Annotated in this window: 53 protein-coding genes, 6 tRNA genes and 1 pseudogene (2 of these 60 running past the window's edge); 43 read left to right on the top strand and 17 right to left on the bottom strand. The window is 60.0% G+C overall.

Translation table 11 applies throughout. From position 1 onward, the window contains the following. The 17 genes from fliQ to Q0V31_RS19245 all read left to right on the top strand — a co-directional run. Positions 1-183: the 3' portion of a flagellar biosynthesis protein FliQ gene (fliQ, locus tag Q0V31_RS19325; protein ID WP_090244862.1), read on the top strand. Its footprint begins 87 nt before the window's first position; only the last 183 of its 270 coding nucleotides appear in the window; its start codon lies off the left edge, out of view; its stop codon occupies positions 181-183. Between the two features lies 1 nt (position 184). Next, on the top strand, positions 185-961 hold the full coding sequence (fliR, locus tag Q0V31_RS19320) for a flagellar biosynthetic protein FliR (protein ID WP_298190660.1): 777 nt from the start codon (positions 185-187) through the stop codon (positions 959-961). A gap of 3 nt (positions 962-964) precedes the next feature. Next, entirely contained in the window at positions 965-2,101 is a 1,137-nt protein-coding gene (gene flhB, locus Q0V31_RS19315; protein WP_298190658.1) for a flagellar biosynthesis protein FlhB, read from the top strand. A gap of 132 nt (positions 2,102-2,233) precedes the next feature. Beyond that, the gene (gene flhA / locus Q0V31_RS19310) at positions 2,234-4,357 is read left to right on the top strand and encodes a flagellar biosynthesis protein FlhA (RefSeq protein WP_298191162.1); all 2,124 of its coding nucleotides are present in this window, start codon (positions 2,234-2,236) and stop codon (positions 4,355-4,357) included. Between the two features lie 15 nt (positions 4,358-4,372). Continuing rightward, positions 4,373-5,671: a flagellar biosynthesis protein FlhF gene (gene flhF, locus Q0V31_RS19305; RefSeq protein WP_298190656.1), complete on the top strand. Its 1,299-nt coding sequence runs from the start codon at positions 4,373-4,375 to the stop codon at positions 5,669-5,671. A gap of 77 nt (positions 5,672-5,748) precedes the next feature. After that, entirely contained in the window at positions 5,749-6,579 is an 831-nt protein-coding gene (gene fleN / locus Q0V31_RS19300) for a flagellar synthesis regulator FleN (RefSeq protein WP_298190654.1), read from the top strand. Continuing rightward, entirely contained in the window at positions 6,576-7,322 is a 747-nt protein-coding gene (fliA, locus tag Q0V31_RS19295) for an RNA polymerase sigma factor FliA (protein WP_298190652.1), read from the top strand. Before fleN ends, fliA begins: the two co-directional genes overlap by 4 nt. A gap of 93 nt (positions 7,323-7,415) precedes the next feature. After that, positions 7,416-7,790, top strand: a complete 375-nt coding sequence (locus tag Q0V31_RS19290; RefSeq protein WP_298190650.1) for a chemotaxis response regulator CheY — start codon at positions 7,416-7,418, stop codon at positions 7,788-7,790. A gap of 18 nt (positions 7,791-7,808) precedes the next feature. After that, complete coding sequence (locus Q0V31_RS19285) at positions 7,809-8,597, top strand: protein phosphatase CheZ (RefSeq protein ID WP_298190648.1); 789 nt, start codon at positions 7,809-7,811, stop codon at positions 8,595-8,597. A gap of 11 nt (positions 8,598-8,608) precedes the next feature. After that, positions 8,609-10,765 (top strand): chemotaxis protein CheA, encoded by a 2,157-nt coding sequence (locus Q0V31_RS19280; protein WP_298190646.1) that lies wholly within the window; start codon positions 8,609-8,611, stop codon positions 10,763-10,765. Positions 10,766-10,809: 44 nt separating this feature from the next. Further along, a complete protein-coding gene (locus tag Q0V31_RS19275) occupies positions 10,810-11,925 on the top strand; it encodes a chemotaxis response regulator protein-glutamate methylesterase (protein WP_298190644.1) in 1,116 nt (371 codons plus the stop codon). Next, a complete protein-coding gene (locus Q0V31_RS19270) occupies positions 11,925-12,665 on the top strand; it encodes a flagellar motor protein (protein ID WP_298190642.1) in 741 nt (246 codons plus the stop codon). The genes Q0V31_RS19275 and Q0V31_RS19270 overlap by 1 nt, the downstream gene beginning before the upstream one ends. 12 nt (positions 12,666-12,677) lie before the next feature. Then, positions 12,678-13,547 carry a flagellar motor protein MotD gene (motD, locus tag Q0V31_RS19265; protein WP_298190640.1) on the top strand — a complete coding sequence of 290 codons (870 nt, stop codon included), beginning with the start codon at positions 12,678-12,680 and terminating at the stop codon, positions 13,545-13,547. A gap of 51 nt (positions 13,548-13,598) precedes the next feature. Next, the gene (locus Q0V31_RS19260) at positions 13,599-14,387 is read left to right on the top strand and encodes a ParA family protein (RefSeq protein WP_298190638.1); all 789 of its coding nucleotides are present in this window, start codon (positions 13,599-13,601) and stop codon (positions 14,385-14,387) included. Positions 14,388-14,474: 87 nt separating this feature from the next. Next, positions 14,475-15,314 carry a CheW domain-containing protein gene (locus tag Q0V31_RS19255; protein ID WP_298190636.1) on the top strand — a complete coding sequence of 280 codons (840 nt, stop codon included), beginning with the start codon at positions 14,475-14,477 and terminating at the stop codon, positions 15,312-15,314. A gap of 106 nt (positions 15,315-15,420) precedes the next feature. Then, positions 15,421-15,900 (top strand): chemotaxis protein CheW, encoded by a 480-nt coding sequence (locus Q0V31_RS19250; RefSeq protein ID WP_298190628.1) that lies wholly within the window; start codon positions 15,421-15,423, stop codon positions 15,898-15,900. A 3-nt stretch (positions 15,901-15,903) separates the two neighbouring features. Further along, the gene (locus tag Q0V31_RS19245) at positions 15,904-16,308 is read left to right on the top strand and encodes a DUF2802 domain-containing protein (protein ID WP_298190620.1); all 405 of its coding nucleotides are present in this window, start codon (positions 15,904-15,906) and stop codon (positions 16,306-16,308) included. A gap of 23 nt (positions 16,309-16,331) precedes the next feature. Here the strand turns inward: Q0V31_RS19245 and Q0V31_RS19240 are convergent, their stop codons facing one another. Beyond that, positions 16,332-16,658: an EscU/YscU/HrcU family type III secretion system export apparatus switch protein gene (locus tag Q0V31_RS19240; RefSeq protein WP_298190616.1), complete on the bottom strand. Its 327-nt coding sequence runs from the start codon at positions 16,656-16,658 to the stop codon at positions 16,332-16,334. After that, positions 16,655-18,199, bottom strand: coding sequence for a flagellar hook-length control protein FliK (locus Q0V31_RS19235; RefSeq protein ID WP_298190596.1), 1,545 nt, complete (start codon positions 18,197-18,199; stop codon positions 16,655-16,657). Before Q0V31_RS19235 ends, Q0V31_RS19240 begins: the two co-directional genes overlap by 4 nt. Positions 18,200-18,361: 162 nt before the next feature. On the opposite strand from Q0V31_RS19235, the gene ccmA reads away from it, so the two are divergent. From ccmA to Q0V31_RS19185, 10 genes are all read left to right on the top strand, one after another. Then, complete coding sequence (gene ccmA / locus Q0V31_RS19230) at positions 18,362-18,997, top strand: cytochrome c biogenesis heme-transporting ATPase CcmA (RefSeq protein ID WP_298190589.1); 636 nt, start codon at positions 18,362-18,364, stop codon at positions 18,995-18,997. Continuing rightward, complete coding sequence (gene ccmB / locus Q0V31_RS19225; RefSeq protein ID WP_298190582.1) at positions 18,994-19,665, top strand: heme exporter protein CcmB; 672 nt, start codon at positions 18,994-18,996, stop codon at positions 19,663-19,665. Before ccmA ends, ccmB begins: the two co-directional genes overlap by 4 nt. Before the next feature lie 72 nt (positions 19,666-19,737). After that, entirely contained in the window at positions 19,738-20,496 is a 759-nt protein-coding gene (locus Q0V31_RS19220) for a heme ABC transporter permease (RefSeq protein ID WP_298191160.1), read from the top strand. Continuing rightward, positions 20,493-20,669 carry a heme exporter protein CcmD gene (gene ccmD, locus Q0V31_RS19215; protein ID WP_298190575.1) on the top strand — a complete coding sequence of 59 codons (177 nt, stop codon included), beginning with the start codon at positions 20,493-20,495 and terminating at the stop codon, positions 20,667-20,669. The genes Q0V31_RS19220 and ccmD overlap by 4 nt, the downstream gene beginning before the upstream one ends. Then, positions 20,666-21,151, top strand: a complete 486-nt coding sequence (gene ccmE / locus Q0V31_RS19210) for a cytochrome c maturation protein CcmE (protein WP_298190568.1) — start codon at positions 20,666-20,668, stop codon at positions 21,149-21,151. Before ccmD ends, ccmE begins: the two co-directional genes overlap by 4 nt. Then, positions 21,148-23,121 (top strand): heme lyase CcmF/NrfE family subunit, encoded by a 1,974-nt coding sequence (locus tag Q0V31_RS19205; RefSeq protein WP_298190560.1) that lies wholly within the window; start codon positions 21,148-21,150, stop codon positions 23,119-23,121. The genes ccmE and Q0V31_RS19205 overlap by 4 nt, the downstream gene beginning before the upstream one ends. Next, positions 23,118-23,654, top strand: coding sequence for a DsbE family thiol:disulfide interchange protein (locus Q0V31_RS19200; protein WP_298190551.1), 537 nt, complete (start codon positions 23,118-23,120; stop codon positions 23,652-23,654). Before Q0V31_RS19205 ends, Q0V31_RS19200 begins: the two co-directional genes overlap by 4 nt. Next, entirely contained in the window at positions 23,651-24,163 is a 513-nt protein-coding gene (locus tag Q0V31_RS19195) for a cytochrome c-type biogenesis protein (protein WP_298190544.1), read from the top strand. The genes Q0V31_RS19200 and Q0V31_RS19195 overlap by 4 nt, the downstream gene beginning before the upstream one ends. Further along, positions 24,163-25,365 (top strand): c-type cytochrome biogenesis protein CcmI, encoded by a 1,203-nt coding sequence (ccmI, locus tag Q0V31_RS19190; RefSeq protein ID WP_298190537.1) that lies wholly within the window; start codon positions 24,163-24,165, stop codon positions 25,363-25,365. The genes Q0V31_RS19195 and ccmI overlap by 1 nt, the downstream gene beginning before the upstream one ends. Further along, positions 25,362-25,688 carry a hypothetical protein gene (locus Q0V31_RS19185; protein WP_298190528.1) on the top strand — a complete coding sequence of 109 codons (327 nt, stop codon included), beginning with the start codon at positions 25,362-25,364 and terminating at the stop codon, positions 25,686-25,688. Before ccmI ends, Q0V31_RS19185 begins: the two co-directional genes overlap by 4 nt. Before the next feature lie 7 nt (positions 25,689-25,695). Here the strand turns inward: Q0V31_RS19185 and Q0V31_RS19180 are convergent, their stop codons facing one another. The 4 genes and pseudogenes from Q0V31_RS19180 to Q0V31_RS19165 form a co-directional block, all read right to left on the bottom strand. Continuing rightward, entirely contained in the window at positions 25,696-26,139 is a 444-nt protein-coding gene (locus tag Q0V31_RS19180; RefSeq protein ID WP_298190526.1) for a MerR family transcriptional regulator, read from the bottom strand. Between the two features lie 74 nt (positions 26,140-26,213). Continuing rightward, positions 26,214-26,906: pseudogene (locus tag Q0V31_RS19175) on the bottom strand (VacJ family lipoprotein); the annotation flags it as partial. A 76-nt stretch (positions 26,907-26,982) separates the two neighbouring features. Further along, positions 26,983-28,281, bottom strand: a complete 1,299-nt coding sequence (locus Q0V31_RS19170; RefSeq protein ID WP_298190521.1) for a serine/threonine protein kinase — start codon at positions 28,279-28,281, stop codon at positions 26,983-26,985. A gap of 136 nt (positions 28,282-28,417) precedes the next feature. Further along, positions 28,418-28,990, bottom strand: a complete 573-nt coding sequence (locus Q0V31_RS19165; protein ID WP_298190519.1) for a hypothetical protein — start codon at positions 28,988-28,990, stop codon at positions 28,418-28,420. Positions 28,991-29,091: 101 nt separating this feature from the next. On the opposite strand from Q0V31_RS19165, the gene Q0V31_RS19160 reads away from it, so the two are divergent. Further along, on the top strand, positions 29,092-29,514 hold the full coding sequence (locus Q0V31_RS19160) for a hypothetical protein (protein WP_298190518.1): 423 nt from the start codon (positions 29,092-29,094) through the stop codon (positions 29,512-29,514). Here the strand turns inward: Q0V31_RS19160 and Q0V31_RS19155 are convergent. The 5 genes from Q0V31_RS19155 to Q0V31_RS19135 all read right to left on the bottom strand — a co-directional run bounded on the left by Q0V31_RS19155 (position 29,461) and on the right by Q0V31_RS19135 (position 33,042). Continuing rightward, entirely contained in the window at positions 29,461-31,020 is a 1,560-nt protein-coding gene (locus tag Q0V31_RS19155; RefSeq protein WP_298190516.1) for a beta (1-6) glucans synthase, read from the bottom strand. The genes Q0V31_RS19160 and Q0V31_RS19155 overlap by 54 nt on opposite strands. Before the next feature lie 107 nt (positions 31,021-31,127). Further along, a complete protein-coding gene (locus Q0V31_RS19150) occupies positions 31,128-31,352 on the bottom strand; it encodes a DUF2061 domain-containing protein (protein ID WP_298190515.1) in 225 nt (74 codons plus the stop codon). Between the two features lie 267 nt (positions 31,353-31,619). Further along, a tRNA-Pro gene (locus Q0V31_RS19145) sits at positions 31,620-31,696 on the bottom strand. Positions 31,697-31,705: 9 nt separating this feature from the next. Further along, a tRNA-Asn gene (locus Q0V31_RS19140) sits at positions 31,706-31,781 on the bottom strand. 64 nt (positions 31,782-31,845) lie between these two features. Continuing rightward, complete coding sequence (locus tag Q0V31_RS19135) at positions 31,846-33,042, bottom strand: amino acid aminotransferase (protein WP_298191156.1); 1,197 nt, start codon at positions 33,040-33,042, stop codon at positions 31,846-31,848. Positions 33,043-33,230: 188 nt separating this feature from the next. Between Q0V31_RS19135 and uvrB the strand changes: the two genes are divergently transcribed. Further along, positions 33,231-35,246 (top strand): excinuclease ABC subunit UvrB, encoded by a 2,016-nt coding sequence (gene uvrB / locus Q0V31_RS19130; RefSeq protein ID WP_298190513.1) that lies wholly within the window; start codon positions 33,231-33,233, stop codon positions 35,244-35,246. Positions 35,247-35,349: 103 nt separating this feature from the next. On the opposite strand, the gene Q0V31_RS19125 is transcribed toward uvrB, so the two are convergent. From Q0V31_RS19125 to Q0V31_RS19115, 3 genes are read right to left on the bottom strand one after another with little or no spacing between them, the layout of a single operon-like run. After that, positions 35,350-36,249 (bottom strand): EamA family transporter, encoded by a 900-nt coding sequence (locus Q0V31_RS19125; protein WP_298190511.1) that lies wholly within the window; start codon positions 36,247-36,249, stop codon positions 35,350-35,352. Between the two features lie 48 nt (positions 36,250-36,297). Continuing rightward, positions 36,298-37,788: an MDR family MFS transporter gene (locus tag Q0V31_RS19120; RefSeq protein WP_298191154.1), complete on the bottom strand. Its 1,491-nt coding sequence runs from the start codon at positions 37,786-37,788 to the stop codon at positions 36,298-36,300. 49 nt (positions 37,789-37,837) lie between these two features. After that, complete coding sequence (locus tag Q0V31_RS19115; RefSeq protein WP_298190509.1) at positions 37,838-38,887, bottom strand: HlyD family secretion protein; 1,050 nt, start codon at positions 38,885-38,887, stop codon at positions 37,838-37,840. 106 nt (positions 38,888-38,993) lie between these two features. Between Q0V31_RS19115 and Q0V31_RS19110 the strand changes: the two genes are divergently transcribed. The 6 genes from Q0V31_RS19110 (at position 38,994) to Q0V31_RS19085 (ending at position 42,060) form a co-directional block, all read left to right on the top strand. Continuing rightward, positions 38,994-39,914 (top strand): LysR family transcriptional regulator, encoded by a 921-nt coding sequence (locus tag Q0V31_RS19110; RefSeq protein ID WP_298190507.1) that lies wholly within the window; start codon positions 38,994-38,996, stop codon positions 39,912-39,914. Positions 39,915-39,950: 36 nt separating this feature from the next. Beyond that, positions 39,951-41,432, top strand: coding sequence for a glutamate--tRNA ligase (gltX, locus tag Q0V31_RS19105; RefSeq protein WP_298190505.1), 1,482 nt, complete (start codon positions 39,951-39,953; stop codon positions 41,430-41,432). A 146-nt stretch (positions 41,433-41,578) separates the two neighbouring features. Then, positions 41,579-41,654 (top strand) — tRNA-Ala (locus Q0V31_RS19100). Positions 41,655-41,718: 64 nt separating this feature from the next. After that, a tRNA-Glu gene (locus Q0V31_RS19095) sits at positions 41,719-41,794 on the top strand. 51 nt (positions 41,795-41,845) lie between these two features. Beyond that, positions 41,846-41,921 (top strand) — tRNA-Ala (locus tag Q0V31_RS19090). A 63-nt stretch (positions 41,922-41,984) separates the two neighbouring features. After that, positions 41,985-42,060, top strand: a tRNA-Glu gene (locus Q0V31_RS19085). 179 nt (positions 42,061-42,239) lie between these two features. Here Q0V31_RS19085 and Q0V31_RS19080 read toward each other — a convergent pair. Then, positions 42,240-44,096: a diguanylate cyclase gene (locus Q0V31_RS19080; RefSeq protein ID WP_298191152.1), complete on the bottom strand. Its 1,857-nt coding sequence runs from the start codon at positions 44,094-44,096 to the stop codon at positions 42,240-42,242. A gap of 101 nt (positions 44,097-44,197) precedes the next feature. On the opposite strand from Q0V31_RS19080, the gene Q0V31_RS19075 reads away from it, so the two are divergent. The 6 genes from Q0V31_RS19075 to Q0V31_RS19050 all read left to right on the top strand — a co-directional run bounded on the left by Q0V31_RS19075 (position 44,198) and on the right by Q0V31_RS19050 (position 49,624). Next, positions 44,198-44,878 carry a 6-phosphogluconolactonase gene (locus Q0V31_RS19075; RefSeq protein ID WP_298190503.1) on the top strand — a complete coding sequence of 227 codons (681 nt, stop codon included), beginning with the start codon at positions 44,198-44,200 and terminating at the stop codon, positions 44,876-44,878. A 48-nt stretch (positions 44,879-44,926) separates the two neighbouring features. Continuing rightward, a complete protein-coding gene (edd, locus tag Q0V31_RS19070) occupies positions 44,927-46,735 on the top strand; it encodes a phosphogluconate dehydratase (protein WP_298191150.1) in 1,809 nt (602 codons plus the stop codon). Between the two features lie 21 nt (positions 46,736-46,756). After that, positions 46,757-47,407 carry a bifunctional 4-hydroxy-2-oxoglutarate aldolase/2-dehydro-3-deoxy-phosphogluconate aldolase gene (locus tag Q0V31_RS19065; RefSeq protein ID WP_298190500.1) on the top strand — a complete coding sequence of 217 codons (651 nt, stop codon included), beginning with the start codon at positions 46,757-46,759 and terminating at the stop codon, positions 47,405-47,407. Beyond that, positions 47,404-47,853, top strand: a complete 450-nt coding sequence (locus tag Q0V31_RS19060; protein ID WP_298190498.1) for a thioesterase family protein — start codon at positions 47,404-47,406, stop codon at positions 47,851-47,853. Before Q0V31_RS19065 ends, Q0V31_RS19060 begins: the two co-directional genes overlap by 4 nt. A 141-nt stretch (positions 47,854-47,994) precedes the next feature. Continuing rightward, positions 47,995-48,981 carry a tRNA-dihydrouridine synthase gene (locus Q0V31_RS19055; RefSeq protein WP_298190496.1) on the top strand — a complete coding sequence of 329 codons (987 nt, stop codon included), beginning with the start codon at positions 47,995-47,997 and terminating at the stop codon, positions 48,979-48,981. A gap of 196 nt (positions 48,982-49,177) precedes the next feature. Continuing rightward, complete coding sequence (locus Q0V31_RS19050; protein ID WP_298190494.1) at positions 49,178-49,624, top strand: Hsp20 family protein; 447 nt, start codon at positions 49,178-49,180, stop codon at positions 49,622-49,624. Positions 49,625-49,672: 48 nt separating this feature from the next. On the opposite strand, the gene Q0V31_RS19045 is transcribed toward Q0V31_RS19050, so the two are convergent. Both Q0V31_RS19045 and Q0V31_RS19040 read right to left on the bottom strand, forming a co-directional pair. After that, positions 49,673-52,972 (bottom strand): PAS domain S-box protein, encoded by a 3,300-nt coding sequence (locus tag Q0V31_RS19045; RefSeq protein ID WP_298190493.1) that lies wholly within the window; start codon positions 52,970-52,972, stop codon positions 49,673-49,675. A gap of 102 nt (positions 52,973-53,074) precedes the next feature. Further along, positions 53,075-53,968, bottom strand: a complete 894-nt coding sequence (locus Q0V31_RS19040; RefSeq protein ID WP_298190491.1) for a LysR family transcriptional regulator — start codon at positions 53,966-53,968, stop codon at positions 53,075-53,077. A 185-nt stretch (positions 53,969-54,153) separates the two neighbouring features. On the opposite strand from Q0V31_RS19040, the gene leuC reads away from it, so the two are divergent. Together leuC and leuD are read left to right on the top strand one after the other, a co-directional pair. Then, on the top strand, positions 54,154-55,581 hold the full coding sequence (gene leuC, locus Q0V31_RS19035; protein WP_298190489.1) for a 3-isopropylmalate dehydratase large subunit: 1,428 nt from the start codon (positions 54,154-54,156) through the stop codon (positions 55,579-55,581). Between the two features lie 10 nt (positions 55,582-55,591). Next, on the top strand, positions 55,592-55,926 hold the 5' portion of the coding sequence (leuD, locus tag Q0V31_RS19030) for a 3-isopropylmalate dehydratase small subunit (protein WP_298190487.1). 313 nt of this gene lie beyond the right edge of the window; only the first 335 of its 648 coding nucleotides appear in the window; its start codon is at positions 55,592-55,594; the stop codon falls past the right edge of the window.

Raw genomic sequence — 55,926 nt, 5'->3', positions numbered from 1 at the left:
ATTGTGGGGCTGCTGGTGGCAATGTTTCAGGCGGCCACGCAGATCAACGAACAGACCCTGAGCTTTTTGCCGAGGCTGCTGGTTATTTTATTGGTGCTGATCTTCGCCGGCCCTTGGCTGGTGCGTGAGCTGATGGAATACACCGAGAACCTGATCATGAACATTCCGCAGCTGATCGGCTGACATGCTTGAGCTAAGCAACGAGCAGGTCGGTGCCTGGGTGGGCAGCTTTCTGCTGCCGCTGTTTCGCATTGCTGGGCTGTTGATGTTTATGCCAATCATCGGCACCCAGCTGGTGTCGACGCGGGTGCGTCTGTATTTAGCTGTGGCTATTTGCCTGGCCATCATGCCGACGCTGCCGCCGATGCCGGTGGTCGATGCCATCAGCGTGCAGGCGGTTATCTGGATCGCTCAAGAGATCCTGATTGGCGTGATGCTGGGCTTTGTCTTGCAGTTGTTTTTCCAGATTTTTGCCATCGCCGGGCAAATTGTGGCCATGCAAATGGGCCTGGGCTTCGCCTCTATGGTTGACCCAGCCAACGGCATTTCAGTGCCGGTCATCGGTCAGGTATTTATGATCCTGGTGACGCTGCTGTTCCTCGCCATGAACGCTCACCTGGTGGTGTTCGAAGTGCTCACCGAAAGCTTTTTTACCTTGCCGGTCGGCGGCGGGTTTTTGGTGGACAGCTACTGGGAAATTGCCAATAAATTGAGCTGGGTCATCGGGGCTGCCTTGTTGTTGGTACTGCCGGCGATTACGGCGCTGCTGGTGGTCAACTTAGCATTTGGGGTCATGACCCGCGCCGCGCCGCAACTCAACATCTTCTCCATCGGTTTTCCGCTGACCCTGGTGCTGGGGTTGGTGATCGTGTGGATTGGCATGAGCGATATTCTTGCCCAGTACCAAGTGTTCGCCAGCGAGGCTTTGCGGTTTCTCCGTGAAATGGCGAGGTCGGGTTAATCCATGGCCGAATCCGAGAGCGGTGCCGATAAAAGCGAGGAACCCACGGAGAAACGCTTACGCGAATCCCGTGAGAAGGGCCAAATCGCCCGCTCCAAAGAGCTTAATACTCTCGCCGTAACCCTTGGCGGCTTTGGCGGCCTGCTGGCGTTTGGCGGCAGCATGGGTAACTCCATGCTGGAAATTATGCATGGCAATTTCTCCCTGCCCCGCGAGGTCATCATGGATGAGCGCAGCATGGGGTTGTGGCTTGCCGCTTCCGGGCAAATTGCCCTTGAGGCACTGTTCCCGTTGTTTATCCTGCTGCTGATTGCCTCGATTGTCGGGCCGATCTCCCTGGGTGGCTGGCTGTTTTCTGCCAGTGCCATGGCCCCTAAAGCCAGCCGGATGAATCCGTTGGCGGGGCTTAAGCGCATGTTTTCCACCCAGGCGCTGGTTGAGTTGCTCAAGGCCCTGGCCAAGTTCGTGCTGATTCTGCTGGTAGGAGTTACGGTGTTGTCGGCTTGGCAGGATGACCTGCTGGCGATTGTCCATGAACCGATCGAGTCGGCGATTATGCACTCGATGACAGTGGTGGGCTGGAGCGCGCTGTGGATGTCCTGCGGGTTGATTCTGATTGCGGCTGTAGACGTGCCGTTCCAGCTCTGGAGCAGCAAGCAGAAGCTGATGATGACCAAGCAGGAAGTGCGCGACGAGTACAAGGACAGCGAGGGTAAGCCGGAGGTCAAGCAGCGTATTCGTCAGTTGCAACGGGAAATGGCCGAGCGGCGCATGATGCAGTCGGTGCCAGACGCCGACGTGGTGATCACCAACCCAACGCACTTTGCCGTGGCCTTGAAGTACGATCCGGCCAAGGGCAATGCGCCGATGTTGCTGGCCAAGGGTGGCGACTTCACCGCATTGAAGATTCGCGAAATCGCCAATGAGCACAAGGTCATGGTGCTGGAGTCTCCGGCGCTGGCGCGGGCGGTGTTTTACTCCACCGAGCTGGATCAGGAGATCCCCGCCGGGCTGTATCTGGCGATTGCCCAAGTGCTGGCCTATGTCTACCAACTGCGCCAGTACCAGGCGGGTAAAGGCAAGCGTCCGGGCCCTCTGCCAGATATGCCTATCCCGCCGGATCTACGCCGCGACGAGTGATCGTTCAGCGCAATCACCGCATTTACCTATTGTTTGCCTGCGTCAGGCAAAGTTGGACAGCTTCTTGCAATTCCCTCCCCAGAGGCGCGCACAGCGTCAAAAGATTGAACTGGCTGGGGTAGTGGTGTGGCAATAGATCGCTCACAAATGATCGGTGATGTGCGCAGCAACCTGTCGGGGTTAAAGCAGGGCAACCTGGGTATACCGCTGATGCTGCTGGTCATGCTCGGCATGGTCATGCTGCCGATCCCGCCCTTCCTGCTCGACGTGCTGTTTACCTTCAGTATTGCCCTGTCGATCGTGGTGTTGCTGGTGGCGATCTATGCCTTGCGCCCGCTGGATTTCGCCGTTTTCCCAACCATTTTGCTGGCGGCAACTCTGCTGCGACTGGCGCTCAACGTCGCTTCCACGCGGGTGGTGCTGCTTAACGGTCAGGATGGTCATGATGCCGCCGGTAAGGTGATTCAAGCCTTCGGTGAGGTGGTGATTGGCGGCAACTACGTGGTTGGTATCGTGGTGTTCGCCATCCTCATGATCATCAACTTCGTGGTGGTCACCAAGGGTGCGGGGCGCATCTCCGAAGTCAGCGCGCGCTTCACCCTGGACGCCATGCCCGGTAAGCAGATGGCCATCGACGCCGACCTCAATGCCGGCCTGATCGATCAGGAAACGGCCAAGCTGCGGCGCAGTGAGGTTTCCCAGGAGGCCGACTTCTACGGCTCCATGGACGGTGCCAGCAAGTTCGTGCGCGGCGATGCGATTGCCGGCCTGCTGATTCTGTTTATCAACCTGATCGGCGGTATCGCCATCGGGATCTTCCAGCATGACCTGAGTTTTGTTGACGCCGGGCGTATCTACACCTTGCTGACCATTGGTGATGGCCTGGTCGCACAGATCCCCTCGCTGCTGCTGTCCACGGCTGCGGCGATCATGGTGACCCGCGTTTCCAGCTCGGAAGACATGGGCGCGCAGGTCAACCGGCAGATGTTTGCCTCGCCGCGCGCGCTGGCGGTGACCGGTGCGGTGATGATCGCCATGGGCCTGGTGCCGGGCATGCCGCACTTCTCCTTTATCAGCTTGGGCCTGGTGGCCGCTGGCGCTGCGTACTGGATCGCCAACAAGCAGCGCACGACTAAAGAAAATGAAGTCAAGGAAGTGCAGCGCCAACAGGAGCTGCTGCCAGCGCAGAAGGCTCAAGAGGTCAAGGAACTGGGTTGGGACGATGTCACCCCGGTGGACATGGTTGGCCTGGAGGTGGGCTATCGCCTGATTCCCCTGGTTGACCGTAACCAGGGCGGGCAGTTGCTGGCGCGGATCAAGGGCGTACGCAAAAAGCTTTCCCAGGAAATGGGCTTTCTCATGCCCTCGGTGCATATCCGCGACAACCTCGATCTGCAGCCCTCGGCCTACCGCTTGACCCTGATGGGCGTCAGCGTGGCCGAGGCCGAGGTCTATCCGGATCGCGAGCTGGCGATTAACCCAGGCCAGGTATTTGGTCCACTCAACGGGATTGCGGGTAAGGACCCGGCATTTGGCCTGGAGGCCGTGTGGATCGACCCGAATCAGCGTGACCAGGCGCAATCGCTTGGTTACACCGTGGTTGATGCCAGTACCGTGGTCGCCACCCACCTTAATCAGGTCCTGCATAAGCATGCCCATGAGCTGCTTGGTCATGAAGAGGTGCAGCAATTGATGCAGCTGCTGGCCAAGAGCTCGCCCAAGCTGGCCGAGGAGTTGGTGCCGGGGATGATTTCCCTGTCGACCTTGCTCAAGGTGCTGCAAAGCTTGCTGCAGGAACAGGTGCCGGTGCGCGATATCCGCACCATTGCCGAGGCCATCGCCAATGTCTCGGTGAAGAGTCAAGATCCCGCCGTGATGGTGTCTGCAGTGCGCGTCGCGTTGGCCCGCGCCATTGTGCAAAGCATTGTGGGACTAGAGCCGGAGCTGCCTGTGATCACCCTTGAGCCAAGGTTGGAACAGATATTGCTAAATAGTATTCAGAAGGCTGGTCAAGGCTCCGAGGATGGGATTCTCCTGGAGCCGGGCATGGCCGAGAAGCTGCAGCGATCCCTAGTGGAGGCGGCGCAGCGTCAGGAGATGCTCGGCAAGCCAGTGATCCTGCTGGTGGCCGGTCCGGTCCGGGCGATGCTCTCGCGATTCGCGCGGCTGGCGGTTCCGAGTATCCATGTACTGGCATACCAGGAAATTCCGGATAACAAGCAGGTCACCATCGTTGCGACGGTGGGGCAGAACTAACCGAGGTTACAGGCCATGCAGGTCAAACGCTTTTTCGCCGCCGATATGCGCACTGCCATGAAGTTGGTTCGTGATGAGCTGGGTGCCGATGCCTCGATTATTGGCAATCGCCGGGTTGCCGGCGGTGTCGAGCTGACTGCCGCGCTGGATTATCAAGTGCCTGCTGCCCCCGCTCGCCAGCCGAATCCTGCACTGGAAGCCGAATTGCGCAAGACCCAGGCGAAAATCGCCACCGCCCAGGCCGAGCTGACCACGCGTACTGAGGTTGATGCCAGTAAGGATCGCCAGTTGTTTGGCGCGGCGGCCAGCGCGCCAGGCGATAGCTTGGCTGACGCTCTGCTGCCAGCGCGCTCATCGTCCGCCGCCGCCGATCAGGGGGCTCTGGACGCGATGCGCTTTGAGCTGCATGGCCTGCGTGAACTGATTGAAATGCAGCTGGGCTCGATTGCCTGGGGCCAGCTGCAGAACCGCCAGCCGCAGCAAGCCAATCTGTGGCGTCGTCTGCAACGCATGGGCCTCTCTGCCGATCTGTCGAAAGCGCTGCTTGAGCGCGTCGCGAATATTGCCGAGCCGCGTCAGGCCTGGCGCATGCTATTGGCGCATCTGGCTCATGCGATCAAGACCCCGCAGCAAGAACCCATGGAAGACGGCGGGGTGATTGCCCTAGTGGGCCCCGCCGGCATGGGCAAGACCACCACCCTAGCCAAGTTGGCCGCTCGCTACGTGCTGAAGTACGGCGCACAGCATATCGCCCTGGTCAGCCTCGACAGCTACCGCATCGGCGCGCAGGAGCAGATCAAAACCTTGGGTCGTATTCTTAACGTGCCGGTCACCCTGGTCGACCCTGGCCAGTCGTTGACTCAGGCCCTGGCGCCGCTGGCGCGCAAACGTGTGGTGTTGATCGATACCGCCGGCCTGCCAGCCAATGATCCGGCGCTGCGCATGCAACTGGAAGCTTTGGCCAGCCGTGGCGTCAACGCAAAAAACTATCTGGTGATGGCCGCAACCAGCCAAGGTCAAGTGCTCAAAGCCGCCTACCATAGTTACAAGCGTTGCGGTCTGGCCGGCTGTATTGTCACCAAGGCCGATGAAGCCACCAGCTTGGGTGAGGTTTTAGGACTGGCTATTAGCCAACGTCTACCGGTAGCCTATCTAACTGATGGGCCACGCATTCCCGATGATTTGCAGATTCCGCGCAGTCATCAGTTGGTCAGCCGGGCCGTTGGGCTGCAGGCGACCCAAGAACCGAGTGAGGATACGATGGCGGAGATGTTTTCCGGCCTTTACCAGCAGCCCGCACGGCACGTTAGTTAAGCGAAATGTAGTTGGAATTGAGCGCTGCTTAGCCGACCAAGTGGCTCCAGTCGAAGTTAGACAAGGTGTTAGAAATTATGGGTATGCATCCCGTACAGGTGATTGCGGTGACCGGCGGCAAAGGTGGCGTCGGCAAGACCAACGTCTCGGTAAACCTTGCATTGGCCTTGGCCGAGCTGGGACGCCGGGTCATGTTGATGGACGCCGACCTGGGATTGGCCAACGTCGACGTGTTGTTGGGGCTTAGTGCCAAACGCACTCTGGAAGACGTTATCAGTGGCGAATGCGAGCTGCGCGATGTGCTGCTGCAGGGCCCTGGCGGTATTCGCATCGTACCCGCCGCATCAGGCATTCAGAGCATGGTGCAGCTGTCGCCCATGCAACATGCCGGGTTGATCCAGGCATTCAGTGATATCAGCGATAACCTCGATGTGCTGATTGTCGACACCGCCGCAGGTATTGGTGATGGCGTGGTCAGCTTCGTCCGTGCCGCGCAGGAAGTACTGGTGGTGGTGTGCGACGAGCCGACCTCGATCACCGATGCTTATGCGTTGATCAAATTGCTCAACCGCGATCACGGCATGAATCGTTTTCGGGTCTTGGCCAACATGGCCCATACCCCGCAGGAGGGTCGTAACCTCTTTGCTAAGTTGACCAAAGTCACTGATCGTTTTCTCGACGTTGCCCTGCAGTATGTCGGTGCCGTGCCGTACGACGAATCAGTGCGCAAGGCCGTGCAGAAGCAACGCGCGGTCTACGAAGCCTTCCCTCGTTCGAAGTGCGCACTGGCGTTCAAGGCGATAGCCCAGAAAGTCGACGCCTGGCCGTTACCGGCCAACCCGCGTGGCCATTTGGAGTTTTTCGTTGAGCGTCTGGTGCAGCAACCGATTGCAGACCCGGCCATATGACAGCAGCCTCTGGACTTCGTATGTATAGCAAAGCGCAGGCGCAGGATTCCCAGCACCAGCTGATCGAGCGCTATGCGCCTCTGGTCAAACGCATTGCCTATCACCTGTTGGCGCGCTTACCGGCCAGTGTGCAGGTTGACGATTTGATTCAGGCCGGAATGATCGGCTTGCTCGAAGCGTCAAAAAAATACGATTCCAGTAAAGGTGCCAGCTTCGAGACATTCGTCGGTATCCGCATTCGCGGTTCCATGCTCGATGAGGTGCGCAAAGGCGACTGGGCACCGCGTTCGGTGCATCGCAATAGCCGCATGGTCAGTGATGCAATTCGAAAAGTTGAGGCCAGAACCGGCCGAGACGCTAAAGATCAAGAGGTTGCGGCCGAACTCCAATTGAGTCTCGAAGATTACTACGGCATTCTTGGCGACACTTTAGGCAGCCGCCTGTTTAGCTTCGACGACCTGTTACAGGACGGCGAGCATGGCGAGCTGGGTGAAGACGCTGGCAGCCACCACCTCGAACCTTCTCGTGATCTGGAAGATGAACGCTTTCAGGCGGCCTTGGCGGATGCCATCGGCAACCTGCCGGAGCGCGAGCGCTTGGTGTTAGCACTGTATTACGATGAAGAATTGAACCTTAAAGAGATCGGCGCAGTGTTGGGGGTGAGCGAATCACGCGTAAGCCAACTGCACAGTCAGTGTGCCGCTCGTCTGCGCGCCCGCCTGGGTGAGTGGCGCGCACGCTGAGTTGCTTCGCTAACGCTGCTGGTTTCACGATTAAAGGCGCATGCAGGTTGCTGGGTGCGCTGGGACTGTACGGAGGTCGACTTGGACAAGAACATGAAAATCCTCATCGTTGATGACTTTTCAACGATGCGACGGATCATCAAGAACCTCCTGCGTGACTTGGGGTTCACCAACACCGCAGAGGCCGATGATGGCACTACGGCGTTGCCAATGCTGCAAAGCGGTAGCTTCGACTTTCTGGTGACGGACTGGAACATGCCAGGCATGACCGGTATCGATTTGCTGCGCGCCGTGCGTGCAGATGAGCGCCTGAAAAGCCTACCGGTACTGATGGTTACTGCTGAAGCCAAGCGCGATCAGATCATCGAAGCCGCTCAGGCTGGGGTTAACGGTTATGTGGTCAAACCGTTCACGGCCCAGGTACTGAAAGAAAAGATTGAGAAGATATTCGAGCGGGTCAACGGCTGATGTCTGCCATGAGGTTCTATGGAACGTAAAGATTCCGTTCAGGGTGAGCTTGAGACGTCCCTGAAGCACAACGCTCGCCAACTGGTTGACAGCCTCGAGCAAGGCAACTTTGGTGAAGCGGTGCAGCTCATACATGAGCTGAACAAGGCGCGAGACCGTGGTCTGTATCACGAGGTTGGCAAGCTAACCCGTGAGCTGCATAACGCCATCGTCAACTTTCAGCTTGACCCCCGTGTGCCGCATGCCACTGAAGTGTCGCAAATCACCGATGCCACCGAACGTCTGAATTATGTGGTGACGATGACCGAGAAAGCGGCCAATCGCACCATGGATTTGGTCGAGTTGAGCGCACCGCTGGTGAATGGCCTCAGTGATGAGGCGCACAGCCTGAGTGCCGACTGGGGGCGCTTTATGCGCCGCGAGATGAGCGCCGATGGTTTTCGTGAGTTGGCCAAGCGCGTTGAGTTGTTTCTGGCCAGCAGTGAGCGCGACGGGGCGAAAATCTCCGGGCACCTCAACGACATTCTCTTGGCTCAGGACTATCAGGACCTCACCGGACAGGTGATCAAGCGCGTGACCCAGTTGGTCACCGAGGTCGAGAGCAACCTGCTGAAATTGGTGTTGATGGCCAGCCAGGTGGATCAGTTCGCCGGCATTGAGCACAACCACGAGTTGCTTCGCGCCGAACAAGAAAAACAAAAAGAGCCTTCCCACGGTGAAGGTCCGCAGATTCATGCCGATAAGCGTGAAGACGTCGCATCCAGTCAGGATGATGTAGACGATCTGCTTTCCAGCCTAGGATTTTAGGAGCACGTCTTATGAGCTTCGGCGCCGATGAAGAAATCCTCCAGGACTTCCTGGTAGAGGCCGGCGAGATTCTTGATTTATTGTCCGAACAGCTTGTAGAGCTGGAAAGTCGTCCGGACGATATGAATCTGCTCAACGCTATTTTTCGCGGGTTTCATACCGTCAAAGGTGGTGCCGGTTTTCTCCAGCTCAATGAGCTGGTGGAATGTTGCCATATTGCAGAAAACGTCTTCGACATCCTGCGTAAGGGTGAGCGGCGCGTCGACTCCGCATTGATGGATGTGGTGCTGGAAGCACTGGATGCCGTCAACAGTATGTTTACCGAGGTGCGTGAGCGTACCGATCTAACCCCGGCCACCCCTGCGTTGCTGGCCGCCTTGGCGCGCCTGGCCGAGCCAGCGGGGGCTGAACAGGCTGCGCCAGTTGAGGCTCCGGCGGAGCCCGTGCTGGCCTCTGGGGATATCACCGACAGTGAGTTCGAAGCACTGCTTGGTGCTCTGGATGAGCCTGCAGCGCCAGTCTCCAGCGCTGCCGGTAACGATGAAATCACCGATGATGAATTCGAATCCCTGCTTGACCAGCTGCACGGTAAAGGTCAGTTCGTAGCGCCTGAAATTAGCGCGACACCTGCAGCGCCTGCTGTTTCATCGCCAGCATCTTCGGCTGGCGATGAAATCACCGATGATGAGTTCGAGTCGCTGCTCGACCAGTTGCACGGCAAGGGGCAGTTCGTGACCCCGGCTGTGTCGGCGCCGGTCGCGCCGGCAGCCCAGGTTGAGCCTGCTGCAGATGCGAGTGGTGAGATCACCGACGATGAGTTCGAAGCACTGCTCGATCAGCTGCATGGCAAAGGTAAATTTGTCGAGCCTGAGGCGATCAAGCCCGTTGTGCCTGCGCCCGTCGCCAAGCCTGCGGAGCCCTCCAGCGTGGCTGCAAAACCGGCGGCAAAGCCTGTATCGGTTGCCGCGCCCGTAGCAGAAAAAGCCGCGCCGCCGAGCGAGGCGGAAACCACTGTGCGGGTCGATACCGCACGGCTGGATGAGATCATGAACATGGTCGGCGAGCTGGTGCTGGTGCGTAACCGCCTGGTGCGCCTGGGTTCCAGCAGTGGCGATGAAGCCATGTCCAAGGCCGTATCCAATCTGGATGTGGTGACGGCCGACCTGCAGACCGCGGTGATGAAAACCCGTATGCAGCCGATCAAAAAGGTCTTCGGGCGCTTCCCGCGCCTGGTTCGTGATCTGGCGCGTAGCCTGAAAAAAGAGATCAATCTGGAGTTGGTCGGTGAAGAAACTGACCTCGACAAGAACCTGGTCGAGGCGCTTGCCGATCCGCTGGTGCACTTGGTGCGCAACGCGGTTGACCACGGTATTGAAACCCCGGAAGAGCGCGAGGCCTCAGGTAAGTCGCGGGGCGGCAAGGTGGTGCTGTCCGCTGAGCAGGAGGGCGATCATATCCTCTTGTCGATCTCCGATGACGGTAAGGGCATGGATGCTGACGTACTGCGCGCCAAGGCGGTGGAGAAAGGTCTGCTGGATAAAGACGCCGCTGACCGTCTCAACGAGTTCGAATGCTACAACCTGATTTTCGCCCCAGGCTTCTCGACCAAGACCGAGATATCCGATGTCTCGGGTCGCGGTGTGGGCATGGACGTGGTGAAAACCAAAATTAACCAGCTCAACGGCACGGTCAACGTGTTCTCGGTCAAAGGCCAGGGCTCGAAGATTGTTATCAAAGTGCCGCTGACTCTGGCGATCATGCCGACGTTGATGGTGATGCTGGCCAATCAGGCATTTGCCTTTCCGCTGGTCAACGTTAATGAAATCTTCCACCTCGACCTGTCGCGCACCAATGTCGTTGATGGTCAGGAAGTGGTGATTGTGCGTGACAAAGCCTTGCCGCTGTTCTACCTCAAGCGTTGGTTGATCGGTAATGCCGCCCACGTGGAGCAGGGCGAGGGGCATGTGGTGATTCTGACGGTTGGCAGCCAGCGTATTGGTTTTGTGGTCGATCAGCTGGTGGGCCAGGAAGAAGTGGTGATCAAGCCGCTGGGCAAGATGCTGCAAGGCACGCCAGGCATGTCAGGCGCGACCATCACTGGTGATGGGCGTATTGCGCTGATTCTTGACGTGCCAAGCATGCTCAAACACTACGCGCGGCGTATCTGATTGTTCGCGGCGCGGGCATTGCTCGCGTCGCTTAGGAGTTGTTTATGGCTGTTAAGGTGTTGGTGGTTGATGACTCCGGTTTTTTTCGTCGGCGCGTGTCGGAAATTCTTTCAGCCGATCCGAATATTCAGGTCATCGGTACCGCCACTAACGGCCGTGAAGCTATCGAGCAGGCGCAGGCGCTTAAGCCCGATGTGATTACCATGGATTACGAGATGCCGATGATGGATGGCATCACGGCCGTGCGTAACATCATGCAGCGCTGCCCAACGCCGGTATTGATGTTCTCCTCGCTGACGCATGAGGGCGCGCGCGTCACCCTGGATGCCCTTGAAGCAGGGGCTGTGGACTTTCTGCCGAAGAACTTCGAGGACATTTCGCGCAACCCCGAGCGGGTCAAGCAGCTGCTCTGCGAGAAAATTCACACCATTGCTCGCAGTAACCGCCGCAGCCTGAGCGCGCAACCCGTGGCCGCGCCTGCGCCAACAGCGGTTGCGCAACCTCGGCCGGCCGTGCGTTCCACTCCGGCAGCCAGCTCGCTGGCGCGTCCGCCAGCTGCATCTACGCCAGCGGTTACCAGCGCTGCGCCCAAACGCAAACTCTACAAGCTCGTCGCGATCGGCACCTCGACGGGTGGCCCAGTGGCGCTACAGCGTGTGTTGACCCAGTTGCCGGCTAACTTTCCGGCGCCGATCGTGCTGATCCAGCACATGCCTGCTGCATTTACCAAGGCCTTTGCCGAGCGTCTCGACAAGCTATGCCGCATCAGCGTCAAAGAGGCCGAGGACGGTGATGTTGTGCGTCCTGGGCTGGCGCTCCTGGCCCCTGGTGGCAAGCAGATGATGGTTGATGCCCGTGGCGTGGTGAAGATTCTTCCGGGCGATGAACGCCTCAATTACAAGCCTTGTGTCGACATCACTTTCGGCTCTGTGGCCAAGTCCTATGCGGATAAAGTGCTGGCCGTGGTGCTCACCGGGATGGGTGCGGATGGCCGTGAAGGTGCGCGCCTGCTCAAGCAGACGGGCAGCCAAGTGTGGGCGCAGGATGAAGCCAGCTGTGTGATTTATGGCATGCCTATGGCCATCGTCAAAGCCAATCTGGCCGATGCCATCTACCCGTTGGACGCTATCGGCAGGCATCTGGTGGAGGCCTGCATTTAATGGATGTACTGAGCCTGATTGGGGTCATTCTGGCCTTTGTCGCGATCCTTGGCGGTAACTACCTCGAGGGCGGCCATGTTACCGCTTTGCTCAACGGGCCGGCGGCGCTGATCGTGATCGGCGGCACCTTGGGTGCCGCATTCCTGCAGGCGCCGGTACATGTGTTCAAACGCTCGCTGGCAATCATCAGCTGGATTTTTTTCCCACCGCGCATCGACCTGGTTGGCGGTATCAACCGGGTGGTTGGCTGGAGCATGACCGCGCGCAAGGAAGGCTTGTTGGGGCTTGAGGCGGTGGCCGATGTCGAGGTAGATCCCTTCGCCCGTAAAGGTTTACAGCTGCTGGTCGACGGTGCCGAACCTGAGGCTATTCGCACCATTCTCGAAGTCGATCTGTACACCCAGGAAGGCCGTGATATTCAGGCCGCCAAGGTCTTTGAAAGCATGGGTGGTTACGCGCCCACCATCGGCATTATCGGTGCCGTTATGGGTTTGATCCATGTGATGGGCAACCTGGCCGACCCGAGCATGCTCGGCAGTGGAATTGCTGTGGCCTTTGTGGCCACCATCTACGGGGTAGGTTTTGCCAACCTGTTGCTGTTGCCCATCGGCAATAAGCTCAAAGCCATTGCCCAGCGTCAGTCGCGTTACCGCGAGATGCTGCTCGAAGGCATATTGTCGATTGCCGAGGGTGAGAACCCGCGCTCCATCGAGTTGAAGCTGCAAGGCTTTATGGACTGATGGAGGCACCGCATGGCCCGCAGGCGTCATCAAGAAGAACATGAAAATCATGAGCGTTGGCTGGTGTCCTATGCCGACTTCATCACGTTGTTGTTCGCGTTTTTCGTGGTGATGTACTCGATTTCCTCGATTAACGAAGGCAAGTACAAAATCCTTTCAGACAGCCTGACCGGGGTGTTCAATCAGCCTGATCGGGCGATCAAGCCGATTCCGGTGGGGGATGAGCGGCCGCGTACTACCGAGCCGGATCGCGCCTTGGTGGATGAAGAGAGTGCGCTGTCGGCTGCCGATTCGCTGGAAAGCATTGCCGAAAGCATACGGACAGCATTTGGTGACTTGATTCAGTCCGAACAGCTCAAGGTCAGTGGCAATGAGTTATGGATCGAGATTGAGCTCAGCTCCAGCCTGCTGTTTGTCAGTGGCGATGCGGTACCCAACAATGCGGCTTTCGCTATTATCGAGAAGGTAGCCAAAATTCTGGCACCTTACGAAAATCCGGTTCATGTCGAAGGCTTCACCGATAACCTGCCGATTCAAACCGCGCAGTTCCCCACCAACTGGGAGCTTTCTACCGCCCGGGCCGCCAGCATCGTGCGGATGCTGGCGATGGATGGGGTAAAACCGAGCCGTTTGGCCGCCGTGGGCTACGGTGAGTTTCAGCCCGTAGCCGATAACAGCACGGCCGAGGGGCGAGGGCGTAATCGGCGGGTGGTGTTGGTAATATCGCGCAATCTCGATGTGCGCCGTAGCGTGAGTGGTGTCGGCAGCGCCAATGCCAAGCCCGATGCGGCCTTGAAGCGGGCTGGCACGCAACCTGCAGAAACACCGGCAGCGCCGGCCCCGCAAGCGGGTGCCGTCAATCCCCCGTCGCCGGCCTCATAAGGGTGGCCCCGTTCTCGGTCAGGTATCAACTGCACCGGGAGGATGATAACGATGAGAGTCTGGGCAGTAGCCAATCAAAAAGGTGGCGTCGGCAAAACCACCACATCAATCGCCTTGGCGGGCCTGCTGGCCGATGCCGGTAAACGCGTGGTGGTGGTCGACCTCGATCCCCATGGGTCGATGACCAGTTATTTCGGGCATGACCCGGACAGTCTGGAACACAGTAGCTTCGACTTGTTTCAACACAAGGGCAGCGTGCCGCGCGGCTTGCCGCAGCAATTGCTGTTGCCGACCAGTCATGAGCGTATTTCCTTGCTGCCTTCGAGCACCGCCCTGGCCACGCTGGAACGTCAGTCACCAGGGCAGAGTGGCTTGGGCTTGGTGATTGCCAAGAGCCTGGCGCAGCTTTGGGAGGATTTCGATCATGCGGTGATCGACAGTCCGCCCTTGCTTGGCGTATTGATGGTCAATGCCCTGGCGGCCAGCCAGCAGTTGGTGATTCCAGTGCAGACTGAGTTTCTCGCGGTTAAAGGCCTTGAGCGAATGGTTAATACCCTGGCGATGATCAACCGCTCGCGTCAGCAGGCGCTGCCTTACACCATCGTGCCGACCCTGTTCGATCGCCGCACGCAGGCGTCCATGAGCACCTTGCGGGTATTGCGCGACAATTACCTTGAGCATCTGTGGCAGGCGTATATTCCGGTCGATACGCGTTTGCGCGATGCCAGTCGGGCAGGCCTTACGCCGTCGCAATTCGACAAAAATAGCCGCGGAGTGATTGCCTACCGGGCGCTGCTCAAGCACATGTTGGCGCAGCAGCTTGCCGCGCAGGTCGCCTGACGTGAGCGGCTATGTTGAAGATATCGGCTCAAGTCTGGCGCTAGCGCGGCCGATAGTCTGTACAGATTGTTATTACGGGTTGTATTGATGAATCGTCCCCTCGCCACCGCATCACGTCCGCAACTGGCCTTGCAGTCCTATCTGGACAGCTTGCTGCAGGAGGCTGCGGTTGAGTTGGCCGATAGTATTACGCTGGATGAATTCGAGGCGGCGGTGCTGGAAGAGCAGGTCCGCGATGCTCGGGCAGTGCCGCAGGTACAAGCTGTGGCCGCCAAGCCGTTGGCCGAACTGGCTGCGCGTCCGTTAGTCCTGCCCACCGTCGAGATTGCCACGCCGCCAGTTGAACTGCGAGTTGAGATACCGCCGCCAGTGGTTGAGGCGGCAGCAGTGCTTCAGGTCGAGCAAGCTCCGCTCCAGCAGCTGATGGTGCCCGAGACGGAGTTGCAAGGGCGGCCGGAGTGGGCTCAGGGGCCTTTCGAATGCCTGCTGTTCGACGTTGCCGGCTTGACGCTGGCGGTGCCACTGGTGTGCCTGGGCTCGATTTATCCGCTGCAAGACCAAGAACTCACGCCATTATTTGGCCAACCCGACTGGTTTCTCGGCATACTGCCGAGCCAGGCAGGCAACTTGAAGGTGCTGGATACTGCGCGCTGGGTGATGCCTGACCGTTACCGTGATGATTTTCGCGAAGGTTTGCAGTACGTAATTTCGGTTCAGGGCTATGAGTGGGGGCTGGCCGTGCATCAAGTCAGCCGCTCGATTCGTCTCGACCCGAATGAGGTCAAATGGCGCAGCCAGCGAACTCAGCGTCCGTGGCTGGCCGGTACGGTTATCGAACACATGTGTGCCCTGTTGGATATCGCCTCCCTGGCCGAGTTGATCGCCAGTGGCGGTGCCAAGCGTATGGCGGCCAACCAGGGCCACTGATTAACGCCGGGCTGTGCGCTGTGTACGGCTTTGCAATTTATAGTAACGACAGCCGGGCAGACACCCGCGCTCGCCGCCACAAGCGGTTCATGACGAGGTTAGGCACATGAATAAAAGTTCGGCACAAGGTTCTGAAGATCCGATCCTGCAGTGGGTAACGTTCCGCCTGGACAACGAAACCTATGGCATCAATGTGATGCAGGTGCAGGAAGTCCTGCGTTACAGCGAAATTGCCCCTGTGCCGGGTGCGCCGAGCTATGTCCTGGGCATCATCAACCTGCGCGGTAATGTGGTCACTGTGATTGATACGCGTCAGCGCTTCGGCCTGGCCTCCAGCGAGATCACCGACAACACCCGCGTGGTGATTATCGAGGCCGACAAGCAGGTGGTTGGGATCTTGGTCGACAGCGTGGCTGAGGTGGTTTATCTGCGCCAATCCGAAGTGGAAACCGCGCCGAACGTCGGCAATGACGAGTCCGCCAAGTTTATCCAGGGTGTGTGCAACAAGAACGGCGAACTGCTGATTCTGGTTGAGCTGGACAAGATGATGAGCGAAGAAGAGTGGTCCGAGCTGGAGAGCATCTAGCTCATGCTTGAAGCGCTGCTGGTCGCCCTTGCCTTGGTTTGCCTGGGGCTGGTCGGTGCCTGCATGTGGCTGGCCCGGCAGCTGCGTGACGCGGTCAAACTGCAAGGCGAGCGTGATGCCGTGCGTGACCGGCGGCTCAAGGAGCTCAGCCGGCGTCTGGATACTTACCTGACCGGTAGTGTGCAGATGGGCGAGGAGTTGCATGAGTTGCGCCGGGTGGTCGCGCCGCTGCCGGACAAACTTAGCCAGATTGAGCAGCGTGATCCCAGTAGCCTGTCGTTTACCCAGGCCGCGCGTTTGGCCGGCATGGGCGCCAGCGTGGATGATCTGACCCAGTCCTGCGGCTTAAGCCAGGCTGAAGCTGAGTTGGTCAGCAAGATGCAGCAGGCCCGCCAGCAGCGCTCCTGATTGACCCCCTTCTTGATTCGCAATCAGTGCGCTGGGCCTTCCAGTAGGCGCAGCGGCGGTGTGATATCGCCGTCGTGCTGACTGCCTGCCGGTGATTTGCCCTGCAGATACCAGGCAAAAGCGATGATTTCCGCGATGCAGCGGTACAGCTGCTCGGGTATCGCATCGCCTAGCTCCAGGCGCGCCAGCAGGCGCACCAGTTCGGCATTTTCGTAAATCGGTACTTCGTATTCGCGGGCGATGGCGAGGATGGCTTCGGCGAGCTCGTCATCGCCTTTGGCGCTGAGTACAGGGGCATTTTTGCCATCGTAGGTGAGGGCGATGGCTTGGCGCGGCGCAGTCTTGCTCATGCGGTTTCATCCACCCAGCGTTGTTCCAGGGTTGTACGTGGGCCGCGCGGCGGTATGCCCTGGCTGCACGCCAGTTCACCGACCTGAACGCCGGCGGCATTAAGGCGTTGGCGCAGGTTGTCCAGTTCAGCATCAATCAGGCTGACAGTGCTGCTGCGTTCGGCCCAGAGCTGGCTGGACAGGCGGCCGTGGGCCAGTTGCGCGAGGATCTGCACGGGGCCCAGTGGATCAAGGTCGAAGGCCAGCTCGACTTTCCACAGGGTTTCCTTTTTCTCGGACTTGTCTTGCGGGTTGCCTTCATCGCGTTGGATTTTGACCTGCAGCGGCACCAGTTCCTGCTGATTACGCATGGGCAGCTCCAGCTGCCAGGTGGTCAGCAGGTTACCGTCCGGGCCGACCTGACTCTGCGCCAGGCTGGAGAGCTGATGAGTTTGTAGGCGCGAGATGGCCGCCGCCGCCAGCTTGAGCAAGGTTTCCAGGTCGGCCTCGCCGTCCATGTTCTGCAGCAGGCGCGAGGGCAGGGGGAAGTTCAGTGCTTGTTGGCGGCTGCTGGCTTTACCCAGGCTGCCGAGTAGGTCGCGGGCCAGGGCGGGCATGGCCTGGGCCAGTGCAGTGCTGGCATTGGCGGCGGCCAATGGGTTGCCGGTTGAAAGGTTGGGCAGTAATTGGGTAATCAGGCGCAACAGGTTGGCTTTAAGGTCGGTTGGTAGTGCCTGGCCTTGGCCGCCCAATAGCTTGCTTTCAAGGAGAATGCCGCTGTTCTCCAAGGCCATGGCCAGCCCCTTGGGGCTGCTCAGTTGGGCCGCGTCGGGCAGCGTGGCGAACAGTTTGTCGATGCTGGTACGCAGGCCCTCGCTCATCTCTGCGCTACCGCGCAGGCCCTGCAGGGCACTAAAAAGGCCTTCCAGCGAACCTTGGCGATTACTTTGCGTACCCAGTTGCTGGCTCAGCGCGAGTTGATCCAGGCGGCTGCTCAGCGGCAGGAAGCTCAAGGACTGGTTGCCCTGAACCTGCGCGCTGAGCAGGCTGCCCACCGGCAGCGCCAGCGGGGTTTCCAGGGCGAGCTTGCTGCCGGCCAGCGGTGTGTTGAGCAGGTTGACCAATACCTTGTAGGCCACCTGCTGTGAGCGGCCTTGCAGCAGCTGCTCGCGGGCCACGACCTTGCCTTGCAGCAGGGTGCCGATGGGCAGTTTTTCGAGGTCCAGGCTGGTCAGCGCCTTGTCGCCACCTGCCAGTACCGCGAGGGCCAGGCGGGTTTCCGAGAGTGCAGTCACCGCCAGTGATGTGCCTTGGGCGATAGGTCGCGGACTGTTGGCTTCAAGGGTGGTCTGGCGGCCGTTGTCTAATGTCAGCTTGAGCAGCAGCTGAAAGCTTTGCGCCATTTCCTTCAGGGCAATGACTTCGGCTTTGGCGGTTTCACCGCTGGCCAGCAAGCCTTGCAGAGGTTGCAGCAGTTTCACCGCCAGGTCAGCCGCTACGGCGTTGGGGCGGCTGCTGGGAAGCGGCGGCGGAAGGGGCCGCGAACTGCTGATTTCGCTCATTGGCAGGTTACACCCTGTCGAAAATGGCCACTGCGGAAGGCGGGGGCTGGCATGTATAATCGCGCCCCGTCTGGGTCGGCTACGCGTTGCACTGCGTCAGTATAGCGGCCAAGACTCCGCCGACTTGAGTCGCTTTTGCCATCCCTTTTAGGTGCCGATGCCTTGACCAGTCCTCTTCTCGAAGCCGTGGCGCTCGCCTGTGAGCGAGACTGGCGCATGCTCTTCGAGCGGCTGGAGGTGCGTCTGGTTCCCAGCGAAATGCTGCAGGTGGCCGGGCCAAATGGCAGTGGCAAGACCAGCCTGTTGCGCTTGCTCGCCGGCTTGATGCAACCGACGGCCGGTGAGATTCGCCTCAACGGCCGTCCCTTGCTGGCGCAGCGTGCCGAACTGGCGCGTAATTTGTTATGGATTGGCCATGCCGCCGGCATCAAGGGGTTGCTGACGGCCGAAGAAAACCTCATTTGGCTCTGTGCCCTGCATCAGCCGGCCGAGCGTGAGGCGATCTGGCAGGCGCTGGCTGCGGTGGGCTTGCGCGGTTTCGAGGATGTGCCTTGCCACACCCTGTCCGCCGGGCAGCAGCGCCGTGTAGCGTTGGCCCGTTTGTATTTGCCGGGGCCGAAATTATGGGTGCTGGATGAGCCCTTTACCGCGCTGGATAAGGCCGCTGTGACGCAGTTGGAGCATCATCTGGCCGCGCATTGTCAGCAAGGCGGTTTGGTGGTGCTGACCACACACCACGAGTTAAAGGTTAAACCGGCCGGTTATCGCCAGCTTGATCTGGGGCAGCGCACAGCATGAGCAATGTTTTTACCCTGCTGCTGGCCCGCGAAGCGCGCTTGCTGTTTCGTCGCCCGGCCGAACTGGCTAATCCGCTGGTGTTCTTCGCCATTGTGATCGCCCTGTTCCCCTTGGCGGTGGGGCCGCAGACGCAGTTGTTACAAAGCCTTTCGCCCGGGCTGATCTGGGTAGCGGCGCTGTTGGCCGTGCTGCTCTCGCTAGACGGGCTGTTTCGCAGTGATTTCGAGGACGGCTCACTCGAGCAGTGGGTCCTTTCGCCGCACCCCCTGGCTCTTCTGGTTCTGGCCAAGGTGCTGGCACACTGGCTGTTTTCCGGCCTAGCACTGGTGCTGTTGGCACCGTTGTTGGCGCTGATGCTGGGGTTGCCTGAGCGCTGCTTGCCGGTGCTGCTGATTTCCCTGCTGCTGGGCACGCCGGTATTGAGCCTGTTGGGGGCCGTCGGTGCAGCGTTGACCGTAGGCCTCAAGCGTGGCGGCCTGTTGCTCGCCTTGCTGATTTTGCCGCTGTACATCCCGGTGCTGATCCTTGGCAGCGGCGCGTTACAAGCCAGCCTGCAAGGATTGCCGGCGGTCGGCCACCTGTTGTGGTTGGCCAGCCTCACCGCATTGGCGGTGACCTTGACACCTTTTGCCATCGCCGCTGGTCTGACGATCAGTGTGGCTGAGTAAACAATACGCCTGAATGGCCGGCTGCTCTGGCGCTTACTAGCGCGGCGATCAGCCCTAGCACTGATGAGTAACCTGATGAACTGGACGTGGTTTCACAAGCTCGGCTCGCCCAAGTGGTTTTATGAAATCAGCAGCCGTTGGCTGCCTTGGTTAGCCTTGGCGGCGGCCGTGTTGTTGCTGGTGGGCCTCGTCTGGGGGCTGGCGTTTGCGCCGCCGGATTATCAGCAAGGTAATAGCTTTCGCATCATCTACATCCATGTGCCGGCTGCCTTTCTCGCCCAATCGATCTACGTGATGCTGGCTGTTGCCGGCACGGTTGGCCTGGTGTGGAAGATGAAGCTCGCCGATGTGGCCTTGCAGCAAGCCGCGCCCATCGGTGCCTGGATGACCGTGATTGCCCTGGTGACGGGCGCGGTGTGGGGCAAGCCGACCTGGGGTACTTACTGGGTCTGGGATGCACGCCTGACCTCGATGCTGATTTTGTTGTTCCTGTATTTCGGCGTAATCGCCCTCGGCAATGCCATCAGCAATCGTGACAGCGCGGCCAAGGCCTGTGCGGTGCTGGCGATTGTCGGGGTGGTGAATATCCCGATCATCAAATACTCGGTGGAGTGGTGGAACACCCTGCACCAGCCCGCCACGTTTAGCGTGATCGAAAAACCAGCCATGCCGTTCGAAATGTGGATGCCGCTGCTGATCATGGTGCTGGGTTTCTATTGCTTCTTCGGCGCGGTGCTGCTGCTGCGCATGCGTTTGGAAGTGCTCAAACGCGAGGCGCGCAGCAACTGGGCTAAAGCGGAAGTGAAAGCGCTGGTGGAGAAGGGCCGATGAGTTTTGCCAGTTTCAGCGAGTTTCTCGCCATGGGCACCCATGGGCCTTATGTCTGGTTCTGTTACGCCATCAGCCTGGCTGTGCTGGGGCTGAATGTGGCGCTGCCAATCCTGGCGCGTCGCCGTTATCTGCAAGACGAGGCGCGTCGTTTGCGTCGGGAGGAGTCGAAGTGAATCCGCTGCGTAAGAAACGCCTGTTTATTGTCCTGGCGATCATCGCCGGTGTGGGCATCGCTGTGGCCCTGGCCCTGAGCGCGTTGCAGCAGAACATCAACCTGTTCTACACCCCCACGCAGATCGCCAATGGCGAAGCCCCGCAAGGCACGCGTATCCGTGCCGGTGGCCTGGTCGAGGAAGGCTCGGTGCAGCGCTCCCGTGATTCGCTGGAAACTGATTTTGTGGTCAGCGACGGCGCGAAGCGCGTGACCATCCGCTACAGCGGCATCCTCCCGGACCTGTTCCGTGAAGGGCAGGGCATTGTCGCCATGGGCAAGCTTGATGCCAGTGGCGTGCTGATTGCCGATGAAGTGCTGGCCAAGCACGATGAAAACTACATGCCGCCAGAGGTGATGCAGGCACTGGAGCAGAGCGGCATGAAACAGCAGCACGACGCCGCCCAAGCGGCTAAAGCAGGTAAGCAGGAGTACACGCAATGATCCCCGAACTTGGCCATCTGGCGATGATTCTGGCGCTGTGCATGGCGCTGGTGCAGGCGACACTGCCAATGATTGGTGCCTGGCGTGGTGATCGCCAGTGGATGAGCCTAGCGCAGCCGGCTGCCTGGGGGCAGTTTGCCTTCCTGTTGTTTTCTTTTATCTGCCTGACCTACGCCTTTATGGTCGACGACTTCAGCGTCGCCTATGTGGCCAACAACTCCAACAGCGCGTTGCCCTGGTATTTCAAGTTCAGCGCCGTGTGGGGCGCGCACGAAGGCTCGCTGCTGTTGTGGGGGCTGATCCTCGCCGGCTGGACCTTTGCCGTGTCGATCTGCTCGCGGCAGTTGCCGGAAGAAATGCTCGCCCGCGTGCTGGCGGTGATGGGGATTATCAGCATCGGTTTTCTGCTGTTCCTGATCATCACCTCCAACCCGTTCGAGCGTCTGTTGTTCGATACGCCGACCAACGGCCGTGACCTCAACCCGTTATTGCAGGACTTCGGCCTGATCGTGCACCCGCCGATGCTCTATATGGGTTACGTCGGTTTTTCCGTGGCCTTTGCTTTCGCCATCGCCGCCTTGCTCGGCGGCAAGCTGGATGCCGCCTGGGCGCGTTGGTCGCGCCCATGGACCATCGTCGCCTGGGCCTTCCTCGGCATTGGCATCGCGCTGGGCTCCTGGTGGGCCTATTACGAGCTCGGCTGGGGCGGCTGGTGGTTCTGGGACCCGGTGGAAAATGCCTCGTTTATGCCTTGGCTGGTCGGCACAGCGCTGATCCACTCCCTGGCGGTGACGGAAAAACGCGGCGTGTTCAAAAGCTGGACCGTGCTGCTGGCCATCGCCGCATTCTCGCTTAGCTTGCTCGGTACCTTCCTGGTGCGTTCCGGGGTGCTGACCTCGGTGCATGCCTTCGCCAGCGACCCTGAGCGCGGTGTGTTTATCCTGGCTTTCCTGCTGATCGTGGTGGGCAGTTCGCTGGCGCTGTTTGCCATTCGTGCGCCGGTGGTCAAGAGCCAGGTTGGCTTTGCCCTGTGGTCGCGGGAAACCTTGTTGCTGGTAAATAACCTGATTCTGGTGGTCGCCGCGGCGATGATTTTGCTCGGCACGCTTTACCCGCTGGTATTGGACGCCATGACCGGCGCCAAGCTGTCGGTTGGGCCGCCGTACTTCAACGCGTTGTTCGTGCCGCTGATGGGCCTGCTGATGGCGATGATCGCCGTGGGCGTGGTCGTACGCTGGAAGGACACACCGCTGAAGTGGCTGCTGAACATGCTCGCGCCGGTGCTGATCGGCAGCGTGGTATTGGCCGTGGTGGCGACCTTGCTGGTCGGTGACTTCAACTGGGCCGTGCTTGGTGTTTGCCTGCTGGCGGCCTGGGTGGTGCTGGCTGGGGTGCGCGATATCCTCGAAAAAACCCGGCACAAGGGTCTGCTCAGAGGGTTGCCGAGCCTGACCCGCAGTTATTGGGGCATGCAAACAGCGCACTTGGGTATGGCGATCTGCGCCTTGGGCGTGGTGCTGACCAGCATGGGCAGCTTCGAGCGTGACATGCGCATGGCACCGGGAGAGTCGGTGGAGATCGGCGGTTACCAGTTTGTCTTTGAAGGTGCCGAGCACTTTGAGGGGCCAAACTTTACCTCGGATAAAGGCACCGTGCGCATCCTCGAAGACGGCAAGCAGATTGCTGTGCTGCACCCGGAGAAACGCCTGTATACCGTGCAGCAGTCAGTGATGACCGAGGCAGGTATTGATGCCGGAATCACCCGCGACCTGTTCGTGGCCCTGGGTGAGCCGCTGGAAAACGGCGCTTGGGCGGTGCGAGTGCACATCAAGCCGTTTGTGCGCTGGATCTGGTTCGGTGCGCTGTTGATGGGCTTCGGCGGTTTCCTCTCCGCTTCCGATAAGCGTTACCGGATGAAGGTGCGCACCCGCGTGCGTGATGCATTGGGTATGGCGGGGGCGCAGGCATGAGACGTTTACTATTGTTGCTACCGCTGGCGCTGTTTCTCGGCATGGCGGCGTTTCTTTACCGCGGCTTGTGGCTTGATCCGGCCGAATTGCCTTCGGCGCTGATCGGTAAGCCATTCCCGGCCTTTAGCCTGCCGGCGGTGCAGAACGGTCAGGCGCTGAGTGAAGCCGATTTGATCGGTAAGCCGGCGCTGGTCAATGTCTGGGCCACCTGGTGTGTGGCCTGCCGGGTAGAGCATCCGGTGTTGAACAAACTGGCCAAGCTGGGTGTGAACATTTATGGGGTCAACTACAAGGACGACAACGCCGCCGCGCAGAAGTGGCTGGTGGAGTTCCATGACCCTTATCAGCTGAATATCAATGACGCTCGCGGCACCCTTGGCCTGGACTTGGGCGTGTATGGCGCGCCTGAGACCTTCCTGATCGACAAGGCCGGGATCATCCGCCACAAGTTTGTCGGCGTAATTGATGAGCGGGTCTGGCGTGAGCAATTGGCTGCGCTTTACCAAGAATTGGTCGATGAGGCTCAGCCATGAGGCGTTTACTCACTGCCGCCGTGCTGGGGCTGGCGTTGCTGGGCACCGCCCAGGCCGCCATCGATACCTACGAGTTTGCTAACGAGGCCGAGCGCCAGCGTTATCGCACCTTGGTGCAAGAGCTGCGCTGCCCCAAGTGCCAGAACCAGAACATCGCCGACTCTGATGCACCGATTGCCATGGACCTGCGAGCACAGGTTCATCGCCAGCTGGGAGAGGGCAAGACTGATGAGCAGATTATTGATTATCTAGTCAGTCGCTATGGCGATTTTGTCCTCTACAAGCCGCCTGTCACCGCGCGCACGCTGCTGCTGTGGTACGGCCCGGCTGGTTTGCTGGTGGGTGGTTTCGTCCTGCTTGGGGTCATTCTGTTGCGTCGTCGCCGTCAATCGGCTGAGGTGAAGAGTGACCTGTCTGCGGATGAACAGCAGCGTCTAGCTGCTCTGCTTAGCCAGCAGTCCGCCAGCCAACAGCCCGCTAATCAACCGCCTGTGGATAAGAAAGACTGATGATTGAATTTTGGTTATGCGCCGGCCTGCTGTTGCTGACAGCCCTGGCGTTTTTGCTGATTCCTGTGGTGCGTGGGCGCAAGCTCCAAGCCGAAGAAGACCGTACTGCACTTAACGTCACCCTGTACCAGGAACGCTTGCAGGACTTGCAGGCGCAACATGCCGCCGGCGCACTGAATGCTGAACAGCTTGCCGCTGGCCGTGATGAGGCCGCCCGTGAGCTGCTGGCGGATACCGAAGGCGTGCTGGCGCAGCCGGTTCAGCGCTCGCTAGGTGGCAAGATTCCACTGATTGCCGCGCTGTTGATGCCGCTGTTGGGCTATGGCCTGTATCAGCACTGGGGCGCGATCGACGATGTTGAACGTGCGCGTACCTTTGCCGAGCAGCCGAAAACCATCGAGGAAATGACCGCGCGCCTGGAAGCCGCGGTGAAGAACGACCCGAAGTCCGGCGAAAGCTGGTACTTCCTCGGGCGTACCTATATGGCCCAGGAGCGCGCCGCTGATGCCGCCGCCGCCTTTGAACAGGCCATTGAAGTGGCAGGGCGCGCGCCTGAGTTACTCGGCCAGTGGGCGCAGGCACTGTATTTTGCCGGTGACAAGCAATGGACGCCGCAGTTGCAGGCGCTGACCGATGAAGCGCTTAAAGCCGACCCGGCGGAAGTCACCAGTCTAGGCCTGCTCGGTATTGCCGCGTATGAAGGCGGTCAATACCAGCAGGCGATTGGCCACTGGCAGCAGTTGGTGGCGCTTTTGCCCAGCGAAGACCCTTCGCGTCAGGCGATTCAGGGCGGCATCGACCGTGCCCGCGAGCAGCTGGGTGAGCCTGCAACCGACGCTGTGCCTGCCACTGGCCCAGGGTTGACGGTAAAGGTAATGCTGGCGGCCGAGTTGCAAGCCAAGGTGCAACCGGGCGATGCGGTGTTTATCTTCGCCCGCGCGGTGTCTGGGCCGTCGATGCCATTGGCGGTTAAGCGCCTCACGGTGGCGGACCTGCCGGCTGAAGTCAGCCTGTCCGACAGCGATGCGATGATGCCGCAGCTGAAAATCTCCGGCTTCGAACAGGTGCAACTGGTCGCCCGGATCTCCCGCAGTGGCAATGCCACGGCGGGCGAGTGGGTGGGTAGCAGCCAGCCGTTGGCCAGCAAGAGCACAGAGTTGCAGCAGCTGTTGATCGACAGCGCGGACAGTAAAGCGCCATGAGTCCGCTCTGGCGTGGTGTTGTGCTCGTCAGCCTGCTGGGGCTCGGTGCTTGCGTGCAGGCCCCGCTGAACAGCACACCGGTGAAAAGTCCGAGCGCTAGCGGCAACCACCCACGGTTTGCTCCGCCACCTGGGGTGGCCAGCCAGTGGGATGCGCGGCTGGGGGTGTATGTGGTCGGTGGGGCTTCTCACCTGTACTACCGTGAGCGCACCTATTACCGCTGGAACTCCGGTTGGAGCTGGGCCAGTAGTCCGCAGGGCCCTTGGTTACCGACCGACAGCAGCGGCGTGCCGCCGGGGTTGTCTCGCCGCTACGCCCAATAAGTCATCTTCAATGCGCAGGGCAGGGCGTCGCTGGGCGGCGCTCGATATCCGGCTCGAACTCTTCGATTAAGCGACAGATGGCGTGACCGTCCGGGGCGCAGTCGCCTTTGTCGGCCCAGTTGGCAAAGGCGTTCTGCATCACCAGTGCCAGGCGCTGACACTCGTCGATATGAGCGTGCAGGGCGGTCAGGCGTTCGTTGAGGAGATCACGCACCTCGGCGCAGGGCGCCTGGCCATTGTCGGCGCTGGCGAGTATCTGTTGGCTGTCTTTCAGGCTAAAGCCCAGGCGCCGGGCGCGGGCGATAAAGCGCAAGCGTTGCAGGTCTTCGCTTGAGTACTGCTGATAGCCGTTATCCGGGTTGCGCGAGGGTTTGAGCAAGCCGAGATCGGTGTAGTGGCGAACCGTCTCGCTGCTGACCGCGGCGGCTTTAGCCAGTTGGGCGACGCGCATAGCTACTCTCCAGAATTGATAAGGGCCGCGTCAGGTTAAAACCTGTGGGCGGCCCTTGGGTCAAACGCGGCGGTTTATTCGGCGATCTGCAGCTTGCGCGCCTCATGGTAGAAGAAGCGGATTTTCTCGTACTCGAACGGCGAGTTGAGCTGGCCGTAGCGGAAATTCACGGTGGAGCGTTGGTCGACAACTTCCAGTAGGGTGATTTCCGGGTGGCTGACGCTAGCTTCGGCGACATTCAGCCAGTTGACCTGACTTTTTGCCGTGAAGTCCGCCACTAAACCACCGGTGTCGCGCAGGTTTGACGGGCCCAGTATGGGCAAAATCAGGTAAGGCCCGGCAGGGGTGCCGTAATAGCCGAGGGTCTGACCGAAGTCTTCCTTCTGCTTAAGTAAGCCCATGCGCGTGGCCGGATCCCACAGGCCGGCAACGCCGAGCGTGGTGTTGAGCAGCAGGCGGGCGGTGGTGTGCATGGTCCGCTTGCCTTTGAGTTGCAGTGCACTGTTGAGAAGGCTGGGCACATCACCTAAGTTGCTGAAGAAGTTGCTGACGCCGCGCTGCACCAGAGTGGGGGTGACGTAGCGGTAGCCATCGACAATCGGCAGGAACACCCACTCATCGAAGCGATAGTTGAAGTGGTAAACGCGGCGGTTCCATGACTCCAGTGGGTCATAGACATTCAGTGCATTGAGTGTCGAGCGCTCAAATTCGCGCTGATCCAGCCCCGGGTTGAACTGCAGATGCTGCATGGGCTGTTTAAAGCCATCGTCATGGGCCGCGTGCTGAGCATAGGTGAGGCTACTGCCGAGCAGCAGGGAGATAAATACAGCAATGGAAATGGGCTTAGCCACGGAAGAACTCCAGCATGGCGTCGCTGTTGACGCGGTAGTTGAGGTTGCCGCAATGGCCACCCAGCGGATAAACGGTTAGGCGCTCACCCAGGGTGCGGCGCAAAAAGCCGAGGTCACCGGGACCCAGGATCACGTCATCGGCGTTGTGCATGACGGCGATCTTGTTGCTGTTCTTCAGGTAATCAGCCACGCCATACAGGCTGACCTGGTCGATTAGCTGCGCGATGCTGCCGCCGTCAGTGCGTGCCCGCCACATGGGGATCAGTTGTTCCGTCAAATAGCAGTCAAAGTCGCATTGCAGCGCACGCTTGAAGAACCGAGTGAGGCTGGTGCCTTCACTGATGGGGTAGTCGATCGGGGTGATCAAGCCGCGGCGATTGATCAGGTCCGAGGTAAAGGCAATGTCGGCCGAGGAGAAGCGGAAGGCGGCGCCAATCAGCATGGCCAGTTGTTCGTCACTGAGTTGCTCGCCCGAGTTCTGAAAGTCATAGAGCAGTGCGTCGTTAATATCGATGTAGCCCTTGGTTTGGAAGTAGCGGGTCAGTTTGCCCAGTACCAGTTCGTAGAAGGTGGTGCTGTTGTTGATGCCCTCAACCTGGGTTTGCACCATGCGGTCGAGATTGGTCACTGAGGTGTAGAGGTTGACCGGCGGGTTGAGCAGCAGCACACGTTTGAAGTTGAAGCTGCGGCGGGTTTCATCCAGCTCACTGACAAAGGCTGCCTGCAGCGCGCCCAGGCTGTAGCCGGTGAGGTGAAACTCGCTGACTTTCAGGCGCGGGTGCTGCGCTCGCACGGCCTGCATGGCGCGGTACAGGTCGTCGGCGTCGTCACGGGTGATGCCGGGCGTGGCAAAGCGCGAAGCCGAGGTCATAAAGTCATAGCTGGTCGGCGACGACAGTTGCACCACGTGATAGCCCGCACCGTAAAACAGCTTCTTCAGGTATTCCGGGGTGCTGCTGGCGTAATGTGCGCCGGTGCCGGCGATGATAAAGATCAGCGGTGCTTCGCCGGACTGCTCGGCCAGGCGATAGCGCATCTTGGTGACTGACCAGAAGTTTTCCGGCAATTCGAACTCGCGCTCCGGGCGCAGTTTGATTTTGTAGTCACTCTGGTTGATATCGGCGTCGGCCGGCAACTCCGGGCGCAGCTCTGGCGGTGTGGTTGTCAACGTGGCTACGAATGGGTTGCTGATTGGGTAGCCATAGCTGCTGGCGTCGATATCGGCCGCGCTGACGGGGGTAATCAAGGCCAGGCAACTGAGAAGGGCAAGCAGGCGAGGGAAGTGCGACATGGCTATATCTCATGAGAGCAGGGCGGTTGCTGCGGAGCAATGCGCGTCGATTATGACCACATAAGCTCGATTACGTACGGTATTCGTTCTAGGTCCGCATTTTTCAGACGTTAGCGTCATTTCGAAGTTCGACTTGTTAAGGCAATACAACTAATTGTTCGACCCATATCAGCTCGCAGGCACCGTTGCCGGTGTCTTCGCGGCTGAGCGAGCTGACCCAGTTAAAGCCATCGTCGGCGTCGACGCGCACCAGTTGGCCTGCGAGGCGAATCTGCTGGCCCGCTTTGAGCTGCGCCAGGGTGCCGGCCACGGCAGGGTTGGCGGGTATCAGATGCATATTGGCGCTGTGAGTTTCAATCTGCCGGCGGGCAATCGGCATTTGCTTGGCCCGCCAGAAGTACCAGCGGTTGCCCTGGCTGATGCTGATATGGCGCAGCACCTCGGGGTTGGCCATCGGCCCCCAGCCGAGTGCTAGGTCGGTCGGCGAGAGCTTTGCACCCCGGTCAAGGTAATAGTCTTCACGCGCGAGGATGCGCGCGTCCAGCTGAAAGCCTTGCAGCGGGCTGATGGTGTACTCATCCACGCGCCAGCTGCCACTGGTTAATGGCATGCTCGGCGGTAAGCTGCTGGGTGTGGGCAGCACGATGACCGACAGCAACCAGAGGCCGAGCAGGCTGGCGGTGAGCAGTATCAGGCGACGTATAAGCATGGCTGGATTTTAGTCGCAGAGGCTATAAGTAGGCGATCTCTGGGTGTTATCTGGGACGTGGCGGCATATTCTACGCAGCCCTCAATTGCTCAGAGTTCTCTATGCAACGCTACGTGCCCCTGGCCTTGGTAATAATTGTTGCGACCCTGTGTCTGGCCGGCAGTTTGCTGCTGCGTTACTCGTTGATGGAGAGCGATCGCTGGGTGGGGTTGTGCGTGGCAGAACCGCAGCGCTTAGGTTGCCAGCTGCGTGCCGTGGTTGGTTGGCTGGTTCACTTCCGGGTCTTGGCCTGGGGTTCGTTGCTTTGTGCCGTGCTGGCGTTTGTCTGGCCGGGCGTGTGGGGCAAGCGCCTGGCGGTTCCGGCATTACTACTCGGTCTGCCGGCGCTGGTGTTGTACAGCGCCAGCCTGGGCGTGTTCGCCGTGGTGCTGGCGCTGCTGCGTTGGGTGCGTGCGCCGCAAACTGTTTGCTCAGGCGCTGTGTGCTTTGGCCCGCAAGCTGCGCCACAGGGCCGCGACCAGTAACGCGCTGATCAACGCCCAGCCCAGGGCCTGCCCGTTGCCCAGGGTTTCCTGGTACAGCTGCGGGGCAATGCCCGCGCCGATCAGCAGGGCCAGCAAGGCGATTTCACGGCGGTAGCCGCTCACCGGATGGCACAGATAAACCAGTGCCGGCAGTAATAGTGCGGCGCTGGGGAAGCTGCGGTAGCGAGCATCCACCAGCAGCGCGAGCATCATCACCGCGCCGGCAAAGCCACTCAGCAGCAGCCACACTGCTGCCTTGCCGTGCAGCCAGTTGAATAGCCGCAAGCGCCAGCCTGTTTGCTGACCGAGTAACAACACGGCGTAGGCCATCACCGTCAGGTTCAGCGCAATCAGTGCGCCGGCCCAGAGCCATTCGCCGAGGTAGCGGCTGGTGATCAGCATCAGCTCGGCAAACAGACCAATGCAGCCAGCAGCCAATGCCGCAAGCATTGGTAGCAGCAGCGCGGCGCGGGTTGCATGTGGACGCCCAGCCAGTAACAGCGCCGCGGCAAACAGGCTCAGGCTAACAGCCAGCCAGGCTGGCCAATGCGGAAGGTTGGACACGGGGCCGGAGAGGATCGATTTGTCCTGGCGGTCAGCGTCATACAGACCCCAGTAACCGCCCACCGCCCCTTCACTGATGCGTTTCCAGGGTTGGTCGAAGGCCTCGATCAGGTTGTAGCGCCAGCCATTCTGCTCGGCCATGGCGACGAAGCCACGGATGAATTTCGCTTGGTTCACCCGGCTCGGCACCGCAGTTTCGCGCTGGCGGCCTTCGCTGGGCCAGCCGGTTTCGCCAATCATGATGTCCTTTGGCGCATAGGCGATGCCGAACGTCTGGCGCACCTCGGCGACGTCATGCAGGGCGGTTTCAATACCGGCTGGATTGTCTTCCCAGTAAGGCAGCAAATGAATAGTGATGAAGTCCACCGCTGGCGCGACTTCTGGATGTTTGAGCCAGAACTCCCAGACATCGGCGTAGGTGACCGGCTGTTTGATCTGCGCCTTGACCTGTTCAATCAGCGCCACAAGTTGTTGCGGGGTGACCTCTTTGCGCAGCAGCGCCTCGTTGCCGACTATTACCGCCTGGATCACATCCGGGTGGGCGTTGGCGATCTTTACCAGACCGGCAATCTCAATGGCGGTATCAGCTGGGTTACGGCTGACCCAGGCGCCGACGATCAATTTCAAGCCATGCTTGCGCGCCATGTTCGGCAGCTCTTCCAGGCCGGTCACCGAATAGGTGCGCAGGCACTCGAAGCGCTCGGCCAGGATCGCCAGGTCCGCGTCCATGCGTTCGGGGCGCAGCTGGGTCGGCTGGTCGAAGGGCGACTGGTCTTTGGCAAACGGCGTGTAGGACGCACACTGCAGCTTGTGCGTGGGCGTGGCCGCATCGGCCAACTCAACCGGTTGGCCAATGGCAAACCAAAGGCCGAACAGCATCATCAGGCCGAGCAGGCAGGCAAACACGTAAGGTGCTGTAGGGAAGCGACAAGTGGCAGGCATGATCGGGCGCGTATGGTGGCTGAGGCGCGCATAGTAGCGGATTGACTCAGGGCTTGGCGGGCTGTTTTTAGCGCCAAGGTCAAGTGCTTGGCGCTGCTCTCAAGCCGTCATGCAGAGTGGTGCAACCAGGCATGTTTAGGGCGGTTGTCGGTGGCAGTCGAGCGACCTTCGATGCGCTGCCAGAGCTTCTCATGGAAGTAGAACCCCACCGAATTGCATAGCGGCTCTATGGTGGCAACCAGGCCGCTGGCGGCGATGCTGCCGGTCAAAGCGTAAGTGACAGCGAAGGCAATGCAAAAGTGCATCAAGGTAAACGTCACGGTCTTGAGCATGCTGCACCTCGAGTGAAAATTGTTGTTCGTTGAGGTGTAGCCTAATGGCTCAAGTGTGATTGTTAAAATGTTGCGTATGAATGGCTTTGATAGTTTTTTATGATTGAGGCGCTGGTCGGCCCATGCACCGGTTAGCAGGAAAATAAGCAATAAAAAACCCGCACTAGGCGGGTTTTTTATTTTCAAGCAGGCTTGAAATGTTGGCTGTTGCGAGGTTTAAACCACCGAGCAATTGGCGAAACGCCAACTGCGCTAACAACCCAAATATGGTCGGGGTAGGGGGATTCGAACTCCCGACATCCTGCTCCCAAAGCAGGCGCGCTACCGGACTGCGCTATACCCCGATGAACTACTGGCTCCGCGACCAGGACTCGAACCTGGGACCCAATGATTAACAGTCATTTGCTCTACCGACTGAGCTATCGCGGAACAACTGCGCGTATCCTACTGATTAGAAAGGGGAAGTCAATACTTGAATGACTTCCCCTGTGCTTTAGAGAACCGCTGCAATCGCCTGGGTGACGGCGGGCAGGTTGCGCTGGTTGAGTGCCGCGACGCAGATGCGCCCCGTACCGACAGCGTAGATGCCGAATTCGCCGCGCAGACGCTCGACCTGTTCGGTGGTGAGACCGGAGTAGGAGAACATGCCACGTTGCTCGGCGACAAAGCTGAAGTCACGTTTGGCACCCAGTGCCGCCAGCTGCTCAACCATGGCCATGCGCATGCTGCGAATGCGCTCGCGCATCTCGCCCAGCTCGGTTTCCCACATGCTACGCAGCTCTGGGCTGTTGAGTACGGTGGCCACCACGCTGGCGCCGTGGGTCGGCGGGTTGGAGTAGTTGGTGCGGATCACCCGCTTGACCTGCGATAGTACGCGGCCGGTTTCTTCTTGCGAGCCAGTGACGATGGACAGTGCACCGACACGCTCGCCGTACAAGGAGAACGACTTGGAGAACGAGCTGGAGACGAAGAACGTCAGGTCGGACTCGGCAAACAGGCGCACGGCTTCGGCGTCTTGTTCGATGCCATCGCCAAAGCCCTGATAGGCGATGTCGAGGAAGGGCACGTGCTCACGCTCGCGAAGAATTTCCAGCACGGCTTTCCAATCGTCCAGAGTCAGGTCGACACCGGTTGGGTTATGGCAGCAGGCATGCAGCACCACGATGGAGCGAGCGGGCAGATTCTTCAGGTCTTCGAGCAGGCCGCCACGGTTAACGCCGTTGCTGAATGCATCGTAGTAGCGGTAGTTGCGCACCGGAAAGCCAGCGGATTCGAACAGTGCGCGGTGGTTTTCCCAGCTTGGGTCGCTGATCGCTACGGTGGCGTCTGGCAGCAAGCGCTTGAGGAAGTCGGCGCCGATTTTCAGTGCGCCCGTACCGCCAATGGCCTGGGTGGTGATCACGCGGCCTTGTTGAATCAGAGTTGAATCTTGGCCAAACAGCAGTTTCTGCACGGCTTGGTCATAGGCGGCGATGCCTTCGATCGGCAGGTAGCCACGTGGCGCCTGGGCCGCGGTGAGAATGGTTTCCGCTTCGGCCACGGCGCGGAGCAGGGGAATACGCCCCTCTTCGGTGGTGTAAACACCGACGCCTAGGTTGACCTTAGTAGTGCGAGGGTCAGCGTTGAATGCTTCGTTAAGGCCCAGGATTGGGTCGCGCGGCGCCATTTCGACGGCAGAGAACAGGCTCATGGGATGCGGCAACTCGAAGAGGAAGGTGAGAATCAAGCAACACCCCGCTACGACAGATGCTAGGGGTTGCGTAAGTGGCCCGGTAGTATACCGAGCCATAACGTGTGCCGCGACAGCGTGCACACGCAATTCAACTGTTATGACGTAGGCTTTCAAGCTAGGTCACAGTGGTTTTATCGAGGTCAGTCATGTCCGAGTTTCAATTGGTCACCCGCTTCCAGCCTGCCGGCGATCAGCCCGAGGCGATTCGGCAGATGGTTGAGGGTCTGGAGGCAGGGCTTTCGCACCAGACCTTGCTCGGCGTAACCGGCTCGGGCAAGACCTTCTCTATCGCCAATGTGATCGCGCAAATTCAGCGCCCGACCCTGGTGCTAGCGCCTAACAAGACCCTGGCGGCGCAGCTGTATGGCGAGTTCAAGAGCTTCTTTCCGAATAACGCGGTGGAGTATTTCGTTTCCTACTACGACTACTACCAGCCGGAAGCCTATGTGCCGTCCTCGGATACCTTTATCGAGAAAGACGCCTCGATCAATGACCATATCGAGCAGATGCGTTTGTCGGCGACCAAGGCGTTGTTGGAGCGGTCGGACGCAATCATCGTCACCACCGTGTCGTGCATCTATGGCCTGGGTAGTCCTGAGTCGTACCTGAAAATGGTGTTGCACGTCGACCGTGGCGACAAGATGGATCAGCGCGCGCTGCTGCGCCGCCTGGCCGACTTGCAATACACCCGTAATGACATGGACTTCGCTCGCGCGACCTTCCGCGTGCGCGGTGATGTGATTGACATCTTTCCGGCGGAATCCGATCTGGAAGCCATCCGTATCGAGCTGTTCGACGATGAAGTCGAAAGCCTCTCGGCGTTTGATCCGCTGACCGGTGAGGTGATTCGCAAGCTGCCGCGTTTCACCTTTTACCCCAAGAGCCACTACGTCACCCCGCGTGAGGTGCTGTTGGAGGCCGTGGAGAAGATCAAGGTCGAGTTGGTCGAGCGCCTGGAATATCTGCGCAGCAATAACAAACTGGTCGAGGCGCAGCGCCTGGAGCAGCGCACCCGCTTCGACCTGGAGATGATCATCGAACTGGGTTACTGCAACGGCATCGAAAACTATTCGCGCTACCTCTCTGGGCGCGATTCCGGCCAGCCGCCGCCCACCTTGTACGACTACCTGCCGGATCAGGCGCTGCTGGTAATCGACGAATCCCACGTGTCGGTGCCGCAAGTCGGGGCGATGTATAAGGGCGACCGCTCGCGCAAGGAAACCCTGGTCGAGTACGGCTTCCGCTTACCTTCGGCGCTGGACAACCGGCCGATGAAGTTCGAAGAGTGGGAGGCGGCCAGCCCGCAAACCATCTTTGTCTCGGCGACGCCGGGTAACTACGAAGCCGAGCATGCTGGGCGGGTGATTGAGCAAGTGGTGCGGCCCACCGGCCTGGTTGATCCGCAGATCGAAGTGCGCCCGGCGCTGACTCAGGTCGATGACCTGCTCTCGGAAATCCACAAGCGTGTGGCCATCGAAGAGCGCGTGCTGGTGACCACCCTGACCAAGCGCATGGCCGAGGATTTGACCGACTATTTAGCCGATCACGGGGTTCGGGTGCGTTACCTGCACTCGGATATCGACACCGTGGAGCGGGTCGAAATCATTCGCGACCTGCGTATCGGGGTTTTTGATGTGTTGGTGGGGATCAACCTGTTGCGCGAAGGCTTGGACATGCCGGAAGTGTCATTGGTGGCGATTCTCGATGCTGACAAGGAAGGCTTCCTGCGCTCCGAGCGTTCGCTGATCCAGACCATCGGTCGCGCCGCGCGTAACCTCAATGGCCGGGCGATTCTCTATGCCGACCGCATGACCGGCTCCATGGAGCGCGCCATCGGTGAAACCGAGCGGCGCCGTGACAAGCAGATCGCCTTCAACGAAGCCAATGGCATTACCCCCAAAGGGGTGTTCAGGGACGTTAAGGACATCCTTGAGGGTGCTAACGTGCCCGGATCGCGTAGCAAGAAACGCAAAGGCATGGCCCAGGCAGCGGAGGAAAGCGCACGTTATGAGAACGAGCTGCGCTCGCCGAGCGAGATCAGCAAGCGCATTCGTCAGCTCGAAGAAAAAATGTATGCGCTGGCCCGCGACCTGGAATTCGAAGCCGCCGCGCAGATGCGTGATGAAATTCAGAAGCTGCGGGATCGACTCTTGCAGGTTTAGCAAGGGCTTTTAGGACGTAGGATGGGTTGAGGCGCGTGGCGCCGATACCCATCATTGGCGCTTGATGGGTATCGCTGTGCTCTACCCACCCTACGCAGGTCGCTTAGCGCCGGCCGAAGATAATCAGCATTACACCGCCCAGGGTGATGCCGCAGGCGAGCATGGCCAGCAGGCTGAGGTGCTCGTCCAGCACCAGGTAACCGAGCAGCAGGGCCACCACCGGGTTGACGAAGGCGAACGTCGACACCAGGCTGGGGCGCACTTCGCGCAGTAGCCAGAAGTACGCGGGATACACCCCCAGGCTCACCGGCAAGACCAGGTATGCCAGCCAGAGCCAGGCGTTGCTGCTGATGCTGCGCAAATCGAGGCTTTGCCAATCGCCATGCCACAGGCCGAACAAGCCGAGCAGCAGGGCGCCGATCAGCATTTGCAGGCTCAGCCCCAGCCAACTGGAGCGAAACGGCGGGCGTTGGCGCAACAGCCAGGCTCCGCACGCCCACAGCAGGGTGGCGCCGACCACCAGCAGGCCGGCGAGCCATTGTTCGGCTGAGGCGCTCTGGTCCAGGCCGTTATTCATCAGCAGGACAATCCCGCTGCAGGCCAGTGCCAGGCCGCACATCACCCACAATGGCGGGCGTTCACCGAGCAGCCACTCCAGTGCCACGCTCCATAACGGCAGGGTGGTGTAGAGCATGGCCAGCATGCCGGTTGGCAAAAACTGGTTGGCGTAGATCAGTGCGCCCTGGCCGACTGCGATCAGGCTTAAACCGCCCAGCAATACCCCGCCCCAATCGCTGCGTTGAATACGCAGTTGGCCGCTGAGGATTACCCACGCCAGGGCCAATAGCCCGGCAAAGGAAAAGCGCAGGCTGCCGATGACGAAGGGTGGCACTTCCAGCAGCAGGAAGTGGTTTGCCAGGTAGGTGGTGCCCCAGCCCAGATAAATAATGGCGAAAGCGCCTATCAGCAACAATGTGCGGGCGCGTGCAGCGGACTCAGGCATGGGCAACCTAGAAACAACAGTGCGCCGAGGATCGGCGCAGGCTGTGGATTAGTGTGCGGCACCACCAGTGGCACCGGGCGGCAGCTGACGGGTCAGCAGCACGGCGAGCATGCTGATAGCCAGGGCGATGCCAATACAATGGAAGGCGTCATTGTAGGCCATGATCGCCGCCTGTTGATGGGTGATTTCGCTGAGTTTGGCCAGGGCGGCCTGCTCGCTGCCCAGTTTCTCGGTCAGCAGTGCCAGGCGCTCGGCGACCTGCGGATTGCTCGGCACCAGGGATTCGCGCAGGTAGTCGAAATAGGTCTTGGCGCGGCTGTCGAGCAGGGTCGCCAGCAGGGCAATGCCGATGGCGCCGCCAAGGTTGCGCAGGATGTTGAACAGGCTCGACGCCGAACCGGCGTCTTGCGGCATTACGTAGGCGGTGGCGATCAGCGAGATGGTCACCATCACCAGCGGTTGGCCGAGCGCGCGAATGATCTGAATGTGGTTGAACTGCTCGCCGGCAAAATCCGGGTTGAGCACCCCGGAGGCGAAGCTGGCCGCCCCGAACAGGCCGAAGCCAATCGCGCAGAGCCATTTGGGCGAGACCTTTTTCATCATCAGTGGCACCAGTGGAATGATGAAGAGCTGCGGCACACCCATCCACATGATCACTTCGCCGATTTGCAGGGCGTTGTAGCCTTGGATTTGCGCCAGATACAGCGGCAGCACATAAATCGAGCCATACAGGCCCATGCCCAAGCCGACACTGGAAATACTCGACAGGCCGAAGTTGCGCTCACGCAGCACGCCCAGATTGATCAGTGGGTTGGCTCTTGAGGTCTGCAGGATGAAAAACAACACCAGGCTGATCGCGGCAACGCTGCCCAGACCGCTGATTAGGCTGGACTCCAGCCAGTCCTTGCGATGGCCCTCCTCAAGAAATACCTGCAGGCAGCCAAGCCCCAGGCCGAGGGTGAGAATGCCGGCGTAATCGGTGTTCTTCAGCAGCTCCCAATGTGGCGCTTTTTTCTCCAGGCCGTAGAGAATCCCGGCAATCATCAGCAGGCCGGGCGGTACGTTGATGTAGAAGATGTATTCCCAGCCGAAGTTCTCGGTCAGCCAGCCGCCGAGTGTAGGGCCGATTGAGGGGGCAAAGGTCGCGGTCAGGGCGAACAGCGCCATGCCTTTGGCGCGGTGGTGTTCGGGCAGCTTGATCAGGGTCAGGGTAAACGCCAGCGGGATCAGTGCGCCGCCGGTAAAACCCTGCATGGCGCGGAACACGATCATGCTCTCCAGGCTCCAGGCCATTGAGCAGAGCAGTGATGAAAACAAAAAGCCGATGGATACCCACACGGCCAGGCGGCGCGCCGAGAGCAACTGCACCAGCCAAGCGGTGAGCGGGATCATGATGATTTCCGCGACCAGGTAGGAGGTGGAAATCCACGAGCCTTCTTCCAGGGTGGCTGACAGTGCGCCCTGGATATCTTTGAGGGATGAGTTGGTGATCTGAATATCCAGCACGGCCATAAATGCGCCGAGCATCACGCTCATCACCGCAATCCAGTCGCGTCGGCTCGGTTCGCCGGTGGGGCGAGTCAGTGCATCAGCCGCCATGGCGAGCGTCGGCGCTGATATCGACTTTTACTTCGACCGACATGCCGGGGCGGATCAGGCCTTTGAGTGGGTTGTCGGCGGCGAAGGTCAGTTTCACCGGAATGCGTTGCACCACCTTGGTGAAGTTGCCGGTGGCGTTGTCTGGCGGCAACAGGCTGAACTGTGCCCCCGAGGCGGCGAACAGGCTGTCTACCTGGGCATCGATAGGGGTGTCGGGGTAGCTGTCGAAGGTCAGTTCGGCGCTCTGGCCGGGGAGCATGCGGCCGATCTGGGTTTCCTTGAAGTTGGCCTGAATCCAGACGTCCTGGTCGGGAACCAGCGACAGCAGGTAGGCGCCCGGCTGCACAACGTGGCCATTGCGTGCGGCACGTTGGCCGACAAAACCGCTGATGGGGGCGTGGATTTGTGTACGTGTGAGGTTTAGCTCGGCTTGCGCCAGGTCGCTACGGGCGCTGTTGATCTGCGCTTGCAGGCGTTTGATTTGCGCGTTGAGGGTGTTGATTTGCTGGCGCTGGGCTTGCAGGTCGGCCTGCGCCTTGCTGACGTGCGAGCGGGCAATACGGCTGTCAGTCGCCAGGCTGGTGACGCGCTCTTCGGAGACGAAACCTGGCTTGCGCAGGGCCTGGGCGCGCGAAAGGTCGACCTGGGTGCGGCCCAGGGTTGCTTCGCTGGCGGCTACATCTGCCTGGCTGGCGGCAATCAGGCTGGCTTGTTGCTCCAGGATGCTGCGCGCTTGGCTCAGCTCGGCCTCGCGGGTGGCGAGTGTGGCCTCGGCACGCTGTTTGGCCAGTTCAAAGTCGGCACTTTCCAATACCAGCAACAACTGGCCTTTCTCTACATGCTGGTTGTCCTGTACCAGGACCTGCTCAATGCGCGCGCCCAGCTGGCTGGATACGCGGGTGATCTCGCCTTGTACGTAAGCGTTGTCGGTCGTTTCAAGGTAGCGGCCGACCAGCAACCAGTGGCCGAGGAGGGCGGCGGCAATCAGGCCTAGAGCCGTCAGGAAGATAAACAGGCGGCGTTTCAGCTGGGTGGGCATGGCGGGCGCTCGTGGCTCTGGCAAAAGTGTAAGCAAATTTACCAGTGTTCCTTTCGCGCCTGTAGTCGCTAGACTTCATAAACTTTGTTGCTTATAGGGAACAATCATGGGGCTGGATGATGCGTTGATTTTCACGCGGGTGGTGGAGTGCCACAGCTTTACCTTGGCGGCGCAGGGGTTGGGCATGCAAAAGTCGACGGTGAGCCGGCGGATTGCCTTGCTGGAGGAGCGCCTTGGCGTGCGTTTGCTCAATCGCACCACGCGCAAGCTACGCCTTACCGAAGTCGGTCAGGCGTATTACGAGCGTTGCCGGCAGATCATGCTCGATTTTGCCGAGGCCGAGCAGGCCGTCATGCAACTGCAACAGGAGCCTTCCGGGTTGCTGCGGATTACCGCGCCGATTGAGTTTGGGCAGTTATTTCTCGGCCGCGTCCTGGGCGATTTTATGCGCCTGTATCCGCATATCAGTGCTGAAGTTGAGCTGACCTCGCGGCACGTTGATCCGGTGGAAGAGGGCGTGGACATCGCCATTTTGGTTGGCCAGCCGCAGGACTCAACCCTGATCGCACGCAAGGTGTTTGAAACCAGCCGCCGTCTATACGCCAGCCCTGGCTACCTGGCTTTGCATGGTACGCCGCAGCATGTAGGCGAGTTGCAGGCGCACCGGGCGATAGTGCTGCCGAATGACTCATCACGTTACTGGCCGTTGCTGGGTGAGAGTATCGCCTGTCAGCGTATTTTGGCCTGCAATAACATCACCTTTGCCCGCGAGGCGGCGCTGGCGGGAGCGGGAATTGCCGGCTTGCCCATCATGATCAGTGCGCTGGCGGTGGCTGAGGGGCGCTTGGTCGAGTTGCTGCCAGACGCCAGCCTGCCAGCGGGTGAGTTGTACGCGGTTTATCCTTCGCGGCGTTTCCAGGCCATGAAGGTGAAAACCTTTCTGGATTTTCTGATGACCAGTCTGCCGCTATCGGATGGTCGGTTGCTGGAGCCGGCGGCGGCCAGCCTGTTAATATCGCGGCCTTGAAACGATTGCCCGTTGCACATTCCTCTGAGAGCTGCCATGACCACCGTTCGTACCCGTATCGCGCCGTCGCCCACTGGTGATCCGCACGTAGGCACCGCCTATATCGCCCTGTTCAACCTGTGCTTTGCTCGTCAGCACGGTGGCGAATTTATCCTGCGTATCGAAGACACCGACCAGGTGCGCTCGACCCGTGAGTCGGAACAGCAGATTTATGACGCCCTGCGCTGGCTGGGTATTGAGTGGAGTGAAGGCCCGGATGTTGGTGGCCCGCACGGCCCGTATCGGCAGAGCGAGCGCGGTCACATTTACCAGAAGTACAGCGCCGAGCTGGTCGAGAAAGGCCATGCCTTCCACTGCTTCTGCAGCGCCGAGCGCCTGGATAAAGTGCGTGCCGAGCAGATGGAAGCCAAGCAGACGCCGCGTTATGACGGTCACTGCATGAGCCTGCCGGCCGCCGAGGTGCAGCAGCGCCTGGCGGCGGGTGAGCCGAACGTAGTACGCATGAAGGTACCGAGCAACGGCGTTTGCGTGGTGCCGGACATGCTGCGTGGCGAGGTCGAAATTCCGTGGGACCGTATGGACATGCAGGTGCTGATGAAGACCGACGGCCTGCCAACGTACTTCCTGGCCAACGTGGTTGATGACCACCTGATGGGTATCACCCACGTATTGCGCGGCGAAGAGTGGCTGCCGTCGGCGCCCAAACTGATTCTGCTCTATGAGTACTTTGGTTGGGACAAGCCGCAGTTGTGCTACATGCCGCTGCTGCGCAACCCGGACAAGAGCAAGCTGTCCAAGCGCAAGAACCCGACCTCGATCACCTTCTACGAGCGCATGGGTTATCTGCCCCAGGCCATGCTCAACTACCTCGGCCGTATGGGCTGGTCGATGCCGGACGAGCGCGAGAAGTTCAGCCTCGACGAGATGGTCGAGCACTTCGACATCAATCGCGTATCGCTGGGTGGTCCGATCTTCGATCTGGAGAAGCTGTCCTGGCTCAATGGTCAGTGGATGCGTGAGTTGAGCGTCGAGGATTTCGCTGCCGGTGCACAGAAGTGGGCGTTCAATAGCAATTACCTGATGCAGATAGCCCCGCACGTGCAGGGCCGAGTGGAAACCTTCAGTCAGATTGCCCCGCTGGCCAGTTTCTTCTTCGCCGGTGGCGTGACAGCAGATGCTGCGCTGTTCGCGCACAAGAAGCTTTCGGCCGACCAGGTGCGTCAGGTCATGCAGTTGATCCTGTGGAAGCTCGAAGCACTGCGTCAGTGGGAGAAAGAGCAGATCACCGGCTGCATTCAGGCGGTGGTCGAACACCTTGAGCTGAAATTGCGTGATGCCATGCCGTTGATGTTCGCGGCGATTACCGGTCAGGCCAGCTCGGTGTCGGTGCTCGATGCCATGGAGATCCTCGGCCCGGATCTGACACGCTTCCGTCTGCGCCAGGCCATTGAGCTGCTCGGTGGCGTATCGAAGAAAGAAAACAAAGAGTGGGAAAAGCTGCTGGCGGCCATTGCCTAAGCCGCTGATTGCCTCGTCCGGTCGTCGTTTTAGGTCGACGGGATGGGGTAAGTGGTTGTTCTGCCAGCATAAAGATTACGCTTGTCGGTAAAAATAATGTTGACAGGAGTGGGGCGCGCTTTTAACATGCGCCCCGTCCTTGAGATGGGGCTATAGCTCAGCTGGGAGAGCGCTTGCATGGCATGCAAGAGGTCAACGGTTCGATCCCGTTTAGCTCCACCATCTTCAAAGCCGAAAGGCTTGCCACAATCAGCTCTTGTAGCTGGTTGCGTTGTAGAAGGGTTACGTCCCCTTCGTCTAGTGGCCTAGGACACCGCCCTTTCACGGCGGTAACAGGGGTTCGAGTCCCCTAGGGGACGCCAGTTTCAAAAAGCAGTGCTGGTTTGGGCTGTGAGCCGAGAGGCGATAAATCTGGGGGTATAGCTCAGCTGGGAGAGCGCTTGCATGGCATGCAAGAGGTCAACGGTTCGATCCCGTTTATCTCCACCAATTTTGCAGTAGCAGTAACTGCCACGGGCCAGCGTTAAGCTGGCCTTGTTTTTCGAAGGTTTCGTCCCCTTCGTCTAGTGGCCTAGGACACCGCCCTTTCACGGCGGTAACAGGGGTTCGAGTCCCCTAGGGGACGCCATTTTTGCCCGCTCTGCGGGATTTTGAAGGGTCATTCTTAACTGAATGGCCCTTTTGTTTTTTTGCCTTGGGTGTTTTGCGCCGTAAGTGGCGTGCTTGGCCCAGGTAGGGGCTTTGGCGGCGTCCCATCGCGCACGGCCTTAGGCTCTTCGGTGCTGACTGCGTGAGCAGGGTGGCGGGTCAGGCTTCGTCTAGGGCGCTTGCGTCGTAGCTAAGGACCCGATTACGACCTGCGGCCTTGGCCCGATAGAGCGTCTCGTCGGCATGGCGTAACAGTTGTTCGCGGTTACTCACCTCATCTGGGATCAGCGCATAGACGCCAATGCTCAGGCTCATGCTGATGCTCAGTCCTTGATGCTGGCACGGATGGGTGGCCAGATCGTCACGTAACTGTTCGGCCAGGCGCATCGCTCCTGCCTGGTCGGTGTCGCAGAGCACGGCGGCAAACTCTTCGCCGCCAAAGCGAACCAGTAGATCGTGGCTGCGCATGCGCTGCTGCATACGTTGGGCGGCGTGCTGCAGGCAGGCGTCGCCAGTCAAATGGCCATATTGATCGTTGACCTGTTTGAAGTGATCCAAATCCATCATCAGCATGGCAATGGGTTGGCGGCTGCGTTTGGCTTGGGCGAGCAGGCGCTCTAATTCTTCGTTAAGTACCTGGCGGTTGAATAACCCGGTCAGGTTGTCGCGGCGGCTGAGCTCGGCCAGCTGCTGGTTGGCAGTTGAGAGCTCTTGCAGCGCGTACTCCAGTGAGGCTGTGCGCTGCTGTACCCGAGCTTCCAGTCCTTCATTGATCTGGTGCTGCAAGTTCAGGCTTTTGGCCTGCTCCATGCGCAACTGATGTTCCTTGGCAAACAACCGTGCCTGAGCCATGTGGTGATCGCTTTGCGCCTGACGAATGCGTGAGCCAAGGGCAATCGAGAAAATCACCAGCTCGAACAGGCTGCCGATTTGTTGGGCATGTAGGGTCAGCAGAGAGTTGGCGATCAGGCCTGTACCGCTGATGACGCTGAATAGGCTGGCGATAATCAGGACTGACCAGCCGAGGGCAAATAGTTTGGCCTGCACGTAACCTGCGCGCCAGCGCAGTGCCGTGATGATGCAGCCGGCAACCGCGCAAACTATCAACAGCGCAAAGCTACCGAGCAACGCCACCTGGTAAGGCGCCGTCAGGGCTAGCCCCATCACCAGCAGGCTGCCGCCCAGCAGGGCGCGACTGACCCAGGTGTAGGCGCGGTGTTGGCTCTTGAGGTCGAGAATGCCGTAGGTGAAAAAAATTCCGAACAGGGTCGCCAAGGCTGAGCTGAAGGGAAAGCTCAGTTGATGCCATGTCAGTGAGTTCGGCCAAAGCCACTGCAAGGCGAATCCCTGCTGAATGAACTGATAAAAACTGAAGCTGGCGACAAACAGGCTGTACCAGAGGTAGTTGCGATCATGGGTGATGCTAAAGATCGACAGGTTGTAGATCAGCATCACCAGCAGGGCGCCGAAAAACAGCCCTTGCAGCATGAGCATGCGCTGCTCGTTATGGTTGAAGGCTTGTGCGCTCATCAGGCTGGCGCTGAGGTTGGCCGAGCCTTCGGTCTGCATGCGCAGGATCAGCTCGCGTTCTTCGCCTGCCGCCAGGTTGAATGGCAGCACCAGTTGGCGGTGATCGATCCAGCGCTGGTGAAAAGGGCGTTGATCGCCGGCCTTATAAACGCGGTCGCCGTCTAGGCCGTAAGCATCCAGGGTATCAAGCAGTGGATTGCCAATCACTAGGGCCCAGTCGATCGCCGCATTACTGGGGTTGTGCAGGGAGATGCGCAGCCAGTAGGCGTGTTGGCTGTAACCGAAGCTGGCATCGCGGCGCGCCACCGGTTGCCAGGCGGACTCTGGTAGTTGGCGAACGCTGTGGATGTCAGCCAGGCCCGCGGGGTCTTCCCAGACTTGCATGCTAGGGCCTGCGAGCAGCGGCGAGTTGCTGGCGATCAGGGGCAGGCTTGTGGCCTGAGCCAGCGTCGGCAGCAATAACAATATGAGTACACGCAGCAACACATTCAAAGCAGGTTACTCATTGTAAGAACGTTGGCTATTACGGCAAAAGGTGCATTATTGCGCGGTCTGATGACAGATCGATAGCTTAGGTGAGGTTGCTTATGGGCTGTAATTTGTTGCATTGCTATGCCGGGCGTAACGCTTGTCTGCATGCGCTGGCCAGCGAGCTTCTGGCGCACATTCAGGCCACGTTGGCGCTACAGTCACGCGCCGGGCTGGTGCTGCCGGGTGGCAGCAGTCCACAGGCGCTGTTGCCTTTGCTGGCTGAGCAACTGCAGGTTCAGCGTATTGATCTTAGCCCCAGTGATGAGCGCTGGGTGCCAGCTGATGATGCTGCAAGTAATTGGCAGCTGTTAAGTCAGGGGCTGCCGCAGGCGCATTGTCTCGACCCGCGACAGGGCGCGAGCCGTGAGCAGTCTGCGTTAGCCTGGGCTGAGCAGTTGCGCCAGTGGCAGCCATTCAGTGCTGTTTTGCTGGGGATGGGCGAGGACGGCCATATAGCTTCGTTGTTTCCCGGCATGCCGGGCCTGGCGGCGGCGCTCGACCCTAATGCCGAGCCAGCGGCTTTGCCGGCGCAGGCACCAGAAGAACCTCGTGAGCGCCTGTCGCTGAACTTGGCCATGCTGCAACGAGGGCGGTGGCTGGGCTTGCTGGCGTTTGGCGAGCGCAAGCGCGCATTGATTGATGCCGTGCTGGCTGACGAGCCTGGGGCGCGAGACCTGCCCTTGTATGCCTGGCTGCAGCGCAGCCCGTTACCGGTAAACATCTACTGGGCGCCCTGAGCCGTTACACTGTAAGTCTGTACCGCGCGGATAAAAGGAGCCGTCATGTTGCATCCGGTTGTTGAGCAGGTCACCGCCGCCCTAGAGCAGCGCTCGGCTAAACGCCGCGAACGCTACTTGCAGCGCCTGGCACAAGCATCGGTGCGTACCGCGCATCAGGCCTTGGGTTGCTCCAATTTGGCCCATGCCCTGGCTGCGCAACCCGATGACGCGCGGTTGATCATCAAGCAGGGTGGCTCGCCGCATGTGGCGATCATTTCCAGTTACAACGATCTGCTCTCGGCCCATGCGCCGCTGCGCGATTATCCCGAGCGGCTGAAGGTGGCATTGGCCAGGGCTGGGGCGACCTCGCAGTTTGCCGCCGGGGTGCCGGCCATGTGCGACGGCATCACCCAGGGCGAGGGTGGCATGCAGCTGTCGCTGTTCTCCCGCGACTTGATTGCCCAAGCGGCTGCTATTGGCCTTACCCATGGCATTTTCGACGGCGCGCTGTACCTTGGGGTGTGCGACAAGATTGTCCCCGGCTTGTTGATCGGCGCGCTGCATTTCGGCCATCTGCCCGCCGTGTTCGTACCGGCCGGCCCCATGCAGTCGGGCCTGCCAAACAAGGAAAAAGCCGCGGTGCGCCAGCGCTTTGCCCGCGGAGAAGCCAGTCGTGACGAGCTGCTCGCCGCGGAGCTGGCGGCTTACCACCAAGCGGGGACCTGCACGTTCTATGGCACGGCCAATACCAATCAGCTGCTGATGGAAGCTTTGGGCCTGCATGTGCCGGGTAGCGCCTTTGTCCATCCTTACACGCCACTGCGCGATGCGCTGACCGATGAGGCCGCGCGCCTGGTGGCGCATAACAGCCGCAAAGGCGAACGCTATCTGCCGGTCGGCCAGCAGATTAATGCACGGGCACTGATCAACGCCGTGGTGGCCCTGCTCGCCAGCGGTGGCTCGACCAATCATACCCTGCACTTGCCGGCCATCGCCCGTGCTGCCGGCTACGAGCTGAACTGGGATGATTTTGCTGCGCTGTCCAAGGTGGTGCCGCTGCTGGCGCGGGTGTATCCCAATGGCGCGGCGGACGTCAATCAGTTCCAGGCCGCTGGCGGCCCGGCCTGGCTGTTGCGTGAGTTACTCGGCGCAGGCTTGTTGCATGACGATGTGGCCACCGCCGCCGGGCATGGCTTGGGTGCTTATACCCGCGAAGCGTGGCTGGATGGCGAGCGCCTGGCCTGGCGCGAGTTGCCGCAGCAGAGCCCGGCGCGCGATATTGTTCGGCCAGCGGCCGAGCCCTTTGTCGAGGAGGGCGGGCTGGTGCTGCTCACCGGTAACCTGGGGCGCGCCATCCTGAAAACCTCGGCGGTGGATCCGGCGTACTGGCAGATTCGCGCCCAGGCACGCATTTTTGATTCAGAAGCGGCCGTGCAGGCGGCTTACAGCGCCGGCGAGCTACAAGGTGACCTGGTACTGGTGGTGCGCTTCCAAGGTCCACAAGCCAACGGCATGCCCGAGTTGCATAAACTGATGCCCTTGCTGGCCAATCTGCAGCAAGCCGGGCAGCGGGTTGCGTTGGTCACCGATGGGCGCATGTCCGGGGCTTCCGGGCAGGTTTCCACGGCGTTGCACGTGACCCCGGAAGCAGCTGCTGGCGGCGCTTTGGCGCGGTTGCAGGATGGCGACTGGTTGGTGTTGGATGCGCAGCACGGGCTGCTGCAGGTGGAGCTGAGTGAGCAGCAGCTTGCCGCACGGCCCTTGGCGGCGGCCAGTGTTGAAATGGAATTGGGTTATGGTCTGGAAATGTTCGGCGCGCAGCGCCGCCTGGTCGGTTCGGCTGAGCAGGGTGCCAGCAGCCTATTTGAAGATTGAGTTTAGAGCGGGGAACAACGCATGAGCCTGACGATAGATGCAGTGCTGCAACAGGCCCGTCCGGTGTTACCGGTATTGGTGGTCGAAGACGTCAGCTTGGCGGTGGACCTGGCCCGTGCGCTGCACGCCGGTGGTATCCGTGTGCTGGAAGTGACCCTGCGTACACCACAGGCCCTGGATGCGCTGGCTACCATGCGCAAGGAACTGCCGGAGTTGCTGATCGGTGCGGGTACGGTGATTCATGCCGAACAATTTCGCGAAGCCCGTGAGGCCGGCGCGCAGTTCGCGGTTAGCCCCGGTTGTACCGAGCGTCTGGCGGCAGCGGCCGAGGCTTCCGGCCTGCCCTATTTGCCGGGGGTGATGACGCCGTCCGAAGTGCTGCAGGCGCTGGAATACGGCTACCGCTCGCTCAAGCTGTTCCCGGCTGACGGCGCGACCAGCATCAAGATGCTCAAAAGTTTTAAAGGCCCGTTCACCGGCATTCGCTTTTGCCCGACTGGCGGGGTGACCCCGGATAATTTGCTGGGTTTCCTGCGGCTGCCCAACGTGGCGTGCGTGGGCGGCACCTGGATCGCCCCCAGCAACCTGGTGCGGGCCCGCGCCTGGGATCAGATCACTCAGTTGGCCGCCGAAGCTCGGGCGTTGGCGGGTAGCCTGGAGCAGCCGGCATGATGTGGGATTTAACTAACCCGTTCGTGATTGATATCGAGGTCACGACGGACGATATCGACGGTCTTGGCCATGCCAATAACGCCGTGTACGTCAGCTGGCTGGAGCGCTGCGCCTGGCGACATTCGCAGTTTCTTGGGCTGGATCTGAGCGAATACCGTCGCCTCGATCGCGCCATGGCTGTGCTACGCCATGAAATCGACTACCTGGCCAGCGCCTATGAAGAGCAACAACTGCAGATGGCCACCTGGATTGTTGAGTCCGATCAACGTCTGAAAATGGACCGCTGCTTCCAGCTGATTCGTCCAGAAGACGGCATGACGCTGTTGCGGGCGAAAACCACCTTTGTCTGCATCGAGCTGTCCAGCGGTAAGCCCAAGCGCATGCCGGCAGAGTTTGTTGAAGGCTACGGCGCGGCGCTGCAGCCGGCTTTTCCCATGGAGCTTTGAGCTGTCGTTGGGCTAAAGCCTGGCCGTTGATTTGCTACGCCGCGTACACTACGCGGCGTTTTTTATGGTCCGCCATTAATGGCTGCCAGCCTGCCGGGCCGTTGCTGCGCAGCGGCCTAGACAATTTTGAGAGCTGAGCTTATGCAAATCGCCCTGGCCCCGATGGAGGGGTTGGTCGACGAAATCCTTCGTGATGTGCTGACCCGGGTCGGCGGCATCGACTGGTGCGTGACCGAGTTTATTCGGGTCACTGAGCGGGTGTTGCCGGCCAGCACCTACCAGAAGCTGGCCCCGGAATTGTTCAGTGGCGCGCAAACGGCTGCCGGTACGCCGCTGCGCGTGCAGTTCCTCGGCTCCGACCCCAGCTGTTTGGCCGATAACGCGGCGTTTGCCTGCACCCTCGGCGCCCCTGTAATTGATCTCAACTTTGGCTGCCCGGCCAAGACGGTAAACAAATCCCGCGGTGGTGCGGTGCTGCTCAAAGAGCCCGAGTTGTTGCACGCCATCGTCCGCGAGGTGCGTCGCGCGGTGCCTGCGGCTATCCCGGTAACCGCGAAGATGCGCTTGGGTTTTGACCACAAGGACTATGCCCTGGAGTGTGCCCAGGCCCTGGCTGAAGGCGGTGCGGCGCAGATCGTGGTGCACGCGCGGACCAAGGTCGAAGGCTACAAGCCGCCGGCGCATTGGGAGTGGGTGGCGCGGGTGCAGGACGCGGTCAAGGTGCCGGTGTTCGCCAATGGCGAGATCTGGAGCCTGGATGACTGGCGACGTTGCCGTGAGGTCAGCGGTGTCGAGGACATCATGCTTGGTCGCGGCCTGGTGGCGCGCCCGGATCTGGCTCGGCAAATTGCCGCCGCCAAGGCCGGAAAGGCGCTGGATGCCATGAGTTGGGTTGAGTTGCAGCCGCTGCTGGCGGATTTCTGGCTGCAGGCGCGGCGCAAAATCTCGCCACGCTATGCGCCAGGGCGACTCAAGCAATGGCTGGCGATGCTGACCCGCAGCTACCCCGAGGCGACCGAGCTGTTCGGCGTGCTGCGCCGCGAAAGCGACTGCCTAAGTATCGATGCCTTGCTCGGCATCAACTTTGCCGAAGCGCAGCGCCAGCAGCAGGCGAGGGCGTGTTCTTAGCGCCGCAGGGCATCGGCATGCGCTCCGGGCTGCGATGGATGCCGTTGATTGGCATGGCGTTACTCATCGCATGGCCGCTCTGTAAGAAAATTTTTCAGAGGCTTGAAATCTACTTGAACAGCCACATTATTAGTCGTGTGGGATGCCGAATTCGGGTCCTGCATTGACTACTCGCTGATTTCAGGAGATTTAAATTATGAGCACTGCATTTTCCATGACCCCGCTGCTGCGCCAGTCCGTTGGCTTTGACCGTTTCAATGACCTGTTCGAGTCCGCCATGCGCAATGAAGCGGGGAGCAGCTATCCACCCTACAACGTGGAAAAGTATGCCGACGACCAGTACCGCATTGTGGTCGCGGCGGCCGGTTTTGAGGAAGAAGACCTGGAGCTGCAAGTCGAGCGTGACGTACTGACAGTCACCGGCGGCAAGCGTGACAGCAACACCGAGAACGTCACTTACCTGTATCAGGGCATTGCCCAGCGGGCGTTCAAGCTGTCGTTCCGCCTGGCTGACCATATCGAAGTTAAGGCTGCCAGTCTGGTCAATGGCCTGCTGAATATCGACCTGGTGCGTATCGTGCCGGAAGAAGCCAAGGCCAAGCGCATCCCGATTGGGGCGAGCCGTCCCGTGCTTAACAGCTAACTGTCAGGCCGCTGCAAGCCAAGGGCACCTTCGGGTGCCCTTGGCGTTTTACCGCGGGGCAGGTGTGCGGTTGTCGTGCAGCAATTGGCGGAATTGCGCCAACGGCAGCGCTTTGCTGAACAGGTAACCCTGGTAATGGTGGCAACCCTGTTGTTGCAGGAACGCCAACTGCTCGAGCTGCTCAACCCCTTCGGCAATAATCGCCAACCCTAAGCTTTGCGCCATGGCGATGATGGCGCGGATGATTTCCGCGTCGTTGGCATCCAGGGTGGCTTCGCGCACGAAGGACTGGTCGATCTTCAACACATCCACCGGCAAGCGTTTGAGGTAGGTCAGTGAGCTGTAACCGGTGCCGAAGTCGTCCATGGCAAAGCTTACGCCGAGGCGCTTGAGGCGGTTCATCTTGGCAACCGTGTCTTCGATGTTCTGGATCACGATGCCTTCAGTGATTTCCAGCTTAAGCATGTTGGGTGACAGCTGGCTGCTGGCCAGGCTGCTTTCTACGCGATCGATAAAGTCATGCTGACGGAACTGCCGAGGGCTGATATTTACGCACAGGCTGAACTGCTCGGCATCGACCATGCCTTGCTGGAGTAACTGCGCGCAGGCGTGACAGGCTTCGGCGAGTACCCAGCCGCCGACGTCGAGAATCAACCCGCTTTCTTCTAGAACCGGGATAAACAGCGCCGGCGACTGCGCTCCCAGTGTTGGGTGTGCCCAGCGCAGCAAGGCTTCGGCGCCGATGATCTGGTTGTTGCGGGCATCCACCTGCGGTTGGAAGTGCAGCTCAAACTCGCCGTGCGCCAATGCCAGGCGTAGGTCGTTTTCCAAACGCAGGCGTTCGCTGGCGGCTTTCTGCATGGTGCTACGGAACAGCTGGATGGTATTGCGCCCCGAGTCCTTGGCTCGGTAGAGGGCGATATCAGCACGCTTGAGCAAGTCAGAGGGGTTGTCGCCATGGTCGGGAATCATCGCGATGCCGACGCTCGGGGTGACCTGCAATTGGTGGCCGTCGAGTAGCATGGGCTCGGCCAGTAACTGGCGCAGTTTTTCCGCCAGTGCACGGATCTGCTGAACGACTTTTGAGCGTTTGCCTTCCAGGCCGGTAATCAGTACGACAAATTCGTCACCGCCCAGGCGGGCCACCGTGTCTTCCTGGCGCACGCTGGCTTCCAGGCGTGCGGTGACCAGCTTGAGCACGGCATCGCCGACCTGATGGCCGAGCGAGTCGTTGATGTGTTTGAAGTGATCGAGGTCGAGAAACAGCAGGGCGCCGCGCAGTTGGTGGCGTTTTAACAAAGCGATTTGCTGTGTCAGGCGGTCGAGCAATAGGGCGCGGTTAGGCAGGTTGGTTAGCGAATCATGGTAAGCCAGGTGCTGCACCTGGGCCTGGGCTTCTTTCAGCTCAGTCATGTCGCGGGCGGTCAGCAGTAGGCAAGGGATGGCGTTGAGTTCAATCGACTCGACCGACACTTCGACCAGCATGACTGTGCCATTGCGATGCTTGCCATGCATCTCCATGTGATAGACACGGCCGTCACGCTTGAGTGTCTCCACCATCAGCTCGCGCTCAGACAGGTCGGCCCAGACGTTGAGCTCTATGGAGCTGCGGCCGATCACCTCTTCGGGGGTATAACCGGTCAGGCGGCTGAAGCCTTCATTGACTTCTATATAGCGGCCGCTGTCGCGCTCGGTGATGGTGATGGCGTCCGGACTTGAGTGGAACGCCAGGGCGAATTTCTCCTGGCTGGCCTGCAGCGCGGCCTGGGCTTTCTGCCGCTCACTGATGTTGCGGAAGGTGGTGAGAATGCAGCGCTGGTTATTCAGCACGATCGGTCTTGAGGAGAGCACGCAGGTGATCAATCGGCCTTGCTTGTCGAGGAGGTCCGCCACTTCGTTGTGCAGGCTGTGGTCGCGTAAGAGTTTGTTGAGCAGCGTAACGCGGGCGTTGATATCGACCCAGAAGTTCAGGTCGGTCATCTTCTGCCCGATCACCTCGTCTGGTTGCCAGCCGAAGGTCTGACTGAAGCTTGAGTTGATTTCCAGGACCGCGCCGTCCGGCAAAGTCGTCAGGGCAATTGGGTCGGGGCTGGCCTGGAACAAACTGGCGAATTTGGCTTCCGAGGCGGCGAGGCTTTGTTCGCGGCGCACCCGCTCGCTGATATCGATAAGGATGCCCGCCATGCGCTCTGGCTTGCCGTCGGCATCACGGTAAAGCTTGGCGGTGCTCTCCAGGTAATGCACTTCTTGGTTGGCATAGATCGCCCGATAAGTAACCTGGTAGTCCTCGCCGGTGCCTTGCGCAAGGCTCTGATAGTGCAGGCGCATGGCGTGACGGTCGGCCAGTGGAACGCAGCTGTAAAATTTGCGGAAATCGTCGTGGAACGACTCCTCATTGAGACCGTGAAGTTTCGCCGCGCGGGCCGAGCCGAACAGCATGTTGCTGGGGATATGCCAGTCCCAAGTGCCGAGGGCGGCCGAGTCCAGGGCCAGGTCAAGGCGCTCCTGGCTGTTGATTAGGGCCTGTTCCTGAGTACGTTGCTGGGTGATGTCACGCAGTGATAGCACCAGGCATGGGTTGTCTTGCAGGCGTATTTCACCGCCGAACAGGCGGTTTATACGGAGGCTGCCGTCACGGTGGTAAAGCGAAACCTCCAGGCCGTTGAGGCTGTTGTTGCTGATTGCCTCAAGCATTCGCTGACGATCGGCCAAGCATGCCCATATGCCTATCTCCAGGGAGGTGCGGCCCAGGGTCTGCGCGCTGGTCCAGCCGAACTGGCGCTCGAAGCCCGCGTTGACTTCGATAAAACGGCCGCTGGCTTTATCGGTGATCACCACGGCGTCGGGGCTGTAGTTGAAGGCCTGGGCGAACTTTTCTTCACTGCTGCGCAACGCCTGCTCGCGCGCCTGCTGCTTGCTGATGTCGCGGATTACGCCCATTACCCGTGGCTTGCCGTCGGCATCCTGTTGCAGGCGGCCGCTGATTTCCAACCAGTGCAGGCTGCCGTCAGGCCAGTAAATGCGGTGGCGGACGGTGTGCTTGCTCGGGGTTTCCGTGAGCAGCTGTTGGAACAGTTGCAGGACTTCGGCGCGGTCTTCGTCAGGGATCAGCTCGATGTAGTCGAGCTGCTTTTGCAGCGGCTGTTTGGGGTCGAAACCGAACAGCGCCTGGGCGCCACGCGACCAGTTGACCCGGCCGCTTTCGATGTCCCAGTACCAGGCCCCGAGCTTGGCCCCGTTGAGGGCGCTTAGCAGGTGCGGCGCATCGTTCCAGGTGCTTTCAAATTCGGCAGGATCCAGGGCTGGCACAAACGGCAGAGGCAGGTGGTGAACATTGGAGTTAGCCACGGCCAGCGCTACCTCCGCCTAGGTGGGTTCCCTGGATTTTGACTAAACGGATGGGCTGAGTCATGCGGGGGCCTTTTTTGTTGTTATAAGTCACGTTAGCCCTTAGCCGGTGACCTGTGCAAGATCATCGCGCTGAGCGTCGAGCAGATCCATAAAGGCCCGAGCGGCATTCGACAGGGTGCGCTCGGTGTGCGAAATGTAACCGAGTTGGCGCGTCAGTTGGATGCCGGGTAACGGCAAACGCGCCACCTGTTCATCCAGCATGGTGCGCGGTAGCACGCTCCAGGCCAGGCCGATAGAGACCATCATCTTGATGGTTTCCAGGTAGTTGGTGCTCATGGCGATGTTGGGTGTCAGCCCCTGGGCTTCGAACAGGCGCCGCACGATATGGTGAGTAAAGGTGTTGCCGCCGGGGAATACCGCAGGATGGTGCGCCACATCGGCCAGGCTGATCGCGCCATTACGCGCCAGTGGATGTTCGGGTGCCGCGACAAAATCCAGCGGGTCGTCCCACACCGGCACTGCATGCACCGGCTCGCGGGTTTCCGGGGCAAGGGTGATCACCGCCAGCTCGGCGCGACCATGCAGGACCTCTTCATAGGCCACTTCCGAGTCGAGAAACTGGATGTCCAATGCTACCTGCGGGTGCGCGCGGGTAAAGGCGCGCAGCAGCGGCGGCAAGCGGTGCAGGCCAATGTGGTGGCTAGTGGCTAAGGTCAAGCGGCCGCTGATCTCGCCATTCAGGTTGGTCAGCGCGCGGCGTGTATCGTCCAGCACGTTGAGGATCTGGTAGGCCCGCGGCAATAGCGCGCGACCGGCCTCGGTCAGGCTCACTTCGCGGCCCAGGCGATCGAATAGGCGCACATTGAGCTGCTGTTCCAGGCTGGCGATGCGTTTGCTCACCGCCGGTTGGGTCAGGTGCAAGCGCTCGGCCGCTTCGGAGAAGCTGCCCAGCTCGGCAATCGCAATAAAGGCATTGAGGGTGGCGAGATCCATTTAAGTGCCCTTGGTGGTGTGCTGAGGGTATGCAGTGCAGTGCGCTAATCTATCTGTATTCCTGTAGGGAATCCATAAGATGAAAAATATGAATTTGAGTAATTTGTGTTAAGTCCATAGGATTACCCCATAAGCCAAAGGGCTATTTGCCCGGGCACAGAAACACGCTAACGAGGGAATCGCTGATGGCTGGCAAAACGCTCTACGACAAGCTCTGGGAAATGCACGAAGTGAAGCGCCGTGACGATGGTTCGTCGCTGATCTACATCGACCGCCATATCCTCCACGAAGTGACCTCGCCGCAGGCCTTCGAAGGGTTGCGTCTGGCCAGCCGCAAGCCGTGGCGCATCGACGCCAACATCGCCACCCCCGACCACAACGTGCCGACCACCAAGGCCGAGCGTCAGGGCGGCCTGGAAGCCATCGCCGATGAAGTGTCGCGGATTCAGGTGCAAACCCTGGACGAGAACTGCGATGACTTTGGCATTCTCGAATTCAAGATGAATGACATCCGCCAGGGTATTGTCCACGTGGTCGGCCCGGAGCAGGGCGCGACTTTGCCGGGTATGACCGTGGTCTGCGGCGACTCGCACACCTCGACCCACGGCGCGTTCGGCGCATTGGCCCACGGCATCGGCACCTCGGAGGTCGAGCATGTGCTGGCGACCCAGTGCCTGGTGGCGAAAAAAATGAAGAACATGCAGGTGCGCGTCGAAGGCCAGTTGCCGTTCGGCGTGACTGCCAAGGACATCGTCCTTGCGGTGATTGGCAAGATTGGTACCGCGGGCGGTAATGGCCATGCGCTGGAGTTCGCCGGTAGCGCGATTCGCGACTTGTCGCTGGAAGGGCGCATGACCATCTGCAATATGTCGATCGAAGCGGGTGCGCGCGTTGGTCTGGTGGCGGTGGATGAAAAGACCATCGCTTATGTCGAAGGCCGCCCGTTTGCACCTAAGGGTGAGGACTGGGCCAAGGCTGTGGCGCAGTGGCAGGATTTGGTGTCCGACGCCGATGCGCATTTCGACACTGTCGTGGAGTTGCGCGCCGAAGACATCAAGCCACAGGTCAGCTGGGGTACTTCGCCGGAGATGGTCTTGGCCGTCGATCAGAAGGTGCCGGACCCGGCGGTTGAGAGCGATCCGGTGAAGAAGGATTCAATCACCCGCGCCCTGAAGTACATGGGCCTGCAGGCCAACCAGGCGATCACCGACATTCAGTTGGATCGGGTGTTTATCGGCTCTTGCACCAACTCGCGCATTGAAGACCTGCGCGCTGCTGCCGAGGTGGCCAAGGGCCGCAAAGTGGCGGCGACTATTAAGCAGGCCATGGTGGTGCCGGGTTCCGGCCTGGTAAAAGCCCAGGCGGAACAAGAAGGCCTGGACAAGATCTTTATCGAAGCAGGCTTTGAATGGCGCGAGCCGGGTTGCTCGATGTGCCTGGCGATGAACCCGGACAAGCTCGGCAATGGTGAGCATTGCGCGTCTACCTCTAACCGCAACTTCGAAGGCCGTCAGGGCGCAGGTGGGCGTACTCACCTGGTTAGCCCGGCCATGGCCGCCGCTGCCGCCGTGACTGGCCGCTTTATCGATGTGCGCGAATTGATCCAGGCCTGAGGACTCGACTATGAAAGCTTTTACTCAACATACCGGCCTGGTCGCTCCATTGGATCGCGCCAACGTCGACACCGACCAGATCATCCCCAAGCAATTTTTGAAGTCGATCAAGCGCACGGGCTTTGGCCCTAACCTGTTCGATGAGTGGCGTTATCTGGATGTCGGGCAGCCCAATCAGGACAACTCCAAGCGTCCGCTGAATCCTGAGTTCGTGCTGAACGCGGCGCGCTATCAGGGCGCTAGCGTGCTGCTGGCGCGGGAAAACTTCGGTTGTGGTTCGAGCCGTGAGCACGCGCCTTGGGCGCTGGAAGAGTACGGTTTCCGCGCCATTATCGCGCCGAGCTT

This window comes from uncultured Pseudomonas sp. (assembly GCF_943846705.1).
Taxonomy (GTDB): domain Bacteria; phylum Pseudomonadota; class Gammaproteobacteria; order Pseudomonadales; family Pseudomonadaceae; genus Aquipseudomonas.
This window is presented reverse-complemented; position numbering and strand designations above follow the sequence as displayed.

Coding starts and splice junctions, on each gene's coding strand:
- flhB (WP_298190658.1), top strand. CDS start 965: ATGGCCGAATCCGAGAGCGGTGCCGATAAAAGCGAGGAACCCACGGAG.
- Q0V31_RS19205 (WP_298190560.1), top strand. CDS start 21,148: ATGATCCCCGAACTTGGCCATCTGGCGATGATTCTGGCGCTGTGCATG.
- Q0V31_RS19250 (WP_298190628.1), top strand. CDS start 15,421: ATGAATAAAAGTTCGGCACAAGGTTCTGAAGATCCGATCCTGCAGTGG.
- fliR (WP_298190660.1), top strand. CDS start 185: ATGCTTGAGCTAAGCAACGAGCAGGTCGGTGCCTGGGTGGGCAGCTTT.
- Q0V31_RS19125 (WP_298190511.1), bottom strand. CDS start 36,249: ATGCCTGAGTCCGCTGCACGCGCCCGCACATTGTTGCTGATAGGCGCT.
- Q0V31_RS19170 (WP_298190521.1), bottom strand. CDS start 28,281: ATGTCGCACTTCCCTCGCCTGCTTGCCCTTCTCAGTTGCCTGGCCTTG.
- Q0V31_RS19055 (WP_298190496.1), top strand. CDS start 47,995: ATGCAAATCGCCCTGGCCCCGATGGAGGGGTTGGTCGACGAAATCCTT.
- gltX (WP_298190505.1), top strand. CDS start 39,951: ATGACCACCGTTCGTACCCGTATCGCGCCGTCGCCCACTGGTGATCCG.
- Q0V31_RS19290 (WP_298190650.1), top strand. CDS start 7,416: ATGAAAATCCTCATCGTTGATGACTTTTCAACGATGCGACGGATCATC.
- fleN (WP_298190654.1), top strand. CDS start 5,749: ATGGGTATGCATCCCGTACAGGTGATTGCGGTGACCGGCGGCAAAGGT.
- flhF (WP_298190656.1), top strand. CDS start 4,373: ATGCAGGTCAAACGCTTTTTCGCCGCCGATATGCGCACTGCCATGAAG.
- Q0V31_RS19050 (WP_298190494.1), top strand. CDS start 49,178: ATGAGCACTGCATTTTCCATGACCCCGCTGCTGCGCCAGTCCGTTGGC.
- Q0V31_RS19195 (WP_298190544.1), top strand. CDS start 23,651: ATGAGGCGTTTACTCACTGCCGCCGTGCTGGGGCTGGCGTTGCTGGGC.
- leuC (WP_298190489.1), top strand. CDS start 54,154: ATGGCTGGCAAAACGCTCTACGACAAGCTCTGGGAAATGCACGAAGTG.
- ccmD (WP_298190575.1), top strand. CDS start 20,493: ATGAGTTTTGCCAGTTTCAGCGAGTTTCTCGCCATGGGCACCCATGGG.
- Q0V31_RS19185 (WP_298190528.1), top strand. CDS start 25,362: ATGAGTCCGCTCTGGCGTGGTGTTGTGCTCGTCAGCCTGCTGGGGCTC.
- Q0V31_RS19065 (WP_298190500.1), top strand. CDS start 46,757: ATGAGCCTGACGATAGATGCAGTGCTGCAACAGGCCCGTCCGGTGTTA.
- Q0V31_RS19235 (WP_298190596.1), bottom strand. CDS start 18,199: ATGAGCGAAATCAGCAGTTCGCGGCCCCTTCCGCCGCCGCTTCCCAGC.
- Q0V31_RS19075 (WP_298190503.1), top strand. CDS start 44,198: ATGGGCTGTAATTTGTTGCATTGCTATGCCGGGCGTAACGCTTGTCTG.
- Q0V31_RS19285 (WP_298190648.1), top strand. CDS start 7,809: ATGGAACGTAAAGATTCCGTTCAGGGTGAGCTTGAGACGTCCCTGAAG.
- ccmI (WP_298190537.1), top strand. CDS start 24,163: ATGATTGAATTTTGGTTATGCGCCGGCCTGCTGTTGCTGACAGCCCTG.
- Q0V31_RS19240 (WP_298190616.1), bottom strand. CDS start 16,658: ATGAGCAAGACTGCGCCGCGCCAAGCCATCGCCCTCACCTACGATGGC.
- Q0V31_RS19165 (WP_298190519.1), bottom strand. CDS start 28,990: ATGCTTATACGTCGCCTGATACTGCTCACCGCCAGCCTGCTCGGCCTC.
- Q0V31_RS19115 (WP_298190509.1), bottom strand. CDS start 38,887: ATGCCCACCCAGCTGAAACGCCGCCTGTTTATCTTCCTGACGGCTCTA.
- Q0V31_RS19280 (WP_298190646.1), top strand. CDS start 8,609: ATGAGCTTCGGCGCCGATGAAGAAATCCTCCAGGACTTCCTGGTAGAG.
- Q0V31_RS19270 (WP_298190642.1), top strand. CDS start 11,925: ATGGATGTACTGAGCCTGATTGGGGTCATTCTGGCCTTTGTCGCGATC.
- Q0V31_RS19245 (WP_298190620.1), top strand. CDS start 15,904: ATGCTTGAAGCGCTGCTGGTCGCCCTTGCCTTGGTTTGCCTGGGGCTG.
- Q0V31_RS19160 (WP_298190518.1), top strand. CDS start 29,092: ATGCAACGCTACGTGCCCCTGGCCTTGGTAATAATTGTTGCGACCCTG.
- Q0V31_RS19110 (WP_298190507.1), top strand. CDS start 38,994: ATGGGGCTGGATGATGCGTTGATTTTCACGCGGGTGGTGGAGTGCCAC.
- Q0V31_RS19040 (WP_298190491.1), bottom strand. CDS start 53,968: ATGGATCTCGCCACCCTCAATGCCTTTATTGCGATTGCCGAGCTGGGC.
- fliA (WP_298190652.1), top strand. CDS start 6,576: ATGACAGCAGCCTCTGGACTTCGTATGTATAGCAAAGCGCAGGCGCAG.
- Q0V31_RS19260 (WP_298190638.1), top strand. CDS start 13,599: ATGAGAGTCTGGGCAGTAGCCAATCAAAAAGGTGGCGTCGGCAAAACC.
- Q0V31_RS19275 (WP_298190644.1), top strand. CDS start 10,810: ATGGCTGTTAAGGTGTTGGTGGTTGATGACTCCGGTTTTTTTCGTCGG.
- Q0V31_RS19150 (WP_298190515.1), bottom strand. CDS start 31,352: ATGCTCAAGACCGTGACGTTTACCTTGATGCACTTTTGCATTGCCTTC.
- Q0V31_RS19200 (WP_298190551.1), top strand. CDS start 23,118: ATGAGACGTTTACTATTGTTGCTACCGCTGGCGCTGTTTCTCGGCATG.
- Q0V31_RS19255 (WP_298190636.1), top strand. CDS start 14,475: ATGAATCGTCCCCTCGCCACCGCATCACGTCCGCAACTGGCCTTGCAG.
- ccmB (WP_298190582.1), top strand. CDS start 18,994: ATGAGCAATGTTTTTACCCTGCTGCTGGCCCGCGAAGCGCGCTTGCTG.
- Q0V31_RS19180 (WP_298190526.1), bottom strand. CDS start 26,139: ATGCGCGTCGCCCAACTGGCTAAAGCCGCCGCGGTCAGCAGCGAGACG.
- motD (WP_298190640.1), top strand. CDS start 12,678: ATGGCCCGCAGGCGTCATCAAGAAGAACATGAAAATCATGAGCGTTGG.
- Q0V31_RS19060 (WP_298190498.1), top strand. CDS start 47,404: ATGATGTGGGATTTAACTAACCCGTTCGTGATTGATATCGAGGTCACG.
- Q0V31_RS19135 (WP_298191156.1), bottom strand. CDS start 33,042: ATGAGCCTGTTCTCTGCCGTCGAAATGGCGCCGCGCGACCCAATCCTG.
- uvrB (WP_298190513.1), top strand. CDS start 33,231: ATGTCCGAGTTTCAATTGGTCACCCGCTTCCAGCCTGCCGGCGATCAG.
- Q0V31_RS19155 (WP_298190516.1), bottom strand. CDS start 31,020: ATGCCTGCCACTTGTCGCTTCCCTACAGCACCTTACGTGTTTGCCTGC.